The sequence below is a fragment of the Sphingorhabdus sp. genome (assembly GCF_041737645.1).
Taxonomy (GTDB): domain Bacteria; phylum Pseudomonadota; class Alphaproteobacteria; order Sphingomonadales; family Sphingomonadaceae; genus Sphingorhabdus_B.
On record NZ_JBGSRI010000061.1, the window covers coordinates 1 to 57,671 of the forward strand.

General features: G+C 53.7%; 51 protein-coding genes and 2 tRNA genes (1 of these 53 running past the window's edge). 33 read left to right on the top strand and 20 right to left on the bottom strand.

The window, feature by feature from the left end:
• Positions 1-1,215: ATP-dependent DNA helicase RecG (locus ACEW72_RS11320; RefSeq protein WP_373476492.1), on the top strand; the 1,215-nt coding region annotated here is incomplete at its 5' end.
• On the opposite strand, the gene ACEW72_RS11325 is transcribed toward ACEW72_RS11320, so the two are convergent.
• Both ACEW72_RS11325 and tyrS read right to left on the bottom strand, forming a co-directional pair.
• Positions 1,216-1,539 carry a PilZ domain-containing protein gene (locus tag ACEW72_RS11325; RefSeq protein WP_373476493.1) on the bottom strand — a complete coding sequence of 108 codons (324 nt, stop codon included), beginning with the start codon at positions 1,537-1,539 and terminating at the stop codon, positions 1,216-1,218.
• Between the two features lie 97 nt (positions 1,540-1,636).
• Positions 1,637-2,863, bottom strand: coding sequence for a tyrosine--tRNA ligase (gene tyrS / locus ACEW72_RS11330; protein ID WP_373476494.1), 1,227 nt, complete (start codon positions 2,861-2,863; stop codon positions 1,637-1,639).
• Positions 2,864-2,895: 32 nt separating this feature from the next.
• On the opposite strand from tyrS, the gene ACEW72_RS11335 reads away from it, so the two are divergent.
• The 3 genes from ACEW72_RS11335 to ACEW72_RS11345 all read left to right on the top strand — a co-directional run bounded on the left by ACEW72_RS11335 (position 2,896) and on the right by ACEW72_RS11345 (position 5,176).
• Positions 2,896-3,456 carry a DOMON-like domain-containing protein gene (locus ACEW72_RS11335; RefSeq protein ID WP_373476495.1) on the top strand — a complete coding sequence of 187 codons (561 nt, stop codon included), beginning with the start codon at positions 2,896-2,898 and terminating at the stop codon, positions 3,454-3,456.
• On the top strand, positions 3,453-4,652 hold the full coding sequence (locus ACEW72_RS11340; protein WP_373476496.1) for an exo-beta-N-acetylmuramidase NamZ domain-containing protein: 1,200 nt from the start codon (positions 3,453-3,455) through the stop codon (positions 4,650-4,652). Before ACEW72_RS11335 ends, ACEW72_RS11340 begins: the two co-directional genes overlap by 4 nt.
• A gap of 137 nt (positions 4,653-4,789) precedes the next feature.
• Complete coding sequence (locus ACEW72_RS11345; RefSeq protein WP_373476497.1) at positions 4,790-5,176, top strand: GxxExxY protein; 387 nt, start codon at positions 4,790-4,792, stop codon at positions 5,174-5,176.
• A gap of 90 nt (positions 5,177-5,266) precedes the next feature.
• On the opposite strand, the gene ACEW72_RS11350 is transcribed toward ACEW72_RS11345, so the two are convergent.
• Complete coding sequence (locus ACEW72_RS11350; RefSeq protein WP_373476547.1) at positions 5,267-6,451, bottom strand: VWA domain-containing protein; 1,185 nt, start codon at positions 6,449-6,451, stop codon at positions 5,267-5,269.
• Positions 6,452-6,603: 152 nt separating this feature from the next.
• On the opposite strand from ACEW72_RS11350, the gene ACEW72_RS11355 reads away from it, so the two are divergent.
• Positions 6,604-7,998 carry a methyl-accepting chemotaxis protein gene (locus ACEW72_RS11355; protein ID WP_373476498.1) on the top strand — a complete coding sequence of 465 codons (1,395 nt, stop codon included), beginning with the start codon at positions 6,604-6,606 and terminating at the stop codon, positions 7,996-7,998.
• Here the strand turns inward: ACEW72_RS11355 and ACEW72_RS11360 are convergent.
• Both ACEW72_RS11360 and ACEW72_RS11365 read right to left on the bottom strand, forming a co-directional pair.
• Positions 7,995-8,840, bottom strand: coding sequence for an AAA family ATPase (locus ACEW72_RS11360; protein ID WP_373476548.1), 846 nt, complete (start codon positions 8,838-8,840; stop codon positions 7,995-7,997). The genes ACEW72_RS11355 and ACEW72_RS11360 overlap by 4 nt on opposite strands.
• An 83-nt stretch (positions 8,841-8,923) precedes the next feature.
• Positions 8,924-9,661, bottom strand: coding sequence for a hypothetical protein (locus tag ACEW72_RS11365; protein WP_373476499.1), 738 nt, complete (start codon positions 9,659-9,661; stop codon positions 8,924-8,926).
• 217 nt (positions 9,662-9,878) lie between these two features.
• Here ACEW72_RS11365 and ACEW72_RS11370 point away from each other — a divergent pair, with 217 nt between their 5' ends.
• The 4 genes from ACEW72_RS11370 (at position 9,879) to ACEW72_RS11385 (ending at position 18,586) form a co-directional block, all read left to right on the top strand.
• Positions 9,879-13,028 (top strand): TonB-dependent receptor domain-containing protein, encoded by a 3,150-nt coding sequence (locus ACEW72_RS11370; protein WP_373476500.1) that lies wholly within the window; start codon positions 9,879-9,881, stop codon positions 13,026-13,028.
• Between the two features lie 329 nt (positions 13,029-13,357).
• Positions 13,358-15,277: a TonB-dependent receptor plug domain-containing protein gene (locus tag ACEW72_RS11375; protein WP_373476501.1), complete on the top strand. Its 1,920-nt coding sequence runs from the start codon at positions 13,358-13,360 to the stop codon at positions 15,275-15,277.
• A 9-nt stretch (positions 15,278-15,286) separates the two neighbouring features.
• Positions 15,287-16,312, top strand: a complete 1,026-nt coding sequence (locus ACEW72_RS11380) for a TonB-dependent receptor domain-containing protein (RefSeq protein WP_373476549.1) — start codon at positions 15,287-15,289, stop codon at positions 16,310-16,312.
• A 264-nt stretch (positions 16,313-16,576) separates the two neighbouring features.
• On the top strand, positions 16,577-18,586 hold the full coding sequence (locus tag ACEW72_RS11385) for an acyltransferase family protein (RefSeq protein WP_373476502.1): 2,010 nt from the start codon (positions 16,577-16,579) through the stop codon (positions 18,584-18,586).
• Between the two features lie 8 nt (positions 18,587-18,594).
• On the opposite strand, the gene rpoD is transcribed toward ACEW72_RS11385, so the two are convergent.
• The 3 genes from rpoD to ACEW72_RS11400 are packed head-to-tail and all read right to left on the bottom strand — an operon-like array spanning position 18,595 to position 22,972.
• On the bottom strand, positions 18,595-20,601 hold the full coding sequence (gene rpoD, locus ACEW72_RS11390; RefSeq protein WP_373476550.1) for an RNA polymerase sigma factor RpoD: 2,007 nt from the start codon (positions 20,599-20,601) through the stop codon (positions 18,595-18,597).
• Between the two features lie 51 nt (positions 20,602-20,652).
• Positions 20,653-22,518 carry a DNA primase gene (dnaG, locus tag ACEW72_RS11395; protein WP_373476503.1) on the bottom strand — a complete coding sequence of 622 codons (1,866 nt, stop codon included), beginning with the start codon at positions 22,516-22,518 and terminating at the stop codon, positions 20,653-20,655.
• A gap of 1 nt (position 22,519) precedes the next feature.
• Entirely contained in the window at positions 22,520-22,972 is a 453-nt protein-coding gene (locus ACEW72_RS11400) for a GatB/YqeY domain-containing protein (protein WP_373476504.1), read from the bottom strand.
• Between the two features lie 182 nt (positions 22,973-23,154).
• On the opposite strand from ACEW72_RS11400, the gene carA reads away from it, so the two are divergent.
• The 4 genes from carA to ACEW72_RS11420 all read left to right on the top strand — a co-directional run bounded on the left by carA (position 23,155) and on the right by ACEW72_RS11420 (position 29,374).
• Complete coding sequence (gene carA / locus ACEW72_RS11405; RefSeq protein WP_373476505.1) at positions 23,155-24,312, top strand: glutamine-hydrolyzing carbamoyl-phosphate synthase small subunit; 1,158 nt, start codon at positions 23,155-23,157, stop codon at positions 24,310-24,312.
• A gap of 369 nt (positions 24,313-24,681) precedes the next feature.
• Positions 24,682-28,002 (top strand): carbamoyl-phosphate synthase large subunit, encoded by a 3,321-nt coding sequence (carB, locus tag ACEW72_RS11410; RefSeq protein WP_373476506.1) that lies wholly within the window; start codon positions 24,682-24,684, stop codon positions 28,000-28,002.
• A 112-nt stretch (positions 28,003-28,114) separates the two neighbouring features.
• Entirely contained in the window at positions 28,115-28,591 is a 477-nt protein-coding gene (gene greA / locus ACEW72_RS11415; protein ID WP_373476507.1) for a transcription elongation factor GreA, read from the top strand.
• A 105-nt stretch (positions 28,592-28,696) separates the two neighbouring features.
• Positions 28,697-29,374 carry a rhomboid family intramembrane serine protease gene (locus tag ACEW72_RS11420; protein WP_373476508.1) on the top strand — a complete coding sequence of 226 codons (678 nt, stop codon included), beginning with the start codon at positions 28,697-28,699 and terminating at the stop codon, positions 29,372-29,374.
• 20 nt (positions 29,375-29,394) lie between these two features.
• Here the strand turns inward: ACEW72_RS11420 and ACEW72_RS11425 are convergent, their stop codons facing one another.
• The 5 genes from ACEW72_RS11425 to ACEW72_RS11445 are packed head-to-tail and all read right to left on the bottom strand — an operon-like array spanning position 29,395 to position 31,435.
• Positions 29,395-29,592, bottom strand: a complete 198-nt coding sequence (locus ACEW72_RS11425) for a DUF4170 domain-containing protein (RefSeq protein ID WP_373476551.1) — start codon at positions 29,590-29,592, stop codon at positions 29,395-29,397.
• A gap of 32 nt (positions 29,593-29,624) precedes the next feature.
• Positions 29,625-30,131 (bottom strand): hypothetical protein, encoded by a 507-nt coding sequence (locus ACEW72_RS11430; protein ID WP_373476509.1) that lies wholly within the window; start codon positions 30,129-30,131, stop codon positions 29,625-29,627.
• A 15-nt stretch (positions 30,132-30,146) separates the two neighbouring features.
• A complete protein-coding gene (locus ACEW72_RS11435) occupies positions 30,147-30,485 on the bottom strand; it encodes a hypothetical protein (protein ID WP_373476510.1) in 339 nt (112 codons plus the stop codon).
• The gene (locus ACEW72_RS11440; protein WP_373476511.1) at positions 30,463-30,858 is read right to left on the bottom strand and encodes a phage holin family protein; all 396 of its coding nucleotides are present in this window, start codon (positions 30,856-30,858) and stop codon (positions 30,463-30,465) included. The genes ACEW72_RS11435 and ACEW72_RS11440 overlap by 23 nt, the downstream gene beginning before the upstream one ends.
• A 52-nt stretch (positions 30,859-30,910) precedes the next feature.
• Positions 30,911-31,435: a hypothetical protein gene (locus ACEW72_RS11445; protein WP_373476512.1), complete on the bottom strand. Its 525-nt coding sequence runs from the start codon at positions 31,433-31,435 to the stop codon at positions 30,911-30,913.
• A 186-nt stretch (positions 31,436-31,621) separates the two neighbouring features.
• Between ACEW72_RS11445 and eno the strand changes: the two genes are divergently transcribed.
• From eno to ACEW72_RS11465, 4 genes are all read left to right on the top strand, one after another.
• Positions 31,622-32,896 (top strand): phosphopyruvate hydratase, encoded by a 1,275-nt coding sequence (eno, locus tag ACEW72_RS11450; protein ID WP_373476513.1) that lies wholly within the window; start codon positions 31,622-31,624, stop codon positions 32,894-32,896.
• A 44-nt stretch (positions 32,897-32,940) separates the two neighbouring features.
• Complete coding sequence (locus tag ACEW72_RS11455; protein ID WP_373476514.1) at positions 32,941-33,252, top strand: septum formation initiator family protein; 312 nt, start codon at positions 32,941-32,943, stop codon at positions 33,250-33,252.
• A 125-nt stretch (positions 33,253-33,377) separates the two neighbouring features.
• On the top strand, positions 33,378-34,448 hold the full coding sequence (gene pdhA, locus ACEW72_RS11460; protein WP_373476515.1) for a pyruvate dehydrogenase (acetyl-transferring) E1 component subunit alpha: 1,071 nt from the start codon (positions 33,378-33,380) through the stop codon (positions 34,446-34,448).
• Positions 34,448-35,806 (top strand): pyruvate dehydrogenase complex E1 component subunit beta, encoded by a 1,359-nt coding sequence (locus tag ACEW72_RS11465; RefSeq protein WP_373476516.1) that lies wholly within the window; start codon positions 34,448-34,450, stop codon positions 35,804-35,806. The genes pdhA and ACEW72_RS11465 overlap by 1 nt, the downstream gene beginning before the upstream one ends.
• Here the strand turns inward: ACEW72_RS11465 and ACEW72_RS11470 are convergent.
• Genes ACEW72_RS11470 through ACEW72_RS11480 form a run of 3 tightly spaced genes read right to left on the bottom strand, consistent with a single transcriptional unit; the run spans position 35,803 to position 39,480 of the window.
• A complete protein-coding gene (locus ACEW72_RS11470; RefSeq protein WP_373476517.1) occupies positions 35,803-36,507 on the bottom strand; it encodes a TadE/TadG family type IV pilus assembly protein in 705 nt (234 codons plus the stop codon). The genes ACEW72_RS11465 and ACEW72_RS11470 overlap by 4 nt on opposite strands.
• Positions 36,500-37,126, bottom strand: a complete 627-nt coding sequence (locus ACEW72_RS11475) for a TadE/TadG family type IV pilus assembly protein (protein WP_373476518.1) — start codon at positions 37,124-37,126, stop codon at positions 36,500-36,502. Before ACEW72_RS11475 ends, ACEW72_RS11470 begins: the two co-directional genes overlap by 8 nt.
• A 5-nt stretch (positions 37,127-37,131) precedes the next feature.
• Complete coding sequence (locus tag ACEW72_RS11480; RefSeq protein WP_373476519.1) at positions 37,132-39,480, bottom strand: Tad domain-containing protein; 2,349 nt, start codon at positions 39,478-39,480, stop codon at positions 37,132-37,134.
• A 133-nt stretch (positions 39,481-39,613) separates the two neighbouring features.
• On the opposite strand from ACEW72_RS11480, the gene ACEW72_RS11485 reads away from it, so the two are divergent.
• A complete protein-coding gene (locus ACEW72_RS11485) occupies positions 39,614-40,210 on the top strand; it encodes a hypothetical protein (protein ID WP_373476520.1) in 597 nt (198 codons plus the stop codon).
• A 48-nt stretch (positions 40,211-40,258) separates the two neighbouring features.
• Positions 40,259-40,723: a hypothetical protein gene (locus ACEW72_RS11490; protein WP_373476552.1), complete on the top strand. Its 465-nt coding sequence runs from the start codon at positions 40,259-40,261 to the stop codon at positions 40,721-40,723.
• Positions 40,724-40,741: 18 nt separating this feature from the next.
• Here the strand turns inward: ACEW72_RS11490 and trmFO are convergent, their stop codons facing one another.
• Positions 40,742-42,079 carry a methylenetetrahydrofolate--tRNA-(uracil(54)-C(5))-methyltransferase (FADH(2)-oxidizing) TrmFO gene (gene trmFO, locus ACEW72_RS11495; protein WP_373476553.1) on the bottom strand — a complete coding sequence of 446 codons (1,338 nt, stop codon included), beginning with the start codon at positions 42,077-42,079 and terminating at the stop codon, positions 40,742-40,744.
• A 60-nt stretch (positions 42,080-42,139) separates the two neighbouring features.
• Between trmFO and ACEW72_RS11500 the strand changes: the two genes are divergently transcribed.
• Both ACEW72_RS11500 and ACEW72_RS11505 read left to right on the top strand, forming a co-directional pair.
• Complete coding sequence (locus ACEW72_RS11500) at positions 42,140-42,973, top strand: NAD(P)H-hydrate dehydratase (protein WP_373476521.1); 834 nt, start codon at positions 42,140-42,142, stop codon at positions 42,971-42,973.
• A gap of 19 nt (positions 42,974-42,992) precedes the next feature.
• Complete coding sequence (locus ACEW72_RS11505; RefSeq protein WP_373476522.1) at positions 42,993-43,676, top strand: lysoplasmalogenase family protein; 684 nt, start codon at positions 42,993-42,995, stop codon at positions 43,674-43,676.
• A 65-nt stretch (positions 43,677-43,741) separates the two neighbouring features.
• Here ACEW72_RS11505 and gyrA read toward each other — a convergent pair whose 3' ends face one another.
• Together gyrA and ACEW72_RS11515 are read right to left on the bottom strand one after the other, a co-directional pair.
• Positions 43,742-46,450: a DNA gyrase subunit A gene (gene gyrA, locus ACEW72_RS11510; RefSeq protein ID WP_373476523.1), complete on the bottom strand. Its 2,709-nt coding sequence runs from the start codon at positions 46,448-46,450 to the stop codon at positions 43,742-43,744.
• A 125-nt stretch (positions 46,451-46,575) separates the two neighbouring features.
• The gene (locus ACEW72_RS11515; protein ID WP_373476524.1) at positions 46,576-47,271 is read right to left on the bottom strand and encodes an SDR family NAD(P)-dependent oxidoreductase; all 696 of its coding nucleotides are present in this window, start codon (positions 47,269-47,271) and stop codon (positions 46,576-46,578) included.
• 132 nt (positions 47,272-47,403) lie between these two features.
• On the opposite strand from ACEW72_RS11515, the gene ACEW72_RS11520 reads away from it, so the two are divergent.
• Positions 47,404-48,735, top strand: coding sequence for a hypothetical protein (locus ACEW72_RS11520; protein ID WP_373476525.1), 1,332 nt, complete (start codon positions 47,404-47,406; stop codon positions 48,733-48,735).
• Between the two features lie 59 nt (positions 48,736-48,794).
• Here the strand turns inward: ACEW72_RS11520 and ACEW72_RS11525 are convergent, their stop codons facing one another.
• Entirely contained in the window at positions 48,795-49,271 is a 477-nt protein-coding gene (locus tag ACEW72_RS11525) for an Lrp/AsnC family transcriptional regulator (RefSeq protein WP_373476554.1), read from the bottom strand.
• A gap of 166 nt (positions 49,272-49,437) precedes the next feature.
• Between ACEW72_RS11525 and ACEW72_RS11530 the strand changes: the two genes are divergently transcribed.
• The 11 genes from ACEW72_RS11530 to ACEW72_RS11580 form a co-directional block, all read left to right on the top strand.
• The gene (locus tag ACEW72_RS11530) at positions 49,438-51,069 is read left to right on the top strand and encodes a histidine kinase dimerization/phospho-acceptor domain-containing protein (RefSeq protein ID WP_373476526.1); all 1,632 of its coding nucleotides are present in this window, start codon (positions 49,438-49,440) and stop codon (positions 51,067-51,069) included.
• Positions 51,070-51,091: 22 nt separating this feature from the next.
• Complete coding sequence (locus ACEW72_RS11535) at positions 51,092-52,105, top strand: polysaccharide deacetylase family protein (protein WP_373476527.1); 1,014 nt, start codon at positions 51,092-51,094, stop codon at positions 52,103-52,105.
• Positions 52,106-52,170: 65 nt separating this feature from the next.
• Positions 52,171-52,247, top strand: a tRNA-Ile gene (locus ACEW72_RS11540).
• Between the two features lie 105 nt (positions 52,248-52,352).
• Positions 52,353-52,429 (top strand) — tRNA-Pro (locus ACEW72_RS11545).
• A gap of 288 nt (positions 52,430-52,717) precedes the next feature.
• Complete coding sequence (locus ACEW72_RS11550; protein ID WP_373476528.1) at positions 52,718-53,128, top strand: hypothetical protein; 411 nt, start codon at positions 52,718-52,720, stop codon at positions 53,126-53,128.
• A 37-nt stretch (positions 53,129-53,165) separates the two neighbouring features.
• Entirely contained in the window at positions 53,166-53,693 is a 528-nt protein-coding gene (locus ACEW72_RS11555) for a DUF2244 domain-containing protein (RefSeq protein ID WP_373476529.1), read from the top strand.
• Between the two features lie 2 nt (positions 53,694-53,695).
• Positions 53,696-53,863, top strand: coding sequence for a hypothetical protein (locus tag ACEW72_RS11560; RefSeq protein WP_373476530.1), 168 nt, complete (start codon positions 53,696-53,698; stop codon positions 53,861-53,863).
• Complete coding sequence (locus tag ACEW72_RS11565) at positions 53,860-54,348, top strand: copper chaperone PCu(A)C (protein WP_373476531.1); 489 nt, start codon at positions 53,860-53,862, stop codon at positions 54,346-54,348. The genes ACEW72_RS11560 and ACEW72_RS11565 overlap by 4 nt, the downstream gene beginning before the upstream one ends.
• On the top strand, positions 54,335-54,958 hold the full coding sequence (locus ACEW72_RS11570; RefSeq protein WP_373476532.1) for an SCO family protein: 624 nt from the start codon (positions 54,335-54,337) through the stop codon (positions 54,956-54,958). The genes ACEW72_RS11565 and ACEW72_RS11570 overlap by 14 nt, the downstream gene beginning before the upstream one ends.
• Before the next feature lie 18 nt (positions 54,959-54,976).
• A complete protein-coding gene (locus ACEW72_RS11575) occupies positions 54,977-57,082 on the top strand; it encodes a TonB-dependent siderophore receptor (RefSeq protein WP_373476533.1) in 2,106 nt (701 codons plus the stop codon).
• A 43-nt stretch (positions 57,083-57,125) separates the two neighbouring features.
• Positions 57,126-57,671, top strand: partial view of an alpha/beta hydrolase gene (locus ACEW72_RS11580; protein ID WP_373476534.1) — the 5' portion only. It continues 423 nt past the right edge of the window; 546 of the gene's 969 nt are visible here — the first part of the coding sequence; it begins with the start codon at positions 57,126-57,128; the stop codon falls past the right edge of the window.

Consider the following 57,671-nt stretch of genomic DNA (forward strand, 5'->3'; position numbering starts at 1 on the left):
TTGCAGGGCGATGTCGGCTCGGGCAAGACGATGGTCGCGTTGCGCGCGCTGCTCCGTGCGGTGGAGGCCGGGATGCAAGGCGCAATGCTCGCCCCGACCGAGATTTTGGCGCGGCAGCATTTTGCGGGTCTACAGAAATTGCTGGCGGGGCTGCCCATCAACATCGCCATCCTGACCGGCCGCGAAAAGGGCAAGCTGCGCGAGGCGACGTTGATGGGGCTGGCCGACGGCAGCATTCACATATTAGTCGGCACCCACGCGATTTTTCAGGAAGCGGTGACCTATAAAGCGCTCGCGCTCGCAGTGATTGACGAACAGCACCGTTTTGGTGTGTCGCAGCGGTTGATGCTGTCGCGCAAGGGCAGGGGTGTGCCGCATTTGCTGGTGATGACCGCGACGCCGATCCCACGCAGCCTTGCGCTGGCGGCTTACGGCGAGATGGATTCCTCGCAGATCGATGAACTACCGCCCGGACGCACGCCGGTTGAAACGCGGGTGATCTCGCAGGAGAGGCTGCCCGAGATTGTCGATGGTATGGCGCGGCATCTGGCGGCGGGGAAGCAAGCTTTCTGGGTCTGTCCACTGGTTGAGGAAAGCGAGAATAGCGACCTTGCCGCCGCCGAACAGCGCGCCGAAATGTTGCGGCTGCGTTTCGGCGAGCAGGTGGCAGTGGTGCACGGGCGGATGCGGGGTCCGGAAAAAGATGCGGTGATGGAACGCTTCATCCGGGGCGAAACCCGGCTACTGGTGGCGACCACCGTCATCGAGGTCGGCGTTGATGTGCCCAATGCAAGCCTGATGATCGTTGAGGCCGCAGACCGCTTTGGCCTAGCCCAGTTGCACCAGTTGCGCGGGCGGGTGGGGCGCGGGGCAGAGAAATCGGTCTGTTTGCTGATCCGCAGCGCGCAAATTGGCGAGACGGCACGGTCACGACTAGCTCTGATGCGCGAAACCAACGACGGCTTTCGCATTGCGGAGGAGGATTTGAAACTGCGCGGGGCAGGCGAGCTGCTGGGGACACGGCAGTCGGGGGACAGTCCGTTTCGCGTGGCGACGCCTGAACAGGTGCGCGAACTTATCGGCGTGGCGGCCGATGATGCGCGGCTGTTGCTGGAACGCGATGGCGGCCTTGCCGGGCCAAGGGGCGAGGCGGCGCGTGTGTGTCTCTATCTATTTGAGCGCGACGCGGGAATAGCGACGCTTAGGGGAGGTTGATTAACGCAATTTGGGTGCGACATGATCCAAAAGCGCGAGAAAATCGGGCAGGCGGACGACCCGTTCAAACTGGAAACCGGCGCGGTTCTCTACGGTCCAGATCACCAAAGCTTCCAAACGACCCACAACCGGTAAGCGCAACTCAACACGATCGCCGCGTTCAAATACGGTGTTGTCGTCTATCATGAAGCCATGTGCCGACACGTTGACGATATGGATCGTCTGGTCGCCATGAAGCTTGCTTTCCGCAATAACCTTGTGGTTCGCCCGATGGCGCGCCGCTCGACGTAAATCCATATCGGTATTCGGTGCGGGTTGCGCCATAAATTACGACCTTTTCTGTGCCATCAATGGCTTTGTTATGGTGGCAATTTACAAATAAATGGTAAAATAATCCTTTCACGGTGTTTACCGAGAAAACTTAGGAAAAGCGCAAAATTCCGTGCTTTTTCTTTCCGGCCGACAATTTGATTTCATCCGGACCGGATGGAATCATTATATTTTCGTCCGAAACCGCTTCGCCATTGATCCGCGCACCGCCGCCTTCGATCAGCCGCCGGGCTTCTTTTTTGGACGTGACAAAGTTCAATCCGATCAGCGCATCGAGTATCGAAATATCACCTTCGGCCTCAAATACCGGAAGATTTCCGCCTATTGCACCGTCTTCAAATGTCTTGCGCGCGGTCTCTTCGGCCAGCTTTGCGGCATCTGCCCCGCGGCACATTTCGGTTGCGGCATTGGCCAGTGCAATCTTCGCCGCGTTAATTTCCGCGCCTTCCAGCTTCTCCAGCCTCTCGATTTCTGCCAGCGGCACATCGGTGAACAGCCGCAGAAAACGACCAACATCGCGGTCATCGGTGTTGCGCCAGAATTGCCAATAATCATAAGCAGGCAACTGGTCCTCGTGCAGCCAAACGGCGCCCGACATCGTCTTGCCCATCTTGCCGCCGTCCGCCGTGGTGATCAAAGGGGTCGTGACGCCGAAAACTTCGGTTCCATCCATCCGGCGGGCAAGTTCGATACCGTTGACGATGTTGCCCCACTGGTCCGACCCGCCCATTTGCAGGCGGCACCGCGCACGGCGTGACAATTCCATAAAGTCATAGGCCTGCAAGATCATGTAATTGAATTCGAGGAACGAGAGCGACTGCTCCCGGTCGAGCCGAAGCTTCACCGAATCAAAGCTGAGCATCCGGTTGATCGAAAAATGCTGCCCGACTTCGCGCAGGAAAGGGATATATTCGAGCGCGTCCAGCCACTCACTGTTATCCAGCATGACGGCATCGGTCGGCCCATCCCCAAAGGAGAGGAAGCGTTCGAATATCCGCTTAATCGAGGCGCAGTTTTCCTGAATGAGTTCATTGGTCAGCAGCTTGCGTGCTTCGTCCTTGAAACTCGGGTCGCCAATCTTGCCGGTGCCGCCACCCATCAGGACAATCGGCTTGTGCCCCGCCTGTTGCAGACGGCGCAGAAGCATGATCTGCACAAGGCTGCCGACATGAAGCGATGGCGCAGTCGGATCGAAGCCGATATAGCCCGGAACGATTTCTTTCGTCGCCAGCGCATCGAGCCCTGCGGCATCGGTTGCTTGGTGAATATAGCCGCGTTCATCAAGCAGGCGGAGGAGGTCGGATTTGTAAGCAGTCATAACGCGGCAGCGCCTAGCATGGAGTTTCGAGATTGGCCAATATTTCGATAAAGGAAATCGCGCTAAGCTGCCACCCCGCCACCCCGCCTTTCATGGCCGATACGATTTACGTGTCATTGTGCCGCGGAAACGGCGGCGCGCTGTCGCTGCGCTACCATGTGGCTTGCGATCTAGGTTCGCTGGAAATTTCCAGTACATTGCCGCCCATGCGGACCGATGAATTGTGGAAAACCACCTGTTTCGAGCTGTTCGCGCGCCGGGACAATGACGACGCATATCTGGAATATAATTTCGCCCCGTCCACCCAGTGGGCCGCATACAGCTTTTCGGAATATCGGGCGGGAATGACCGAGCTGATGACCTATCGACCGGAAATTAATGGTGATGCCAGTGAAACCCATTTTGCGCTGGAGGTAGAGTTCATATTGCCGGAACAATGGCGTGATGGGCCTTTGTGGATCGGATTGACCGCGGTCATTGCGGAAAGCGGCGACACCACATCCTATTGGGCTTTGTCTCATCCGGACGGAAAGCCCGATTTTCATCATAGGGATTGCTTTGCGCTCTATCTGGAGGCACCAAGCGCGGCATGAAATTTGGAATAGATCGTCTGCTCACCGAGCCCCAATTGCGTGCCCCGTTAAAGGGCAAGCGCGTTGCTCTTCTCGCCCATCCAGCATCAGTGACATCGGACCTGACGCACAGTTTCGATGCGCTTGCCGCTCTCGAAGACATAAACATCACGGCGGCTTTTGGCCCACAGCATGGCCTGCGCGGCGACAAGCAGGACAATATGATGGAGTCGCCCGACTTCACCGATCCCGTCCACGGCGTTCCGGTGTTCAGCCTATATGGCGAAGTGCGCCGCCCGACCGGCCAGTCGATGGATACATTCGATGTCATCCTGATCGATTTGCAGGACCTGGGCTGCCGCATCTACACTTTCATCACCACACTGTTGTATATGCTGGAGGCCGCAGCCGAGCATGGTAAATCGGTCTGGGTTCTCGATCGTCCTAATCCCGCAGGAAGGCCGGTCGAAGGGCTGACGCTTTTGCGCGGATGGGAAAGTTTCGTCGGCGCGGGGCCAATCCCGATGCGCCATGGGATGACCTTGGGTGAACTGGGTCAGTGGTTTGTCGACCATTTTAAAATCGATGTCGATTATCATGTCGTGGCGATAGAGGGGTATCAGCCCGATGCAGCCCCCGGCTTTGGCTGGCCTGCGGACAGACTTTGGATCAACCCCAGCCCAAATGCCCCCAATATCAATATGGCCCGGGCTTATGCTGGCACGGTGATGCTTGAAGGGACCACATTGTCGGAAGGCCGGGGCACAACGCGGCCATTGGAAATATTTGGCGCGCCGGATATTGATGCCCGTGCTGTTATCGCCGAAATGCGTCGTTTCGCGCCGCAATGGCTGACGGGCTGCACGTTGCGCGAGATATGGTTTGAGCCAACTTTCCACAAACATGTCCACAGTCTGTGCCACGGCGTGCATATCCATGCCGAAGGCGCTGCCTATGACCATCAGGCGTTCCGCCCATGGCGCTTGCAAGTGCTGGCGTTCAAGGCGGTTAGGCGGTTGTATCCTGACTATGACCTGTGGCGTGATTTCCCCTATGAATATGAACTGGGGAAGCTGGCGATTGACGTGATAAATGGCGGCCCGGGTCTACGGGAATGGGTGGACCTTGAAAGTTCTACGGCAGATGATCTGGATGCGGTTGCCGGGCCGGATGAAGAGGCCTGGGTGGCTGCTCGGCGGGGGTATTTGATTTACTGAGCTGTGAAATTTTTTTTCGCTAAAAGGAAAAAGACGAAAAGGAATAAGACGGAAGTTTAGTCCTTATAAATCATTGTCTTGATAAAATGTTGGACTTGTGCAAGTTTGTATTTGCGACGTTTTGCACGAGAGTTGTTTTGTTAAAAAAATCGCAAGAGGATCACTTAGCCGCCGTCATTGATGCGGGCTATCATCTGCATAAAGAAATAGGGCCAGGATTACTCGAGTCTGTTTACGAAGCCGTTCTGGCAGGACGATTGGAACGGCAAGGATTGAAAGTGGCCCGGCAGATGCCGGTCCATATCAGAATCGATGATGTGGATTATGCCAACGCCTATAAGGTGGATCTCTTCGTTAATGACTGGCTCGTCATCGAATTAAAAGCTTTAGAAAAATTGTCGGGCGTCCATATCCGCCAGACGCAAACCTACGTTAAACTCTTGAAACAGCCCATGGGACTGGTTCTAAATTTCGGCTCTGCAATGTATCGGCATGGTGTACGGCGCGTTTACAGCAGCGGATAATGCAATCACTGCCGCCTTCTTCCTTCTTGCCTTTTTCCTTTTAGCGAAAAACTAAAGTAGCGAAAAAAAGCCATCAGCAATCAAACCCGCTCAATGCCCATGCTTGCGGCTTAGCTCACGCATAGCATCATCCAAGCCATCCAGCGTCAACGGATACATCCGGTCGTTGATAACTTCCTTGATGATCTTGGTGGACTGCGAGTAGCCCCATTGCTTTTCCGGAACCGGATTTAGCCAAACAGTGGCGGGGTATGTGTTGGTGATGCGGTGCAACCACACCGCGCCGGATTCTTCGTTGAAATGCTCGACAGAGCCACCCGGATGGGTAATTTCATAGGGGCTCATCGACGCATCGCCCACGAGCACAATCTTGTAATCATGCGGGAATTTGTGAAGCACATCCCATGTCGGTGTGCGCTCACTAAACCGTCGCTTATTGTCTTTCCAGAGCCCCTCATAAGGACAGTTATGGAAATAGAAGAATTCGAGGTTCTTGAATTCGCTGGTGGCCGCGCTGAATAATTCTTCGCACAGCTTGATGAACGGGTCCATCGAACCACCGACATCGAGCAACAGTAGAACCTTGATGGCGTTTCGCCGTTCCGGTCGCATCTGGATATCGAGCCATCCCTTGCGCGCGGTGCCGTCGATGGTGCCATTGATATCAAGCTCCTCGGCGGCTCCGTCACGGGCGAAGCGGCGCAGACGGCGCATCGCGATCTTGATGTTTCGAGTGCCCAATTCGCGGGTGTGGTCGAGATTCTGGAATTCACGCTTTTCCCATACCTTGACCGCGCGCTTGTGCTTGGATTCCCCGCCTATGCGGACGCCTTCGGGATTGTAGCCCGAATTGCCATAAGGCGAAGTGCCGCCGGTACCGATCCATTTGCTCCCGCCCTGATGGCGTTTTTCCTGTTCTTCGAGCCGCTTCTTCAGCGTTTCCATCAGCTCGTCCCAGTTACCCATTTTCTCGATATTGGCCATTTCTTCGGGTGACAGATATTTTTCCGCAATTGCCTTGAGCCAGTCCGATGGAATATCGACCGGATTCTGTCCGTATTCGGTGAATATGCCTTTGAACACTTTGCCGAACACCTGGTCAAACCGGTCTAGCAATGCCTCATCCTTTACCAACGTGGTGCGGGCGAGATAATAGAATTCCTCAGGATTCTGTGCGATTACGTCGGCTTCAAGCGCCTCAAGAAGGGCAAGATGTTCCTTGAGCGATGCGGAAATGCCCGCAGTTCGCAACTCGTCCATGAATGAAAAAAACACCGGCTTTGCCCTCGAAACAATATTCGAAAAGCTTGTGCCGACTTGGGCGGTATCCGTCAAGCTAGGGACCTGACCCCAATAGGGTTAACCAAGCGATAACCATAAGGATGTATGGTCGCTCGAACCAGTCAAAAAGGCCGTTTGCAATGAAGATGGACAAGATCGAATTTCCGGAAAACCAATGGGTAAGGGAAACGTCGAGGATTTGCGGCGATGTAACGGTCGGATGTGCGGAAGCGGCGGGTGTTCTTGAAGAAGCGCTACAATCTGCGGACTGGTTGAAATCCAGGCACTCGGAGTTGACGGCGCTCACGGCACGTCTCGATTCCGATATCGCTGCGGTAACGAATGCGACATCGGAGGCCAGCGCCTTGTCCGAAGCGGCAGTAAGCCGGCTGATGCGTGGGAATGATACCGTCAAAATTTCGCTCGCCAGCTTCTCCACATTGGTTGATCTGATCGGAAACCTTGGCACACATATTACCGGGTTTGCCGCCGCAATGGAGCAAGTAAAGCGTGTATCCCAGTCCATAGATACGATTGCGCGGACTACCAATATGCTCGCATTGAACGCCGCGATTGAAGCGGAAAAAGCTGGTGACGCCGGGCAGACTTTTTCGGTTGTCGCCGCTGAAGTCAAAAAGCTGGCGCTTGATTCCCGCGCTGCTGCCGTTGAAATTACCGGCACGGTAAATTCGCTGTCAAACGAAGCCGCCAAATTTGTCGGGCAAATTCAGGATGGTATTTCGACAAGCGGCGAGGCGCAGCGTCAATTTTCCAGCCTCGAAGAATTGATCCACAATGTTAGCGACATCATCGGGCAAATGGGCGACCGCAGCCGTGATATCGCGGCCAACACGGCCGATGTCCATCACAGCCTGATCGAATCTCAAAAGGTCCGCGATGCGGTCGCTGACGCTAACGGCGCCATGTTCGGTGCGGTCGGGAAGGCGCACAACCAGTTGGTCGAGCTGGAAAACCTAGCGAACGGAATGTTTGACCACATCGTTCATAGCGGGCTGTCGCTGGATGACCTGAAATTTGTAGAACTCGCAATGGAGCAAGCGCGTAGGGTCGAGAAATTGACCGAAGCGGCCATTGCGGAGGGCGCGCTGGAAATGAGCGCCCTGTTCGATACAGATCTGCAACCGATCAACGGCAGCAACCCGCCCCGTTTCCGCACGCGCCTGACCGATTGGGCGCAAAGCAATTGGCAGCCGCTGTTGGAAACAGTCAAGGCGACCGACCCCGACGCGATCATGTCGGTCGTGTGCAGCAGCATGAAGGGTTTCCTGCCCGTTCATCTCAAAGAATATTCACGCCCGCCCATTGGCGAAATCGCGCATGACACCAAATATTGCCGCAACGGCCGCGTCCTGTTTGAAGGATGCGATATAACCGCCAAGGAGAGCGAGAAAGACTATATCATGGCGGTGTACCGGCATGAAGGCGACGGCAAGAACTATAAGGTCGTCCGCAATGTCTATGTTCCGCTGCGGATCAATGGCCGCCGTTGGGGCGACCTGGAAATCGCTTATACGATTTAGCCGCCCTGACGTCGTGCCATGAAGGCGAGGCGTTCGAAAAGCATCACGTCCTGCTCGTTCTTGAGCAATGCGCCGTGCAATGGCGGGATGGCCTTGGTCGGATCGCGCGATTGCAGAACGTCCAGCGGCATATCTTCGTGTAGCAGAAGCTTCAGCCAGTCGAGCAGTTCTGAAGTCGACGGTTTTTTCTTTAGGCCCGGAACATCGCGGACTTCGTAGAAAATATCCATCGCCTTCGATACCAGGATTTTCTGGATATCGGGGAAGTGGACGTCGATGATGGACTGCATGGTCTGACGGTCAGGAAATTTGATGTAATGGAAAAAACAGCGGCGCAAAAAGGCGTCGGGCAGTTCCTTTTCATTGTTAGAGGTGATGATCACGATCGGCCGTTCCACCGCCTTGATCGTTTCCTGCGTTTCGTAAACGAAGAACTCCATCCGGTCGAGTTCCTGCAACAGGTCGTTCGGAAATTCGATGTCAGCCTTGTCGATCTCGTCGATCAGCAGTACGGGCAGTTGCGGGCTGGTGAATGCCTCCCACAATTTGCCCTTCCTGATGTAATTGCGGATGTCGTGCACGCGCTCGTCGCCCAACTGGCTGTCGCGTAGACGCGCCACGGCGTCATATTCATACAGGCCCTGATGCGCCTTGGTGGTGGATTTGATGTTCCATTCAATCAGCGGCGCGCCCAGCGCGGTCGCGATTTCTTGTGCCAATACGGTTTTGCCGGTGCCCGGTTCACCCTTGACCAGCAACGGGCGGCGCAGCTTTGTTGCCGCGTTTACCGCAACCTTGAGATCATCGGTTGCCACATATTTGTCAGTGCCTTCAAAACGCATCATCAAATCCCATCACTTAATCGAACGGTTAATTCGTTAAGTGGCGACGGGAATATATGCAAGCGACTAAATCATGCAGGTGGTCAGGTCGCCAAAGCCTCGATATGGCGCGCCGCAATTAACCGCCATAAACCACGTTGCTGTGCCAATATCTGTTCAGCGCCAAAGCGCATAGCGCGGCAGTAGTTGTCAGTCATGCCAAGATTTTCGGCGACTTGCGTGCATTCATGGATGCTCGGCAGGGCAACCAGCGGCACATCCAAGCCAACATGCAGCGCCACCGCCTCCAGGCAAGGTCGAGTTTGGTGCCAGTCGATGACAAAGGCAAGCGCGGCGCCCGCCGGGCAACCTTTGCGTTCGGACGAAGCCAGCATCTCGAAGTTGCGCGTCTGTCCGGTAATCAATGCGGCAACCTTGTTTTCCCCCTGGTGCCTCCGTTCCGGCCCGGCTGCTACGGTTAGCGCATTCAAAAACCGGCGTTCCACCGCAAAGCCGTCAATTGCTTTGATAAGCCAAGTGCGCGCTGCATCGTCGGCAATTTTGTGCGCGGCATGGTCGACAATGCCCGGGTGCCGCCCGTGCGATATGTTTATGAAATGCGCGATATCCGCCACCAAAGCGCCGCGTGCAAATTTGAACGGCGAACGCAAATCAGGCCGTGCCGCCCCTTCGCTGATGAAATCGGCAAGCGGCTGCACAATGGAAACGCTACCGTCGGCCAATATGGCGTCGGTAAACAGCGACCCAAAATCCCCAATTATGTCCGGCCGCGCCAGATTGTCCATTGCCCACTCCGCATGACGATCAAGCGGCCTTTTCACAGCGCTTGATTGAGGAGAGGTAGCAAAAAGTCCTAAATGACATGTTTACGTGTGGGGGAACTATTTTTGATGAGAAGAGTTTATAGATAGTGTTGCTTTGTTAACACAGTGTAAGAAAATTGTAATGTGACGGTAAATTGCCCTCTTGTGAAAGCGCTTCAAGCCTGCCTAGCTATATCTTAAGTTATATTTAAAAGGTAGTTAGGGAGCATCGAGAATGAAAAAGTCACGCTTGTTGGTTGCAGGGTCAATACTCAGTGCGGCGATTTTGGCGGCGGTGCCGACTTATGCACAAGAAGTTTCTACTCCCGACGCTGCCGAGAAAACAGACGAAATAGAGACCGAGAACGAGCCCATACTCGTTACTGGTTCGCGCATAAGGCTTCCCAACCTGAACTCTATCGAGCCAACGACCACCATTGACAACCGTCAGTTGCGTGAGCGGAACGTCACAAACATTGCAGATGCATTGAACGAGTTGCCGGGTATCCGCGGTAGCGTAACCCCAGCAGGGGCCCAGGGTTTTGGCCAAGGAGTAAACTTTGTAAATAGTTATGGTTTGGGTTCAAACCGTACGTTGACGCTAATCAATGGTCGTCGTTTTGTAAGTTCAAATGTGGCGACCCTATTCGCAAACGCTGGTGCTGGGACGCAGGTTGATTTGAATGTTTTGCCGAGTATTCTGACCGACAGGATCGACACTGTTAGCGTGGGTGGGGCGCCAGTTTACGGCTCTGATGCAATATCTGGGGTCGTAAACATCTTTCTTCGCTCAAAATTTAATGGTGCCGAACTGTCATTTCAAACCGGCATTAGTGAGGAAGGTGATAATACCAATTATAATGTATCTGGTTTGTTTGGCAGAAATTTTCTTGATGACCGGTTGAATGTTACTGTAGCGCTCTCGTATGATAAACTTGAAGGCCTTGTATCTAACGACCGTGAATTCCTTCGACGCAGAATAGGCGGGGCTACGAATCCGTCACTTACACAAAATGGAACTTTACGTTTTCCCGGCATTGATTTCAGTAATGATGGTCGACTAAATACATGTATAGGCTTCAATAATTCGCCAACAGACGGGAATCCTGGAACGGTTCTTGTTAGAAATACGAATATTCCATTTTTAACTCGGGGTGGTCTGATAACGGGTACGAATTTATCGGGGGCTGGCACTAACCCACTCAATCCAGCGGTTCCCTTTGGCGTTCGAACAGCAAATGGTCTTCAATTTGATACCGCCGGGAATCTTGTTCCATTTAACCAAGGTATCGTTTTCCCGGGTACGACCGGTTCAGGAAATGACGGATTTAGATTTGTCGATTTCTCCCAGATAACGTCGGACCTGAATAGATTTTCGAGCAACGCGTTCATCACATTTGATGTTTCTCCGGATGTAGAGTTGTTTTTTGAAGGTACTTACTTCCGCTCACGTGCCGATGAGCTGGTTCAGCAACCAACTTTTAACAGCTCACTTTTTGGAGGATTGTCAGGGCAACTTAGCTTTTCGGTGAACAACCCCTTTCTGACTGATCAGGCACGTGCAGCCCTAGTTTCACGGGGTGTTACGTCGTTTAATGTTTCGCGCGCTTCGGCAGATTATGCGGATTTGACAGGCTTTAATAAAACTAGATTGTTCAATCTTGTGGGCGGCGTCAAGGCAGACTTAAATGTATTCGGCGGAGTTTTGAATTTTGAAACATATGTAAGTCACGGCAACACAAAGAGTCGTGATTTTGGACAGGATTTGAACGCGCAAAATTTTATCAATGCCGTCAATGTAACCCGAAATTCCGCTGGGCAAATTGTTTGTACGACTGCTCCGACACGGTTGATTGGTGCAAATTTGACAGGTTTCGCGGCACCTGGCGGCACTCCCATTGCGGACCCGAATTGTGTGCCACTCAATGTATTTGGCGAAGGGAGAGCTTCTAAAGAAGCTCGCGATTACGTTGTAGAGGAATTTGTTACGGTTAGCGAGCAGACACAGTCGGTGTTCAATGCCAATATCGGGGGCGGAATCGTAGACTTATGGGCAGGTCCAATCGGATTTAACATCGGCTACGAACATCGCGAAGAAAAAGCCAGTTTTACACCGAGCGACTTTCAGCAGGCTGGCAGGGGGCGCACGATAGCTATTACGCCATTGGCTGGTAAATATAATCTGGACGAACTTTTTGGCGAACTCCGTATTCCCTTGGTCATAGAAGAAAATAACATTCCGTTTATTCATAATGCAACTTTGACTGGTCGGACACGGTATTCACACAATACCGTGAATGGGGGCTTTTTCTCGTTTATGCTGGGTGGAACAATTTCCCCCATTCAAGATATCGAACTACGGGGTAACTTCACACGATCCTTCCGATCTCCAGCGATCACTGAATTGTTTCTGCCGGTTGTAAACGCATTCGCGTTTGTGCCTGACTTGTGCCAACCGGCGCAAAGAAATGCGGGGGCAGTACCCGCAATTCGCGCTCGTAATTGCGCGGCTTTCATCGCAGCTTTTCCCGGCACAGACTTTAGCACACCAGATCCTGCGTCAACGGCAAGCGTTCCTTCCCAGTCGGGAGGCAATCCAAATCTGGAAAATGAGCAAGCTGATAGCTTCAGTTTTGGAACGATTATTCGTCCAAGTTTTATACCTCGGTTGTTCATCACAGCGGATTATATTGATATTACACTCAACAAGCCGATCGCTAACCTAAATGTCGCCCAAATAGCCTCTGCGTGCTTTGATAATGAAAACTTTAACGCATCTGACCCCGCAAATGGAAACAGTTTCTGCTCACAGATTAATTATGGTGCGAACGGGCGGGTGCAAGGTGATCCACAGAATCCGGCTGTTGTCAGCGGCTTTGTCAACGGGAATAGGATTAAGTTTAGCGGTGTTCAGGGCACATTAGGATATGATTTTCCGCTTTTCGGAGGAAATCTGACCGTTGCAGGTGATATGCTGTATGTCAGACGTCGTCTCGTTGATATTACCGGCGTAGCCCCCAGCAGATCTGATGGAACTTTAGGCGATCCAGAATTTTCTGGTCAACTTCGTCTAAGATATGTCGAAAAAAACTTCGGCACTACACTTACGATGAACTACACGGGCGAGCAGCTTTTTAACCGGCTTAATCGTGCAAAGGGAGTGCCTGGCTCAGGTCCGGACGCGCGCGAAATCGATCAGTTACGAGATTTCGTGACGTTTAGCGGAGGAGTTTTTATCGATGCTACCGACGATTTCCGACTTACCATGTCCGTAACAAATCTGTTCAATCGTCAGGGGCAAAAATATTTCGGCGAACTAATCCCTGCAAGCTTTAATGATTTAATTGGCCGGCGATTTCAAATTAGTGCGAGAGCAACCTTCTAATCAAATTTACTGATTGGAAACAGCAAACGCGCCGATTGAGTAGCAAAAAATCCTAAATGACATGGTTAGATGTGTGGGGGTTTCTGAAGGAAACTGAAACCTGTGCCCCGATAAGTGTGACATAAATGCTACTTGCCTGAAATAACTATAACTAAAGATATATTTGTCTTTGCCTACGCAGAAGTTTTGAGTCAGGAATTCATGGTCTTGGGTCAAACATTGCGTCTGCGAGCGTAGAATTGCGCCGTCATTCTGCATTGCCGGGAATTGTGAAAGAAATTGCGACACACATCTGTGGCGTCGCAAAAACAGAACTTAGGGGTCGTGCAATGAAATCAATTTATATCAAAAAGCTGAAATATGCTGCTGCGCCGTTGGCGATAGGGCTGGGATTAATCTCTGCGCCTTCATTCGCGCAAGAGGCTAGTGAAGAAGAAGACGAAGCCGCTATCGTTGTCACAGGATCACGCATCAGTGTAAACGGATTGACATCTCCTTCGCCGTTGCAAACGATTGGTGAAGTGGCGATTGAACAATCCGGTGTGGTTAATCTTCAGGAGCTATTGCTCGAAAATCCGGCATTCGGAACACCAGGTATAAGTCGAACCAATTCAAACTTTTCCACCGCAAGTGCGGGGGCAGCAATTGTCGACTTGAGAAATCTTGGTTCTGCCCGGACACTTGTGTTGGTCAACGGCCGCCGTTACGTAGCGGGGGTTCCCGGTTCGAGCGCAGTTGACCTCAATACTATTCCAACCCAATTCATCGAACGCGTCGATATACTGACTGGTGGTTCGTCGGCCGTTTATGGTTCGGACGCAGTTGCCGGCGTCGTGAACATCATTTACAAAACTGACTTTGAAGGAATTGAGGCCGGTGGCCAAATTGGTGTTTCGGAAGAAGGCGATGATTTGCGTCGCCAACTGGATCTGACTTTCGGCGGTTCGTTCAGCGATGGTCGTGGAAAATTCATGACCCATTTGGGCTATTCCAAAGAAGGCGCTGTGTTTTCAAGAGATCGCAAGATTTCTGCGATTGATCAGGCGAGCGTAGGTGCATTTTTTACGGACGACCCCGAAGATTTTTTCGCGGTTCAGCAACCATTTTTTTCCAGCTTTGCGCCACAAGGTCGTTTCTTTAGCGCGCCAGGAGTGAGTGTTGGTACGTTTGACGCGAATAACAACTTCATCCTTGGTTTTTCGACAAATGGTAATGCTACGCGGCCTGCGGATGGGTTCAATCGTTCGGCGTTCCGCACAATTGCGATTCCTACCGAACGGTACGTGCTCGCTACAAATGCGAGCTATGATGTATCCGAAGATATCGAAATCTTTTTCGAAGGAACTTATGCCAAATCGAAAACCAATACGGAGTTAGAACCGTTCCCATTGGATTCTGCTGAAGTATTCAAGTCAACGGGCGGATTTTTCAATATCGAAAATCGTCAATTGGATGCTGATGGCTTGCCGACAGGCGCAATTGTCATCAATCCCTTTGTTCCTGCACAGTTGTTGGCTTTGTTACAGGACAATAATGGTGATGGCTTGCGCGACGTATCCTTTACGCGCCGTCTCAGCGATGTCGCACTGCGTGGAAATCGGGCAAATCGGGACACGTTCCGTATTTTGGGCGGAGCACGCGGCGGATTGTTTGGCGATTGGAAATGGGATGCGTTTTACAGTTACGGTGAAACGGCTGAATCCCAGGTGTCTTCGGGTCAATTCAACGTAGTGAATTTGCGCAATGCGTTGAACGTGACCCGAGATGCAGCTGGCAATCTTGTTTGTGCTGACCTTGATGCACAGGAGGAAGGGTGTGTTCCGGTAAATGTATTTGGACGCAATACGATTAGCGCAGATGCTCTGCGTTATATTGATGCGCCCGGCTTTTTAAGCACCGTCACAACGCAAAAGCTGGCCGGTGTGAATGCATATGGAACGTTGGGCAATCTGTTCGGTGCAGGCGATATCGGATTGGCCGTTGGTGCAGAATATCGGGATGAATTCAGCCTTTCGGAATTTGATGCCTTGCAACAAGCTGGGTTGAACGGCGGCAACGCGATCCCGCGTACTTTGGGCTCGTTTGATGTGTACGAACTCTATGGCGAAGTGAATGTTCCCATATTGTCGGATACATTTGTACATAGCTTGTCGCTGACCGGTGCAGGACGTATTTCGGATTATTCCACCGTAGGAAAGACCTATAGTTACAATGGTGGAATCGATTTCTCTCCAGTTGAAGATATTTGACTTACCGCCATTTGGGCGCGTTCGACGCGTGCACCGAATATCAACGAGTTGTTCTCGCCACCAAGCCAGAATTTCCCAACCGGACTAGTCGATCCGTGCGACGGCGTCACCGCAGCAACCGCAGGGACATTGGGTGAGGTTTGCCGATCATTTGTCGGCGTCGCGGCAAATATTGCACAAAATGGTTCATTCACTTTGAACCAAGCCGATTTGCAGGGCATTAGCGGCTTTGATCGCGGCAACCCCTTGCTAAGTGAGGAAAAGGGTGATTCATTCATCGCGCGGTTAGTTATCAATCCCCGTTCGATTGAAGCCCTGCGTAACTTTGGGTTTACTGCTTCATATTCTAACATAAGAGTGAAGGATGCTATCGTCTCAACGCCGCGCCAGTTCATCCTCGATCAGTGCTTCGAACGGGGCGAGCAATCATTTTGCGATTTTATTAAACGCCGTCCTGCCGCAGAAGGTTCGAACAGTGCAGGTTCGCTGGATGAAATCGATTCCGCAGTTACCAATTCCGGAGGATTGAAAGCAGAAGGTCTGGACTTTACCGCAACCTACACACAGGAAGTCTTTAGCGGACGCCTCAATCTATCGCTTAGTTACACGCACCTTCTCGATGGGTTTCTCATTCCTTTACCCGGTTCCGACAAAGACTTTTTTGCAGGAGAAATTGGTGCGGCCAAGGATAAATTCCTTGTTTCGGCCAATTACAGCATAAACAAGATGGACTTCACGTTACGCGGTACCTTCATCGGGGAATCGTCTTTGGATGATCAGTTTTTGGCTACTTTCGACCTTGAACGGAATGACCCTCGTGCCCGAATTCCTGCCGAATTTTATGCGGATGCTCAAATCAGGTATCGCGCTTCTGATGCGTTCGAGTTCTATGCCGGTGTAGACAATTTGTTAGGAAATGATCCGACCGTAATTCCGAGTGGTCTTCCAGGAAATACCACAGGCGCAGAAACCGACGCCGGCACCTATGACGCTATCGGTCGTCGCTTCTACTTTGGAACAAAGTTGCGGTTCTAACAGCACAATAAAGCAAATTAGGGGGCGGTGATCGACTGGGGTCGCCGCCCCCTTTTTTTGGTTTTTTCTGGTCGATTGGTGTTGCCTATTCAGGCCATGCCTTCACTTCGACGCGACCCGCTCCGAAACCGATTTTCGCAAAATCGTCATAAATTATAGCTATTTCTGGGTACTACCAATGCCTAAATGACAATCTTTGCCGAGTAGCTAGAGTGAAATGTGCTTTAGTGTGTGAATTTTGTGCAAGGTCCGGGACGTAGATCAATGAATGATATCGGTAAAAAAGCAGGCTCTGCGCTTGCCTACCGCCCCGATATTGACGGGCTGCGGGCTATTGCCGTTTTGGCGGTGCTGTTTTTCCATGCTGATCTTGGCTTTGTTCCGGGTGGCTATGCGGGTGTCGATATATTCTTTGTTATATCGGGTTACCTGATTTCACGGCTTATCGTCGGGGAAATCCAGGACGATAATTTCTCGCTCCTGCGTTTTTATGAACGGCGGATAAGGCGGCTGTTTCCGGCGTTATTTGCGATGTTGGCGGTCGCCTTGGTTGCAGGGGCGGTTATTCTTTTACCGCAAGATTTCACCTTTATGTCCCGCAACGCCTTTGGCGCGGCCGCGTTTGTGTCGAACATCGCCTATTGGACGCAGACAGGGTATTTTGAAGGTGATGCCAAAGTCAGGGTGCTGCTGCACACTTGGTCGCTCGCCGTTGAAGAACAGGTCTATATTATTTACCCGATGATCCTGATGCTGGTCCTGCGAAAATGGGCGACGCATATCAAAAGTATATTGCTTGGTTTGGCGACATTGTCCTTTGCCGCTTGCGTGTGGATGACGAACATGGACCCGTCGACCGCATTTTACCTGATGCCATTTCGTATATGGGAATTTTTAGTCGGCGCTTTGTTGGCGGTCGGCTTGTTCAAACAACCCGAAAGGCCATTAACGGCGACGCTGGCTGGTCTGGCCGGATTGGCAATTTTGGCGGCCACTTTTGTCATTTTTGACGACTTGACCGTGTTTCCCGGCGCGGCGGCGTTGGTTCCCTGCTTGGGGACAGCCTTAGTGATTTGGGCCGGTAAAGACGCGATCTCGGGTCGGATATTGTCGGTATCGGCGATGCGCTTTGTCGGTAAAATTTCTTATTCGGTTTATCTGTGGCATTGGCCGCTGTTCGTATTCGTCAATTATATGATTATCGGAAAGCTTACATTTTTGCAGAATGTCGGGCTTGCGGGCGTTGCAATTGGCCTTGGATTTCTGTCGTGGCGCTTTATCGAAATGCCGTTTCGTCGACCTTATGATGAAACCCCACAAAGGTCCGTATTCGCGCTTGGCGGTGCGTCTATCGTCCTGATAACCTGCGTTTCGGCCGCCATATATTTTAGCGGCGGTTTGCCGGACCGGTTCAAGGACCGGACCGTGAAGCTGGCTTCATACGAAAAATCGATGAACCCTGAATCCGACATCTGTGAAAAGGTGGAACTGCAACTGGCGGTCAATTCACGCTGCACTATCGGGAACACCGAGAATGCTTCCGTTTTCCTGTGGGGGGACTCGCACGCTGGCGCCTTGTTCGGCGCTCTGGATCAGGTCGCAAAAGATAGCGGTTCAGGAATCGTCTACGGCGCATCGCCCCAATGCCCTCCGCTTTTGGGGGCGGGAACCAGCGTTCAATGCGTCGAGGGCAATCGCAAGCGGCTGGATTATGTGCTCAAAAATGACGAGATCCGGACCGTCATATTGGCGGCACGCTGGTCGCTATATCTGGAGGGACGGTTTGTTTCGACGGGCGAGGCGGAAACCAACAATGGCGCGCCAAAGCTGATTGGCCCCGATGGAGAGCCTTATCCGTTGTTCAGCGATGCGGCCCGTCACCATTTCAGGGACAGCATTCGCAATCTGGTCCAGATTTTACTGGCCAATGGCAAGCATGTGGTGCTGGTCTATCCTATCCCGGAAACCGGCTATAACATCCCGCAAACCCTGGCTTTGATGAGCACGAGGGGCGAAAATCCGGCGGATTTCACCGTAGCGAAAAACCTGTATGTCGAACGGCAATGGCGGGCGACCCAGATTTTGGGTGATTTGGGCCATCACCGCCTTTTGACCCGTGTTTACCCGGCCCGGGTTTTTTGCCCGACATCGCGTTGTCTGACATTCGCGCATGGTGCGCCGCTCTATTTCGACAGCCATCATCTGAGCGTGCCGGGCGCATTGATGCTTAAAGACACCATCGCGGAAGCGATTGGCCGAACGCCAACCGTTTAACCCGATTATTACTGGTCGAGGAAAGACCGCATCTTGCGGCTTCGGCTTGGGTGTTTCAACTTACGCAGCGCTTTTGCTTCGATCTGGCGGATACGTTCGCGGGTCACGCTGAACTGCTGGCCGACTTCTTCCAGCGTGTGGTCGGTATTCATACCGATCCCAAAGCGCATTCGCAAAACGCGTTCCTCACGCGGGGTGAGCGACGCAAGCACGCGGGTGACTGTTTCTTTCAGGTTTGCCTGAATTGCGGCATCGACCGGAATAATCGCATTCTTGTCTTCGATGAAGTCGCCCAGATGGCTGTCTTCTTCGTCGCCGATGGGCGTTTCTAGGCTGATCGGTTCCTTGGCGATTTTCATCACCTTGCGGACCTTTTCCAGCGGCATGGAAAGGCGCTCGGCCATTTCCTCCGGTGTTGGTTCGCGGCCCTGTTCGTGCAGGAATTGGCGGCTTGTCCGGACCAGCTTGTTGATCGTCTCGATCATGTGCACAGGAATACGAATTGTGCGCGCCTGATCGGCGATCGAACGGGTAATCGCCTGACGGATCCACCAGGTGGCGTAGGTGCTGAACTTGTAGCCGCGGCGATATTCGAATTTATCAACCGCCTTCATCAGGCCGATATTGCCTTCCTGAATGAGGTCGAGGAATTGAAGGCCGCGGTTGGTGTATTTCTTGGCGATGGAGATGACGAGACGCAGATTGGCTTCGACCATTTCCTTCTTGGCGATGCGTGCTTCGCGTTCACCTTTTTGTACCATGTTCACGATACGACGGAATTCGTTCAAGCTCATGCCTGTATTCGCGGCAATATCGGCGATTTCGGCACGGATACGTTCTACGCCATCGGCTTCATTGGTCGCAAAGGCGATCCATTTCTTGTCGATATTGGAGACATCGGAAAGCCAGTTTTCGTCCAGCTCATGACCCATATAACTGTCAAGAAACGCCTTGCGCGGAACTTTGTGCCGTTCGGCCAAGCGAAGCATCTGGCCGCCCAAGGCGGTCAAACGACGGTTGAACGAATACAACTGGTCGACCAGATATTCGATCTTGTTGGCGTGGAACTGCACCGATTCAACTTCGGCGGTCAATTCTTCGCGCAATTTGTGATATTTATTTTCCGAAGCTGTGGAGAAATCTTCACCGGCATTCAGCGCACGCATACGGTCAAGCTGAACGTTTGAAAATTTCTTGAACAACGATGCGATCTTGGCAAAGCGTTCCAATGCGGCGGGCTTTAATGCCTCTTCCATCTGCGCGAGGCTGAGGGTGTTGTCCTCTTCTTCTTCCTCGACAGGGCGCGCGCGGCGTTCTGTCATGTCGTCATCGTCTTCGTCGGCCGCTTGCGGCTCGTCTTCGACTTCTTCTTCTTCCTTATAGGATGGTCCAGCGGTTTTTTCGCTTATCTCGCCATCGCCTTCTTCCTCACCATCTTCGGTAAGGCTTTCAGGCGCTGGTTCCTTGGACAACATGGCATCAAGGTCGAGAATTTCGCGCAGCTGCATGTTTCCGTCGTTCAGCGCATTTGACCAGTCGATGATCGCGTGGAACGTAATCGGGCTTTCGCACAGGCCCAGAATCATGGTGTCGCGACCGGACTCGATCCGCTTGGCAATCGCGATTTCGCCTTCGCGGCTGAGCAGTTCAACGGCGCCCATTTCGCGCAAATACATACGCACAGGGTCATCGGTGCGCTCACCCGTGCCGGTTTTCTTGGTCGTGTTGGTCAGCGAGCGGGGGTCGTTCTCGGAAATATTGTCGATGGTTTCGACTTCTTCTTCCTGATCGTCCTCGCTGTCTTCGCCGGCTTCTTCATTTTCAACGATCTGTACGCCCATGTCGTTGATTGCGGACATGACATCCTCAATCTGTTCCGATGACATCTGATCCTGCGGCAGGGCGGCATTCAGTTCGTCATAGGTCAGGAAACCCCGGCGCTTGGCCTTGGCGAGCAGCTTTTTGACGGTCGCATCATTCAGGTCGATCAGTGGTGCATCACCATTTTCGGACATATCTTCTTCATTTTCATTTGCGCGACTTGCCAAAATAATTCCCCGTAAATTCTATAAACTATCCGCATCACGCCGAAAAAATGCGATGATGCGGTCGTCAAATGTCTTTTTCTCGGCGCGTAATCGTTGCTGTTCTGCAAAAGTCTCGTCGGTCATCTCTGAACTTGCCCGCAAAGTGGCACGTTCCAAAGCTTCTTCCAGCGCGGGACGCTGCTTCATCAGCCTGATTGCTTCACCCAATTCCTTTGAAGCGTTGGACAATCCGCCGCTTTCCCCCTCGACTTCTCCACGGTTAAAGGCAAAGACTTTGCCGTTACTGTGGAGCAGCGATATGGCGACATTATACAACTTCTCGTCCAATATGGTAATTAACCCGTCTGTATCAAGCGATTCTTTAGTAAAACTTGCATCAAGTATCACACCTAGCAATTTTGCGTGATTCGGGTCGGCGGGAATGAAGTCGCTCAATGCCTCATGATGGCGCTGGATCAGTGAGGGGTTCCTTAAAAGCGCGCCTAACACGCCTTGCACCAGAAAGTCGGAATTCTTCGCATTAAAGCTTTTGGTTTCCGCTCCCGGCGGCAAGATTTGTGGTTTTCGCCAGTCCCCGCCACCACCTTTACGCGACGCTGCGCTGGGTTGAAATGCAGCGCGGGGCTTGGCAGCAAACAGGCCGTCAAATCGTTCACGGAAGGCATCGGCATAATGTCGCCGGATTTCGGCGTCGGCGATATTCGCCATATGCCCGCCCAGCCGCTGTTTCAGGCCCGCGCGGTCCTCGGGGGTATCCAGCGGGCCAGCGACGACTTCACTGCGCCAGAGGCGTTCCACCAAAGGTTCCGACGCATCCAGAAGTTCGGCGAGCGCCTTTGGCCCTGAATTCTTGACCAGATCGTCGGGGTCTTGCCCCTCTGGTAAGGTGACAAATTGTAGGCTGTGTCCCGGTTTCAATAAAGGCAACGCCCGCAAGGCTGCGCGCATGCCCGCTTTCTGCCCGGCACTGTCTCCATCAAAGCAGAGCAGCGGCTTTTCGGTCATCCGCCACAGCATCTGGATCTGCTGTTCGGTCAAGGCTGTACCCAGCGGCGCAACGGCATCGGCAAACCCCGCCTGCGCGATGGCGATGACATCCATATAGCCTTCGACCACAATAACCCGGCCCGTCTTGCGCGAAGCAGGGGAGCATTTGTCGAGATTGTAAAGCGTGCGTCCCTTGTCGAACAGCGGCGTGTCGGGTGAGTTCAGATATTTGGGTTCGCCATCGCCCAATATGCGCCCGCCAAAAGCAATGACGCGCCCGCGCGGATCGCGGATGGGGATCATGAGGCGGCCACGGAACCGGTCATAAGGCTCCTTGTCCTCAACCGCGATCAGCAGGCCTGCCTCGATCAGCATACTATTGCCGAATTTCTGCAAGGCCGATTTGAGAGCGGTGCGGTTGTCGGGTGCCAGGCCAAAGCCGAATTCCTGGATAGTCTTGGCCGAAAAGCCGCGTTTCTGCAGATAAGCCCGCGCGCCCGCGCCATCGACGCCCTGCAGTTGCTGCACAAACCATTCCTGCGCCGCCGTCATGACGTCATACAGATTATTCGCTTTTTCAGCGCGTTGTGCGGCCTTCGGGTCCGCCGCCGGAACTTCCAACCCCGCCTCGGCCGCGAGCTCCTTGATGGCGTCCATGAACGACAGCCCGCGCTGGTCAGTCATCCACCTTATGGCATCGCCATGTGCGGAACAGCCAAAGCAATGGTAGAAGCCCTTTTCATCGTTGATCGTAAAGCTGGGCGTCTTTTCATTATGAAACGGACAACAGGCCTTATGCTCCCGCCCCGCTTTGGTTACCTTGACGGTACGGCCGATCAACGCCGAAAGCGTGATCCGGGAACGCAGTTCGTCAAGCCATTGCGGGGTGAGGGACACTTCAGCCCAAAGCCGCCTTAACCAACCCGCTGGCCTTGCTCATGTCGAGCTGGGGCCCGTGGCGTTCTTTCAATGTCGCCATGACACGGCCCATGTCCTTGACGGTGGAAGCGCCGAGTTCGGCCTTGATCGCTTCGATGGCGGCGCTGGTTTCGGCGTCACTCATTTGCGCGGGCAGGAATTCTTCGATAATGGTTAGTTCCGCCGCCTCGACCGCCGCCAATTCGGTGCGGCCGCCTTGTTCGTACAGCGCGATGGATTCGCGGCGTTGCTTAATCATCTTCTGCATGACTTCGACGACCATCGCGTCATCATCAGGCAATTGCGATGCGGTTCGCAATTCGATGTCGCGGTCCTTGATCTTGGCAAGGATCAGGCGAACGGCGGCAAGGCGGTCTTTTTCGCCGGCTTTCATGGCGGTAATCTGGGCGGCTTTTATGGTGTCACGAATCATTTTTGGTTCCGAATTTTTAAGGATGCATTGCGTTAGCCCAACATCCATTTTTCGTCACCTTGAACTTCGCCAGATACTATTCCACAACTTTCTCGTTTTCCGCATTGACGCCTCCGCCTGCCATGTTTAGGCGCGGTGCCTTAGCGACATTGCTGCAATTTTCTGATCGGAGCGACCCCATCATGGCCGACCCCAAAACTATCCGTGCGCCTTCTGGAGCGACGGGTGTATTGGTTTTGGCGTCGGGCGAAGTCATCTGGGGCAAGGGCTTTGGCGCAGAGGGGCAGGCGGTAGGCGAAGTCTGCTTCAACACCGCGATGACCGGTTATCAGGAAATCATGACAGACCCGTCTTATGCCGGGCAGATCATCAATTTCACCTTTCCCCATATCGGCAATGTCGGCACCAATCCCGAGGATGTGGAGGCGCTGAACCCCCATGCACTGGGCGCTATCGTGCGTCAGGATGTGACCGACCCGTCTAATTTCCGCAGTACGCAGCATTTCGATGCCTGGATGAAGTCCAATGGCCGCATCGGCATATCCGGCGTCGATACGCGCGCGCTGACCCGCCTGATCCGCGTGAACGGCGCGCCCAATGCCGTGATCGCGCATTCGGCGAATGGCAAATTCGATGTGTCGGCTTTGCTTGCGAAGGCAAAGGCATGGGCCGGGTTGGAAGGCATGGATCTGGCCAAGGATGTGACCACGTTGCAAACCTATGGCTGGGATCAGGGTTTGTGGAAGTTGGGCGAGGGGTATCAGAAGCGCGCCAAGGGCACCAAAAAAGTCGTCGCCATCGACTACGGCATCAAACACAACATCCTGCGCAACCTGACTGATGCAGGCTGCGATGTCACCGTCGTCAGCGCCACCGCGACGTTCGATGAAATCATGGCGCATGCGCCCGACGCGCTTTTCCTATCCAACGGCCCCGGCGATCCTGCTGCGACGGGCGAATATGCCGTGCCAGTGATTAGGCAATGGCTGGAAACCAAGAAGCCTCTGTTTGGCATCTGCCTCGGGCATCAGATGCTCGGCCTTGCGGTCGGCGCTAAAACCGAAAAGATGCATCAGGGCCACCGCGGCGCTAACCATCCGGTAAAACGCCTCAGCGACGGCGCGGTCGAGATTACCAGCATGAACCACGGCTTCGCGGTCGACGCCGCGACTTTGCCCGCAAACGCGAAGGCGACGCATGTTAGTTTGTTCGACGGCAGCAATTGCGGCTTTGAACTTGGCGATCAGCCTGCGTTCAGCGTGCAATATCACCCCGAAGCCTCACCCGGCCCGCAGGACAGCCATTATCTGTTCGAGAAATTTGCGGGGATGATGGGGTGAGTTGGCGGCTTGGCCCTAATCACTGGCGATATCGTTACGCCGTAAAAATGAGCCCATTCTGGCCCTTTATCGGTTTTTTGTTGGCGGCGGCAGTCATCTTCTCAATGGCATCTGGCGAGACCCTTGTCGCATTCGTGGTCATCATTCTCTCTTGGCCTTTAGTTCTCCCCGCTGCTGGACTTGGTTGTCACAAATGCAACTACAACATATTTCTGCCGTATCGTGGGCTGGAGTATTCCGAGCATGGAGATAGTTGGACGCATCCGGATGTCGAGCTACGACTATGGCGAAAGCGTTTGGTAGTGCCGAACACTTGTCCAAAGTGTGGAGCAGAAATTTTGAAGAACAATTCTTCTCAACAGGATCAAAATGCCCAAACGCACTGACATCTCCTCCATCCTTATCATTGGCGCTGGCCCGATCATCATCGGGCAAGCGTGCGAGTTTGACTATTCGGGAACGCAGGCGTGCAAGGCGCTGCGCGAGGAAGGGTACCGGATCATCCTCGTCAACTCCAATCCCGCAACGATCATGACCGATCCGGACATGGCCGATGCGACCTATGTCGAGCCGATCACGCCTGAAATCGTTGCCAAGATCATCGAGAAAGAGCTCCCCGACGCCGTGTTGCCGACGATGGGTGGGCAGACCGCATTGAACGTCACTTTGGCGTTGTTCAACGACGGCACGCTGGCGAAATACGGTGTCGAGATGATCGGTGCCGATGCCGAGGCCATCGACAAGGCCGAGGACCGGATCAAGTTCCGTGATGCGATGACCAAGATCGGTCTGGAATCGGCGCGTTCAGGCATCGCACATTCGATGGACGAGGCATTGGCCGTACTCGAGCGCACCGGATTGCCGTCGATCATCCGCCCCAGCTTCACCATGGGCGGCACCGGCGGCGGGATTGCGTATAATCGCGACGAGTTCATGGCCATCGTCGCTGGCGGCCTCGATGCGTCGCCGACTACTGAAGTGCTGATCGAGGAATCGTTGCTCGGATGGAAAGAGTTCGAGATGGAGGTCGTGCGCGACCGTGCCGACAATGCCATCATCATCTGCTCGATTGAGAATATCGACCCGATGGGCGTGCATACCGGCGATTCGATCACCGTCGCCCCTGCGCTGACGCTGACGGACAAGGAATATCAGATCATGCGTAACGCGAGCATTGCTTGCTTACGTGAAATCGGCGTTGAAACAGGCGGCTCGAACGTACAGTTCGCCGTCAATCCTGCTGACGGCCGCCTTATCGTCATCGAAATGAACCCGCGCGTTTCGCGATCCTCGGCGTTGGCGTCCAAGGCCACCGGCTTCCCCATTGCCAAGGTCGCGGCGAAACTGGCGGTGGGTTATACGCTCGATGAGATTACCAACGACATCACCGGCGCGACGCCTGCGTCGTTCGAGCCGACGATTGATTATGTCGTCACCAAAATCCCGCGTTTCGCCTTTGAAAAGTTCAAGGGCGCCGAGCCGCTCTTGTCCACCGCCATGAAGTCGGTTGGCGAGGTAATGGCGATTGGGCGCAACATCCATGAGAGCCTGCAAAAGGCGCTGCGTGGCCTTGAAACGGGTCTATCGGGGTTCAACTATATCGACGCGCTGCGTGGGGCTTCGAAAGATGAGCTGTCCGCAGAATTGTCGCGCGCCACACCCGACCGCTTGCTGGTTGCTGCCCAAGCCCTGCGCGAAGGGATGAGCGTTGCGGAAATCCATGCCATCGCCAAGTTCGACCCGTGGTTTCTGGAGCGACTTGAAGAGATCATTGCGGAAGAAAATGCCATCAAGGCCAACGGCCTGCCCAATGGTCCCGAAGCGCTGCGTCGCCTGAAAGCGATGGGCTTCTCCGACAAGCGGCTCGCCTATCTGGCGGTGGAATCGCTGAATATCCGGCCCGGCATGGAATCTGCAATACGCCATGGTTCCGGCATTGCGATGCAGGCTGCACGGGCCATGGCTGGCGCGGTGACCGAGGATGAAGTCCGTGCGCTGCGGCACAAGCTGGGCGTCCGTCCGGTCTTCAAACGGATCGACACCTGCGCCGCCGAGTTCGAGGCGAAGACGCCCTATATGTATTCGACCTATGAAGCGCCCAGTTTCGGAACGCCTGAATGCGAGAGCCAGCCTACCGACCGCGAAAAGATCGTTATCCTAGGTGGCGGCCCGAACAGGATCGGGCAGGGGATCGAGTTCGACTATTGCTGCGTCCACGCCTGCTTCGCGCTGGCGGATGCGGGCTACGAAACGATCATGGTCAACTGCAATCCGGAAACGGTTTCAACCGACTATGATACGTCGGACCGGCTCTATTTTGAGCCGTTGACCGCGGAAGACGTATTGGAAATTCTGCATGTCGAACAGCAGAATGGAACGTTGAAAGGTGTCATTGTCCAGTTCGGCGGGCAAACCCCGTTGAACTTGGCCAAGTCACTGGAGGCTGCGGGTATACCGATCCTTGGCACGTCACCTGACGCCATCGATCTGGCCGAAGACCGGGAGCGCTTTGCTGCACTGATTAACAAGCTCAAGCTGAAACAACCCGAAAACGGGATTGCCCGCAGCCGCGATGAAGCCATCGCGGTGGCTGACAAGATCGGTTATCCTGTTCTGATGCGGCCTTCTTATGTGCTCGGAGGCCGGGCCATGGAGATTGTCGACACGCAGGCGCAGCTGGAAAATTACATCCAGACCGCGGTCATCGTATCGGGCGACTCGCCGGTGTTGATCGACAGCTATCTTCGCGACGCCATCGAAGTCGATGTTGACGCAATATGCGATGGCGATGATGTAGTGGTCGCGGGAATCCTCCAGCATATCGAGGAAGCCGGCGTGCACAGCGGTGATTCCGCCTGCACCATTCCGCCCTACAGCCTACCGGCCGACATCATTGCGGAAATACGGCGTCAAGCCGAAATGCTTGCGTTCAACCTGCATGTCAGGGGACTGATGAACGTCCAGTTCGCGGTCAAGGATGGCAAAGTTTATCTGATCGAGGTCAATCCGCGTGCAAGCCGGACCGTACCGTTCGTCGCCAAAGCCATTGGCGCGCCGATCGCAAAGATTGCAGCGCGGGTTATGGCCGGCGAGAAGCTGAAAGACTTGCCACCGATCAATCTGGATATCGATTATATCGCAGTCAAAGAGGCGGTGTTCCCGTTCGACCGTTTCCCGGGTGTCGACCCCGTGCTGTCGCCTGAAATGAAGTCGACCGGTGAAGTCATGGGAATCGACAAGGATTTCGCGACTGCTTTTGCCAAATCACAAATTGGCGCACGAATGCCACCGCCGATGGGCGGGAAGCTTTTCGTATCCGTGAAGGACAGTGACAAGCCGGTTATCGTTCCGGCGGTCAAGCAGGCCATTGAATGTGGCTTTACCGTATGCGCGACGGGCGGCACCGCCGATTATCTGTTGGCGCAGGGAATCGAAGTCGAACGGGTAAACAAGGTCGCGCAGGGTCGTCCGCATATAGTGGACAAGATCAAGGACGGCGAAATCCAACTGATTTTCAATACAACCGAAGGGTGGCAGAGCCTGAAAGACAGCGAAGAAATCCGCCGTTCCGCGCTGGTGAACAAGGTTGCACAATATACAACCGCAGCGGGAAGTGTGGCGGTTTCACAAGCCATTGCGTCCCTGCAACAACGGAAACTTGAAGTTCGGCCACTTCAGGACTATTATTGAACCAAGCAGTATTTCTCCCATAATTTTGAAACTGCATATCGGATGGGTTTGACCGCTCATCCGGTGGGGAAGATTTTGTGACGAAGACGTCAGAATGAAGGGTTAGGCCAATATGGCGAGTTTTGAAAAATATCCGATGTTAGCCGAAGGCTATGAAAAGCTGACGACTGATCTTAAGCGCTTCCGTGACGAGCGTCCGTTGATTGTTGAAGCAATCGAGGAAGCACGCGCGCATGGCGATTTATCGGAAAACGCCGAATATCACGCCGCGAAAGAACGTCAGGGCCATGTTGAAGCTGCAATCAACGAGATTGAAGACAAAATCGGCCGCGCCCAGATTATCGACCCGTCGACCTTGTCGGGCGAAAAGATTGTATTTGGCGCAACCGTCACATTGATGGATGAAGACGACAAGCCCGTTCGTTATCAGCTTGTTGGCGAAACCGAAGCGGACGCCAAGGCGGGCCGTATTTCTTATAATTCACCTTTGGGTCGCGCACTTATCGGACGCGTGGTCGAAGACGAAGTAGAAGTTACAGTGCCTTCAGGCGACAAATATTACCTCGTTTCGAAGATCGAGTTTATTTGAGAGCCCGCGTTCAACTTTGGCTCGCCGGATGCGGAGGCGTTAAGGGTATTGGGCGCACATTGCCGATTAAAACTTATGCTGTGCGCGGCACAAGCCGTTATGTAAGTGAGCTCTAAACCAATGCGCTTTCCACCCGGCCCGATAACCAACGCACTCGTCATCATCAATCTCGTGATCGCGTTTGTGTTGCTGGTGCCGATCTGGTGGCAATATGCCGTTGTTTCGGGTGGGCTTTTTCCGATCCGGCTAAGTGGCGACAATTCGGCATTTGAAGGCGTTGGATTTTTGGTGCCTGCTTTTCTGACGCCATTAAGCGCCGCATTTCTGCACGGCGGCATCATGCATGTGTTGATGAATATGTTGATGTTGTTGCTGATCGGTAAAATGGTGGAACGGGTATTAGGCGGCAACCTGTATCTTGGGCTCTATTTGGTCGGGGCATATGCTGCGGCAGGGACCGAGTGGTTTGCAGCGGTCATGCAATGGCCGATGTCGGCGGATATGATGGCGCCTGCCATCGGTGCGAGTGGCGCGATTTCGGCCATCATCGGGGCTTATGTTTTGCTGTTTCCTAACGAGCAACCCAAGCCCTGGGGCCCGGTTCCCGCCCAAATTGCAAGGCCATTACATCTTACAATCGCATGGGTTGGATTGAACCTTGCTTTAGGATTTGTAGGGCCGGGGCTGGGTGTAGACATTGCGATCTGGTCGCATATCGGTGGCTTTGTCGCCGGATTGTTTCTGGCAAGGCCATTGCTTTTATGGCGATACCGCAAGGCGTGAGCCATGCGGATTTGGCACAGTCAATCCTGCGGCTGAAGCAATCTATGTAGATGCACCACGACATATTTCATTTCGGCATCATCGACCGTCTTTTGCGCCGCGGCGCGCCATGCTTCTTCGGCGGTAGCGTAGTCGGGGAACATCCCGACGATATCGAGCTTGTCCAGATCGGTGAATTCCAGTGTCTGGGGGTCTTTCACCCGGCCCCCGAACACCATATGCAATTTCGCTACAGTCAAATTCTTGCCCCTTAGTCTTTCTTTTTCGCGGCCTCGGTTGCGGCTTGACCCGCTGCCTTTACCGCTTCAGCCGCTTTGCTGACCAGGTCCCGGAACTGGTCGCGAACTGCATCGCCGTTGAGGCCAAGGCTGTCCACCTTGTCTTTGCCCGCAGATTTTGCAGCCTTTGCCATCTCTTTGGCTTTTTTATTCAGCTTCTTGCCGGTCTTGCCCATCAATCGGGTCTCACGCTCTGTGCGTGGTAATAGCGCACCAACAATCGCGCCGATGGCGATTCCGCCCAGCACGATCGCCAATGGGTTTTTGTCGATGCCGCTGCTGGTTTTTTCGGCTGCCTTATGGGCATATTCACGCGATTGCTGCACGCTTCGGGTGGCGGCTTCACGGCCTTTTTCATAAGCCTCAGCGGCTTTCTCACGGGCGGCTGCGCTGGTTTTGCTGGTTCGTGCCTTGGCGGACGCCAGGCTTTCTTTAGCTGTATCAGTAGCGGTTTTGATGCTTTCGCCGATCTTGCTCATATCAAGGTTCCTGTGTCATTCGCCTTCTGGCGGTTTGCTTCTACTCTGTCGCAGCGTTGAAATCCATTTCGAAATAGGACGGCGCGCGGCAAATAATATTGCGCCTATTCCAACTGCGCCAATCATCGGCGCGTTTTTTCGGGCCAATTTAGATGCTGCCTCGGTAACCCGCTCAGCTTCGGCTCTGCCCCTGTCCATTAACAATTTCATCTGGTTTCGTGGGTGCAGAACTTCTTGCGCCACGTCGACTGTCTCGCGCAATTTCCGGCGCAGGTTGCGGCGTTCGGCATCGGACAGAATTACGGATTTTCGGTCAGTCACGCCGGATTCTTTAGGTTCTGTCATCGTTGTCATTCTCTATTTCGGTGAAATGGACTTTTTTCATCCAATGCCTTGCGGCAAATCCGGATGTCAGGCCAATGATCAGAAACCCTAAGACCGTAACGAAAGTTGCCCAGCCCGGCCCGATATGCGTTGCCAAAGTTAGTAAAGTGCCCAAAATAAGGGCGATGGCCGCGCCGCTCAGGGTGACAATCGCGATCATACCGAAAAGAAGCGACCACTTCATCACATAACGGCTATAGTCGAGACGGGATTGAAAATAACGCAGTTCGGCCTTCACCAAAGCACGCACATCATCGAGCACTAGCGTAATCTGTTCAACGGGCGACGCGGCGGATTGTCCGTCCGACCGGTCGACGCTATTTGAGTGATGGTCGTCCGTCATTTTACCTGCTTAACGACCAGAGGCCGTAAATGGCAATGCTGCCGTACCTAAATCAGGAATCTTTCCCGCCCGAACGGAACAGTCTTGCCAAGACAAAGCCGACAGCAGCCGCAGCACCAATGGCAACTGCCGGGCTTTTGCGAACAAATTGCCTTGCGTCTTCGGCGATTGCATCAACATCTTTTGCGTCCAGTTTGGTCGCAAAACCGTCAACCGCATCAGCCGCGCCGCGCGCATAGTCGCCATATTGTTTGCCAACATTTTCATCGATAGTCGCCGCGCTATCGCGGATCAGCTTGCCAATACTGCCGACGGCTTCGGTTGCGCGTTCCTTGCCTTTTTCAGCGGCTGCTTTTGCGCTATCGGTGGCTTTTGCCTTGAAATCATTCATATCTGACTTGACCTTTGCGGTAACATTTTCGGTTTTGCCCTTGGCTGGAGTCGCCTTTATGACTGCCTTGGATTCAGGGGCTTTTTTGGCCGTTGCGGCAGGTTTTTTTGGGGCAGACGCTTTAGGCGCAGCTTTCGGCTTCGCAGCAGGCTTTGCGGCAGCTTTTGGTTTCGCGGTTTCGGCCATTTCGGAACTCCTTAAGGTTAAGTAGGGTGCGTCATTCAGCTTAGATATTTGTATTCGAGGTGCCTTAGTCAACTATATCACCACAAATTTAGAATAAAAATCTTTATCTCCACGCAGCGTTGCCAAATCAAAGGCAGAACGATAGAGGCGCGCTTACGTTCCCTCAGCCAGCAAATGGAGCCTTTCATGACCGGTATTATAGACATTCACGCCCGCGAAATACTGGATAGCAGGGGTAACCCGACGGTCGAAGTTGATGTGTTGCTTGAAGATGGGAGCTTTGGCCGCGCCGCAGTGCCCTCGGGCGCTTCGACTGGCGCTTATGAAGCGGTGGAAAAGCGCGATGGCGATAAGGCGCGCTATATGGGCAAGGGCGTATTGCAGGCGGTGGAGTCCGTCAATGGCCCCATATTCGAAGCGCTGCTCGATCTGGATGCAGAAGACCAGGAAGATATCGACGCTGTCATGATCGACCTCGATGGTACCGATAACAAGGCGAACTTGGGCGCAAATGCCATTTTAGGCGTGAGCCTTGCCGTTGCAAAGGCCGCCGCAGATGCGCGTGGTTTACCTCTCTATCGCTATGTAGGCGGCGTAAATGCCCACGTTCTGCCAGTGCCGATGATGAATATCATCAACGGCGGTGAACACGCCGACAACCCTATCGATTTTCAGGAATTCATGGTCATGCCGGTGGGCGCTGACTCTATTGCCGAAGCCGTTCGTTGGGGTTCGGAAATTTTCCACACCTTGAAAAAGGGTCTGCACGAAAAGGGTCTGGCCACAGCGGTCGGCGATGAGGGCGGTTTTGCCCCCAATCTGGCGTCGACACGTGACGCACTGGATTTCATAATGGCGTCGATTGAAAAGGCAGGCTTCAAGGTTGGGGACGACGTTGTTCTGGCACTCGATTGCGCCGCCACCGAATTCTTCAAAAATGGCAGATATGAAATATCAGGTGAAGGGCTGTCGCTCAGTCCGCATGAAATGGCCGATTATCTTGCCGCTTTGTGCAAGGATTATCCTATTCGTTCCATCGAAGATGGCATGAGCGAAGATGACTTTGAAGGGTGGAAGGTGCTCACAGACAAGATCGGGCATGATGTGCAATTGGTCGGCGACGATCTTTTCGTGACCAATCCAGAGCGCCTGTCGATGGGTATCGGCATGGGGCTGGCCAATTCGTTGCTGGTGAAAGTCAATCAGATCGGCACGCTGACAGAAACCCTGGCGGCGGTATCGATGGCGCATCGCGCATCTTATACGGCGGTCATGTCACATCGTTCAGGCGAAACCGAGGATGCAACAATTGCCGATCTGGCGGTTGCCACCAATTGTGGGCAAATCAAAACCGGCAGCCTCGCCCGGTCGGACCGGTTGGCAAAATACAACCAGCTAATCCGTATCGAAGAAGAGCTGGGCGCAGCCGCGCAATTTGCGGGGCGCAGCATATTCAGATAATCGGCATTCTTGCCTTGCCAACCAAAATGGTGTTCTAATCAGTTATGGCGCAAGGCAAGAAGAATTCGCATTATGTGAAGACGGTTATCGGACCGGGGCTGGCGCTCGTCGCGTTGCTTGCTATCGCATCTTATGCGTTGCTGGGGCCAACGGGGATTATCGCCTGGACCGATTACCGAGCAGCGCTGAGCGAGCGTAAAATAGATCTGGCCGAGCTGCAGAAAGAGCGGGATTCGCTTCGGAACCGGCAGCTTTTGCTGGATCGTGACAATGTTGATCCCGATCTTGCCGGGGAATTGATGCGTAAGGAGCTCAATGTCGTCGCCCCCGATGAGGTCGTTGTTCTTCTCAAGTAATGGCGATTGCAAATAATGAATAGCTATGCACCGCTTTTCGTAACGGAAAAGCGCTTTTCACGGGCATTGAATTTGACTAGGCGGAAGTTCAAGACCGCCTGAATTTATCAGCAGAGGATTACGCTTTGGCCAAGACCCCCGCGAAGAAAGCCGCCTCAAAAATTGCTACCGTTAGCGAAGACGCGGCGCGTGCCAACAGGGAAAGGCCGACCGAGCCGGTCCCTTATAAAGCCAGCAAAGAAGAATTGCTGAAATTCTATCGTGACATGCTGCTGATCCGCCGCTTTGAAGAAAAGGCAGGGCAGCTTTATGGGTTGGGGCTGATTGGCGGTTTTTGCCATTTATATATCGGACAAGAGGCTGTCGCCATCGGCCTGCAATCCGCGCTGACGCCCGGCAAGGACAGCGTCATTACCGGCTATCGTGACCATGGCCATATGTTGGCCTATGGTATTGATCCCAATCTTATTATGGCCGAGCTGACGGGCCGAGCAGCAGGTATTTCGCGCGGCAAGGGCGGTTCGATGCACATGTTTTCGACCGAGCATAAATTTTACGGCGGCCACGGTATTGTCGGCGCGCAGGTATCGCTGGGGGCAGGGCTGGCATTCGGACATAAATATTCGGGCGATGGTGGCGTTTGCCTTGCCTATTTTGGCGACGGCGCGTCCAACCAAGGGCAGGTCTATGAAAGCTTCAACATGGCCGAATTGTGGAAGCTTCCGATCATTTTCGTAATCGAGAATAACCAATATGCGATGGGCACCAGCGTCAATCGCGCGTCTTCCGAAGATCAGCTTTACCGGCGGGGCGAAAGTTTCCGAATTCCCGGAATACAAGTTGATGGCATGGATGTCCTTGCCGTGCGCGGCGCCGCCGAAGTGGCGCTGGATTGGGTGCGAAGCGGCAAGGGGCCTGTCTTACTGGAAATGAAAACCTATCGCTATCGCGGGCATTCCATGTCAGATCCCGCCAAATATCGCAGCCGTGACGAAGTACAGTCCGTTCGCGATAACAGCGACCCGATCGAAGGTTGCAAAGCCTATCTGGCCGAAATGGGCGTAAGCGAGGATGAATTTAAAGCGCTCGAGAAAGAAATTCGGACCATCGTGAACGAATCCGCCGACTTTGCCGAAAGTTCGGCAGAACCGGAATTGAGTGAGCTTTATACTGACGTTCTGGTGGAGCAATATTGATGGCAATCGAACTGAAAATGCCCGCGCTTTCGCCAACAATGGAAGAAGGCACTCTGGCCAAATGGTTGGTTAAAGAAGGCGACAGCGTCAAATCCGGTGACATACTTGCGGAGATCGAAACCGATAAGGCGACCATGGAATTTGAGGCAGTCGATGAAGGCGTGATTTCGTCGATTACGATCCCCGAAGGCACTGATGGCGTGAAGGTCGGAACGGTTATCGCGTTAATAGCAGGGGACGATGAGGCCGCTACACCTCCACCCGCCGCTGCTCCTGCGCCGATGGCTGCGGCCCCTGTTGAAGCGCCTGTGGTTTTGGCCCCGGCGCCACTGCCGACCGTCACCAAATCCGATCCAGCGATTCCGGCCGGGACAGCGATGGTTTCGCTCACGCTGCGTGAGGCTTTGCGTGACGCAATGGCGGAAGAAATGCGGCGCGATGATCGCGTGTTTGTTATGGGCGAGGAAGTTGCTGAATATCAAGGCGCGTACAAGGTCACGCAAGGGTTGCTCGCCGAGTTTGGGGCACGTCGGGTTATTGATACGCCTATTACGGAATATGGATTTGCCGGTATCGGTACGGGCGCTGCAATGGGTGGCCTTCGACCTATTATTGAATTCATGACTTTTAACTTTGCGATGCAGGCGATTGATCACATTATCAATTCTGCCGCGAAAACCAATTATATGTCCGGCGGACAAATGCGATGTCCCATCGTATTCCGTGGCCCCAATGGCGCTGCGGCGCGTGTCGGCGCTCAGCACAGCCAGAATTACGCGCCCTGGTATGCCAGCGTGCCCGGCCTCATCGTGATCTGCCCTTATGATGCGGCCGATGCAAAAGGCTTATTGAAAGCAGCGATCCGTTGTGAAGATCCGGTGGTTTTCCTTGAAAACGAGCTGCTGTACGGACGCACATTTGATATTCCCGATCTGGAGGATCACGTTCTTCCCATCGGCAAGGCCCGAGTGATGCGGGAAGGGACCGATGTCACGATCGTTAGCTATTCGATCGGTGTGGGCATGTCGCTTGAGGCGGCGGACAAACTTGCGGGTGAGGGGATCAATGCCGAAGTAATTGACCTTCGCACGATCCGTCCGCTGGACAAGGCGACCATATTGGCAAGCCTTGCCAAAACCAACCTTTTGGTAATTGCCGAAGAAGGCTGGCCGGTGTGTTCGGTAGGCAGCGAAGTCATCGCCATTTGCATGGAAGACGGGTTCGACGATCTCGACGCGCCCGTCATTCGGGTAACGAATGAAGACGTGCCCATGCCTTATGCCGCCAATCTTGAGAAGGCCGCGTTAATTAATGCGGACAAGATAGCTGCGGGCGTACGAAAGGTGCTGGGCCGTTAAGCGCACGAAGCGGCGACGGCACCTTCTGTATTGAAAACCTGGGTCAAATCGCGGGCATCACGTACCATCATGGCCGCGATGGCATTGATGTTTTCATAATCCTTGATGGCAAAGCCATTCAGAAAAAGCGGTCGATACCGGTAACGAACCTCAGCGAACATCACAGGAGTTCCTGCAACGGCAGTTACTTGGCGACCTACCGGTCCCATGCCGTCAATATTTGTGCCGCTTGGTTGACCAGCAACGCCATATTGCGGGGTAAATGTCGTCGCCAACCCCCTGCAGCGCTGCCAGGTAATCCTAAATTTACCTGTCGGATTTGGGTTGGCCATGGTTTCAAGGCTGGACAATATGATACGACCATTAGGCACGGCGGCGCCGTCTTCAAGATGTGTCCCGTAAATATCAAGATCACCGGCGTGAATTTCCGCACCGGTAAACAGATCGTTGATCTGCGTTTCGGTGATCTTTTTGTTGGCCAAAGGATCGCCTTCGCCAATACGTGCCGCGTTATCGGCCACCTGCAATGCCAATTGCGACACCTGCGTTGATTCCGTCGCATAATTCGCAAGTTCTGCACCGGACGCGACAAATACCATGAACACTGGCGCGATGAAGGCAAATTCGATCAAAGCAAGACCGCTCTCGTTTTTAGCGAGCGATTTTGTCCCGCCCAAAATCCGTTTCGGTTTTCTAAGCATCTTCACACTTTCGAGTAATGGCTGCGGCCTTTTGGCCATAAGGCTGGTTCGCGATAACCGTTGACGCGGTCAGTTCGACACGGTCATCAACACCTAATAACCCGGCCAGTGGGAACAGCCGGTCGTAGCTTATCGTCGCCGAATATTTCACGGCGTCACGGGTATAGCCCTGACCATCTGCAATACCGTCGGCGTCAAAGTCGCTGTTGTTGTTTTCATCGATGTAATTTTCATCATTGTCGCACTCACCGTTGGTGTTGGTGTCATCCCACACTTCGCTTTCGGGGAATGCCGCGTCGGTGAATGTGCGGAAATAGGAGCGGCTGAAACTGTCTTGGTCAAATTCAGCGGTGCGATGCACAGCGGATACCTGATCGATGACTTTCTGATCGACAGCGGCCTGCACTTCGGCAACGGTTCCGGTTTCAAGTGCGGAATCGCGGGCTGCCTTGTTGATTGCGCCTTGCAGGACCGACTGCATGTACAATGTGTGGCCGAAATCAAATCCACCAAATAGCAACGTGAACATGACTGGTGAAATAACAGCGAATTCCACGATAGACGTGCCTTCACTATTCTTCAAAAGCTTCAATACAGGCCGATGTAGTTTGGTCAGCATGATGATTACCCCGTCAATTTGAGTTCGGAAATCGAGTCTGCAATCCTGTTAAAAGACTCGATTAATAGCTGGGTGTTAGTAGCGGCGAAGAAGTGGTTGTTGGTCGTAGTGGCGCAGTTTCGCATGCGGTTCGTGGTCGCGACATCGGTTGTGCCGTAATAGACCACCCATAACGTCACGCCGTTATTTCCAAGATTCTTGATTGCACTGCACAGCGCAGTTGTGCGTGCATCTGTGTTGGCGTTAAGCGTACTCCACGTTGGATTTGTGCCAACGGCCGTACGGCGACGGTCCCACCCTTCAATGCCGTAGGGCGTATAGTTGTTGCCATAGTTGTAAGTTTCCCCGTCGGTCATGAATATCATATGCCGCTGGATTTCTTGACCGTCGGGTGTCGTCGCATTTTCTGCTGCAAAAATACCTGTCGGCGAGAGAAGGCGTGCGCCCCAGATTAGGCCGATATCATGATAGGTATTACCCCCGGGGGTCAGGGCGTTGACATAAGTTTTGAAATCGGTCGCTCCAGTTGAATTTCGATAGACATCCATTTTACGGGCGGCTGCCGAAGGGCATCCAGGGCTAGTATTTCTGGACATTCCAGACGGGTTTGAAGAACTCGTTGTTGCACGCCAAACATCAGCCATAACTGGTTCGAAATAGTCATTAGAACCATTGCCGTCAGCATCGAACCCGACATTATTATGCCGTCCCCAAACCGCGTTGGCGAGCTGAAAGCCCCAGCGTGTGGCTTCATCACCCGTCGATGGCACCCTATCGATATCAAGGTCGAATGCTTCATCAGGAATTGGATTGAAATCATCGGTAGGATCGCCATCTTCATCACGAATTGTTTCGCGCTCCTCAATACAACCAGTCCAAGCAACGGTCGCGTTTGAAACAATCCTGAGCGACGATGAAGTCGCCTGACCCGAGAGATTTACGGTTGTCGTCGTCTCGTTCAAGGGTAAGCTGATCGAGCTATTATACGCCGTACTGGTGTCGTCACCGCCACCTGCTTGCAGGGACGACACGTTGAATGTTACAGGTTTGTAAGTCCAACCAGTAACACGTTGACGCTCAACCCAAGTAATGGGTCTTGTTGACGTGCCGCCTGTTTGAGTCTTGGTGTAAGTCGAGCTATGGTTACGCCGTTCGAGAAAGCACGAAGTGGTGCCGCTACGATTTTCCCAAACATACCTGTATTGCGTGACGGTAAAGGGTCGCGTTTGATTGTGGGTCAATACTTGTTGCGACGCGGGATGTACCGGAGTGGATGTTGTTAGAGTATTCGTCGTCGTAGACCCACCCGTTTCGGTGAGGCCGGTTAGCTGATTTGAACTGCTCGGCAAGTTGTTATAAGTCGAACCCCTGCAATTCGCGCTCGTTGCGGACGTTTGGCGGAACAGTTTCGTTCCTTGCAGAGTCACAACATCAGACGTAACATCAGACCAGCCGCTAGTACTTTGCCTTGTATGATAAGGACTGGTAGGTGGTGCTGTTGGTGACCAGTTGTTCAACCAGCCAGAAATCGCACTCGCGCCGCCGACCGTCCATGTCCATACATTTTCCAGCTCTGCCTGGCGCGATTGGAATGTCTGGGTGTCTTTATAAAAGCCGTTCGGCAAAACATTATTGATGCGGACTTGTTCATCAAAAGGCACAAATCCAAAACGTAGCTGCGTCAATGTTGATAAATCACCGATTGGATTTGCCGCACGGTAACAGTTTGCTGGCGTTACATCGTCAACATTTTCGCGCGCCAATGCCTCGTAGAAGCATTTGGTAGCCCGTTTCAGGCCGTTGATCTTGGAGAGACCGGTGGGGTCCCCAGGAATGCCACCGGACATAGAGCCGGTGACGTCAAAGACGAACATCACGTCGGTATGCGGAATTTTCATCTGGCTGGTGCAGGTGACGCTAACGGTGCGCTCTTCTTCGCCTAATACACGCATCAATGTCATTGGCACATCGGCCGTCGCTGTTCCGCTCACTGTACCATTTGCTTCGACGAAATTTCGTGTGCGGTTTTCCGAACCGAGATAGCCGTTTTCAAAGTTGAAATCGAACATCTGCAAGCCGGTCAAATAGGTCGCGTCGTTAACGCGGTTTCCGTCATTGTTGACGTCCCAACGGCCGTTGCCCATCACCTTACGCGCAGCTAATGAACCGGCATCGCAGCCAGCTTGCAGGCGGTTTTTTACAGAATAAAGCCGCGACATGTCGACCGCGCCGCCGACCAATCCGGCCATCGGAAAAAGCGCAGCCGCAAAAATTGCAATAGTGTTCCCGGACTGGTCATACCGCAATCGAGCGAGAAGTCCGGTCCGCTTTCCAGCGTGGGTCTTTGCAGACATCGTGGCGTTCCCCTGTTCCACAGATTAGAATTCAATGTTAGCGATTATCAAATCAGCGTAAGCGCTTCTTAAATTTAAATGGTTAGTGGCCGGTTAACTGTGATTTGGCGCGCAAACCGGTTGGGTAACGGGGATGTTAGAGATAGTTGAACAGCTTCCACCACCGCTGCGACTCGCGGTGGCTTATGCGCCAAAGTCGGGGCGGGTCGCATTTGCATTGCTGCTTTTGCTCGATGAACGCCTGGCTCAGATCGTCGAAAGGGCAACTGAACCGATGATCGCACAGTTAAAGCTAGCTTGGTGGCGCGATGCTTTCATGGCGCAAGCCGAGCAGCGACCCAAGGGAGAGCCGTTGCTATCGGCGTTGTTCGATCAAGGAAGACCTGAATTGCTGGCCGTTGCGGGCGAGTTGGTGGATGCATGGGAATTATTGCCGTGTCATGGCGAATGGACCGATGCCGAGCTTGATGCCTTTGCCAAAAAGCGTGGCGATGCTGTTTTTAACGGATACTGTCGGCTGATCGGATTAAGTCAAAGCGCAGCTCCAGCGGGAGAAGAATGGGCAAGGGGCGATATCACCGTCCGCTATAGCGGGGCGGTGCCAGCCCCAGCCTTGACCAATGTTTCTTTGCTAAAGGGTCGTATTTACCGGCCACTGACGATTTTAACAATGCTGTCCCGTGGTGTGTCTGGCCCCCGATTAATCTTGCATGGCTTGACTGGCCTCTAAATTTCTGGCCACTACGCCATGACGTCAATTTGTGCTAGGGTTATGGAATTGCAGAGAATTTTGGTAGGTGGAATAGGTGCACTGATGCTGGCGGCTGGTGGGCTATGGCTTTGGCAAACGCAGGCCGCATCGGAAAATCCGATTCCAGCCGCCCCGCCTGTGGAGGCTGTATCGGATGCGTTGCCAAAAGCAGGCGTGAATGCCCCCGCTTTTGGTCCGGCTCCGCCAACACCTCCCGTTGCACCCAAGGCCAGCCGTGAAGAAGTGCGGTTCAACCGTTATGACCGGAACCGCGACGAGCTAATTTCGCGTGTCGAAATGATGGGAAGCCGCACGAAAGCCTTTAAGCAGCTCGACCGCGACGGCAATAACCTGCTGACCTTCGAAGAATGGGCGGTTGCGACAGGGGAACGCTTTGCCGCCGCTGACCGGGATACGGACAATTTGTTGACCCGCAAGGAATTCGTGCGAACCCGGCCTAAGCAAGCTGCGAAACCAGCATGTCAGTGTTAGAATATATATAACAATTACTTAAGTTATGATCTTATAGGTCTGTATCCACTGCGCCAGATCAGCGCGGGCGCGGGCAGTTATAGCTGCTTTGCGTTGTTTTTTATGGCAACTTTCTTCCAGCGGGGCGAATAGGCCGAAATTGACATTCATCGGTTGATAATCATCGGCATGGGCATCGCCGGTGATGTGGCCAAGCAATGCGCCCAACGCAGTGGTTGCAGGCGGTTGTGGTATTGCGGAGCCGGTTAATTCGGCCGCCAGCATTATACCGGCCATCAATCCGATTGCGCTGCTTTCAACATATCCTTCGCATCCGGTGATTTGACCGGCGAAGCGAATATGGGGTGCGGTTTTCAGCCGTAACTGGCGATCCAGCAAAGTCGGCGAACGAATGAATGTATTGCGATGCAGGCCGCCTAAACGCGCGAATTCAGCCGTTTCCAGGCCAGGTATAGTGCGGAACAATTCGACTTGCGCGGCGTGTTTCATCTTGGTCTGAAAGCCGACCATGTTCCAAAGACTGCCGAGTTTATTGTCTTGCCGTAATTGCACCACTGCGTGCATCCAGCGGCCGGTCTTAGGGTTGTCGAGTCCCACCGGTTTCATCGGACCGAACCGCAGGGTATCAAGTCCGCGTGAAGCCATAACTTCTATGGGCATACAGCCTTCGAAATAAGGCGTATTAGTCTCCCATTCTTTGAACTCGGTTTTTTCGGAATCCATCAATCCCTGATGAAAAGCGCGATACTGCGCTTCGTCCATCTGGCAGTTGATATAATCCTTGCCTTCACCTTTATCCCAACGTGATGCGTACCACGCGACGTCCATGTCAATGCTGTCATGATAGACGATTGGTGCAATGGCGTCGAAAAAGGCCAGCCGATCTTCACCCGTTTTCGCCATGATATTATGCGCCAAATTGGTCGCCGTAAGGGGACCAGTTGCGACAATAACCGGAACATCTGATGGAATTTCATCAATTCGTTCACGTACGATGTCGATATTTCCTATATCATTCAATTCTTTGGTAACAATTTCTGAGAATAAATCCCGATCGACGGCCAAGGCCGAACCTGCCGGTACTTTTGCAACCTCTGCCGCAGACATGATGAGGGAACCAAGTTCGCGCATTTCCTGATGAAGAAGGCCGACGGCATTGCTTTGTGCGTCATCCGAACGAAAGCTGTTTGAACAGACGAGTTCTGCCAGCCCATCGGTTTGATGGGCAGGGGTCATTTCACCTGATCCGCGCATTTCCGACAGTTTGACGCGATAACCGCGCCGGGCCAATTGCCAAGCGGCCTCGCTGCCGGCCAATCCCCCGCCGATAATATGTACGTCATGTTTTTTGTCCATAGCAAGGGCGGCTATCAAAATTTCGTGGGAAAGCACAGGCAAAAGCGTCATGATGGCTCGATGACATTCACCCTGCAATTATCCGACGAAACGCTGATCACACAGCCCCGATTGGCACCGCCTGAGTCGGAGACCCATAAGTATCTGCGCGGTCATGCCGTCGTGATTAGCGGATCTGAACTAAAGACCGGCGCATCGCGACTATGCGCCCGTGCCGCATTGGCGGTAGGGGCGGGGCTGGTGACGATATTGGGGGATCGTCCGGCGCTTTGTGAACATGCCGCCCATGTCACAGCCATCATGCTCAAGGAATTGGATGCGACGCTCAGCGCCATTGATGATCGCGTGCGGGCCATTGCCGTTGGTCCGGGGGCAGGAACAGACGATGGCTTGCGATTTTTGGTACTCCAGTTGCTGGCCTTAAAGAAACCGGTCTTGCTGGATGCAGACGCTCTCACGGTTTTTTCAGGAAATAAAACATTATTATTCAATGCTCTATCCGAAGATACTGTCATGACGCCACATCTTGGCGAATTTGCGCGCCTGTTCCCCGACATCGCGACCGCAGACCCAGTAGCAGCGGCGGTAGAGGCAGCACGCCGTTCGGGCTCTGTCATCCTTTTGAAGGGATCACACAGTGTGATTGCGGCGCCAACGGGGCGCTATTCCATCAATCGGCATTCTTCTCCCTGGCTTGCGACAGCAGGGTCAGGCGACATTTTGTCGGGCATGATCTGTGGATTGCTTGCCCAAGGTTTACCCGCGTTCGACGCGGCGGCGATTGCCGCTTGGTTGCACGGCGATATCGGCGTTCGCGCCGGTGCCGGCCTGACGGCGGACCGAATGACGGAATATATTCCCCTTGTCTTGCAAGGCTGTTTGCAAGAAGGTTGAGCAAAAGGGGTATAGGCCTATGGCGCAGGATTTAGCGCACAAACGACCATGGTTATTGGCCAGTCTGATTGCCGGATTGAGCTTTCCGGCAACCTGGCTGTGGCTGCCGATTGAGGGCGGGATATTTGCCATCATCTGGAAAATGGCGGCTGTGGGCTTGCTGGTACCCTTTGCCTTGCGCCGTCACCATGTCGGCGAATTTGTGCTGCTGGCCGTTATGTTGGCCCTGTACGCGCTCGGCGATGGGCTTATTGAGTTGAATATGGTGGCCGGAGCTATTGCGTTTGCAACAGGACATTTGGTGGCAATCGCAATCTATGCCCGCCATCACAGGGTTGGTGCTGTTTTTAGCCAGAAACTATTTGCCGTGACGCTTTTTCTTTTGACGCCGGTCATCGCCTATTTTGCACCAGGAAATCCGGAACAGGGTATTCAGGTCGCGGCCTATAGCGTTATTTTGGCAGCTATGGCGGCGATGGCGTGGAGCAGCAATTTTCCGCGCTATCGCGTCGGTATGGGGGCCGTGCTGTTCGTCGTGTCAGACCTGCTGATATTTGCTCGCCTAGGCCCATTGGCGCAATCCGAAATGACCAGTGTGGCGATTTGGTATCTCTATTATTTCGGCGTGCTGATGATTGCCGTCGGCGTCGCACAAACATTGGTCAAGCGCGGCCATTTTGCACAAGGGGAAGAGCGGGATTGAATTCCGGTCGATTGGACCGCAATTAAAAATCCCGCCCCCTTTTCGTGAAACAATTACATCACGGCCTAGCCTTCATTCTCCGGCTCTTGCGTTGACGGTGTCTCGATTGCCTCATCGGCGTCATCATCGCTTTCTTCTATTTTGGCGGCGCCGACGACATGTTCGTTCTCACCGACATTGAACAGTCGGACGCCCGCGGTGCCACGGCCCAGAACGCGCAAGCTGTCCAAAGGCATACGGATCAGCTTGGCTTGATCGGTGACCAGCATAAGTTGATCGCCTTTGGTCGCCGGAAAACTGGCGACAACAGGGCCATTGCGTTCGACATTGTCGATATTGGTGATCCCCTGACCGCCGCGACCGGTGCGACGATAGCCATAGGCTGATGAGAGTTTGCCATAGCCATTGGCGCAGACCGTCAGGATGAATTGTTCACACTCGGCCATTTCGGCAATGCGCTCTGCAGAAAGCGTTGGTTCCCCTTCTTTTTCAGGCTTCCAGGGGGCAAAGCGGAGATATTCCTCGCGCTCTTCTGCGGTGGTGCCGACCCTTTGCAGGATCGACAGAGACATCACCTGATCGTCTTTACCCAATTTCATCGCCCGAACGCCGGTCGATGCGCGGCTTTGGAATTCGCGTATGTCATCGGCGGCAAAACGAATCGCCTTACCGTTGCGGCTTGCCAATAAAATATCGTCATCCGCGCTCAGCAATTCCACACCGATCAAGCGATCATCGGCATCTTCACCTTCGAATTTCATGGCGATCTTGCCGTTGGATGGCACATTGGCAAAGGCGTCCATGCTATTGCGCCGTGCATAGCCTTTGGCTGTAGCAAAAACGACGCTCAAACCGCCCCATTCGGCTTCGTCCTCTGGCAAAGTCAACACGTTGGAAATGACTTCGCCTTCGCCCAGCGGAAGCAGATTAACCATCGGGCGGCCGCGGGTCTGCGGCCCACCTTCGGGCAGTTTCCATACTTTAAGGCGATACACTTTGCCGATGTTGGAAAAGAAAAGGACAGGCGTATGTGTGCTGGTGACGAACAATTCGGTTATGGCATCCTCATCCTTGGTTGCCATGCCGGCCCGGCCCTTGCCGCCGCGGGCTTGCGCGCGGAACGTAGCGAGGGGCGTGCGCTTGATGTAGCCGCCATGGGTAACGGTTACGACCATTTCTTCGCGTTCCATGAGGTCTTCGTCATCAAGGCCGTCCCAGCTTGCGGTGATTTCGCAAACGCGCGGCGTTGAAAATTCCGCATCGATCGCAACAAGTTCATCGCGCAGCACCGCGTACAGTTTTATACGGTCGCCCAATATTGCGAGAAATTCTGTAATACTGACCGCAAGTCCAGATAGTTCCTTGCCTATTTCGTCGCGTCCAAGTGCCGTCAGGCGATGCAAACGCAGCTCGAGAATGGCGCGAACCTGCAATTCCGTTAACTGATAATTGTCGCCGGTTACATCTGCCTCAACCGCCTCAACCAATTTGATATAAGGCGCAATTTCCGCAATCGGCCACTGCCGTGCAATCAATGCAGCGCGGGCTTCGGCGGGGCTGGCAGATCCCCGGATAATGCGGACAACTTCGTCAAGATTGGTGACTGCAACCACCAACCCAAGCAACAGATGCGCGCGTTCACGGGCCTTGTTGAGCTCGAATTTCGTGCGGCGGGTAATCACCTCTTCACGGAAACGGACGAAGCTTTCGATGATATCGCGCAGGTTAAGCACTTCAGGCCGTCCGCCACGGATGGCGAGCATATTGGCGGGGAAGCTCGATTGCGCCTGTGTGTGTCGCCAAAGCTGGTTGAGAACCACATCTGTCGTGGCATCGCGCTTCAGATCAATGACGATCCGGACGCCCTTGCGGCTTGATTCATCACGGATGTCCGAAACGCCTTCAATCCGTTTGTCTTTCGCAGCTTCTGCAATTTTTTCGACCAGACCTGATTTGCCAACCTGAAAAGGTATGCTGGTGAGAACGATAGACCGCCGGTCGCCTCGACCTTCTTCAATTTCGTGCCGGGCCCGCATCATGATCGAGCCTTTACCCTCACGATAGGCGGAGCGCGCGCCACCTTGCCCCAAAATCAGCGGAGCGGTGGGAAAATCGGGTGCGGGTATGATTTCGATCAGTTCATCAATCGAAATCGCGGGATTATCTATATAGGCGAGACAGGCCTTGATAACCTCCCCCAGATTGTGAGGAGGAATATTGGTCGCCATGCCGACCGCAATGCCGCCTGCGCCATTGACCAGCAAATTGGGGAAGCGTGCAGGAAGCACCTGCGGTTCCTGCCGGCTGCCGTCGTAATTAGGCTGAAAATCTACTGTGTCCTTATCGAGATCATCAAGCAGAGCGTTTGCAACCTTGTTCAGGCGCGCCTCTGTATAGCGCATCGATGCAGGTGGGTCGGGGTCCATCGATCCGAAATTGCCCTGACCATCGATCAACGGAACGCGCAACGACCAATCCTGGGTCATTCGTGCCAAGGCATCATAACTGGCGCTGTCGCCATGCGGGTGAGAATGGCCCATGACGTCGCCGACGATTTTCGCGGATTTACGATAGGGTCGCCCGGCGACAAAACCGCCTTCCTGACTGGCGAACAATATGCGGCGGTGCACCGGTTTCAGTCCGTCGCGCACATCGGGCAGGGCCCTTGCCACGATGACCGACATTGCATAATCGAGATAGCTCGACTTCATTTCATCGACAATGTCGACCGGGGAGATATCTGAGGGGTCTAGAGTGGCATTATCATCGCTCACGCCGCGAAAATCCTTATATTTTTAGAATATTAGCACCGTAGCCGAGGTGACCAAATAATGCCACCCAAGGTCGAATGAAAAACGGCTTTTTCGACAACTTATCCACAGATAAGGGCACAATAGCTCTAAGGTGCGATTACACCGCCGTCATATCCAATAAGTTCACCAGAATCCTGCGGTTGTAATTTTTGTATTGCCGCTAGCATTAGTGAAGCCGCTTTTTCCGGCGTAAACCGCTCATGTTTAGGGTTGCCCTTAAACGGCGCGCTCAATGTGGTTTCGACCGTGCCGGGATGCAGGCCAATGATGATGCTTTCGGGGTTTCTCCGCTGCCACTCAATCGCAAGATTTCGGATCAACATATTTAATGCAGCCTTAGACGTGCGGTAACTGTGCCAGCCACCCAGCCGATTGTCCGATATACTGCCGACCCGGGCAGAAAGCACCGCAAAGCACGTCCGTTCAAACTTTGGCATTAACGGCAGGAAATGCTTTGCCACCAACGCCGGCCCTACCGCATTCAACCGATAATTCTCTATCATCCAGTCCGGGTCGAGCTCACGAAGGCTTTTTTCCGGACCCTTGCCATTTTTGTGTAAAATTCCTGTAGCGACGATAATCAGGGAAGGGGCCAATGCTGATTGTGCCAAACTGGATGCAGCATTTGCGATGCTGGTTTCGTCGAGCAAGTCTATTGCGGGCGAGCTGTTTCGCGATAGCCTAAGAACTTGGTCAAAGCTGTTATCCGACGTCAACCGATCGGCGATCGCCGCGCCTATGCCCCCACTCGCACCTATTATAACCGCGGTCTTGACTGTCATTGGTAGTTCGTTTCCGTTGTTCAACCGCAATTCATACGGTGGCTCTATGGTGTTTGCGCTTAGCGGGGCAAATAACTATAGACGATCTCGTTATAGAAAATATGCCTAAACACCCTAATCGCGGAGAGTAGAATGAAGTCTGTTTCCAAAATTGCCCTAATCCTGTCACTTGTCGCAGTGCCCAGCATGTCTACATCGGCCTTTGCTCAGGATAAACCCGTCAAGGAAAAGAAGGGTAAGGACAAAAAGGAAGTCGCACCTGCCGCACCTAAGCGCAACTATTCGAAGCCGTTTATTGCAGCTTTCTCCGCCGTCGTTGATATTTTGACCAAGCAAAAAAACCCGGAAGGCGCGAAAGCCGAATTCCCGAAGGTTTTGGCCGCAATTGCCAATGACGATGACCGTTATGAAGCAGGTGTTCTTGCCATCAATATCGGCGCAGGCGTCAAGGATCTGGCGTTGCAGGAACAAGGTATTGATCTGTTGTTGGCATCGACCACGACGCCTGCAAATCTAAAGACCGAATATACATTTCGCAAAGCGGCGTTCGCTTACGACAGCAAGAATTTCGTGAAAGCGGAAACGCTGATGATAGATGCCTATAATATGGGGCATCGCGGCAACACGATCGAATTACTGATATCCAATGCGATGTCGCAACAGAATAAGGATGCTGAAGCTATCACATGGCTTGCAAAAGCAATCGAAGCCGACAAAGTAGCTGGTAACGTAAACAAGGCTTATTTCGTCCGAGCCGCTATTCTGTCAGCGAAATCAAAAAATTACGCAGGTGCGGCAAATTGGTATAAGCAGCTATTGGCTACTGAAAACAATGCTGACTACTGGCATGATGCTTTGGCATTTTTTGACAGGTCGCTCACATTGAATCCCGAAGAATCCCTGGATGTTATGCGCCTGATGCGCGTTACCAACGGGCTACGGTTCCAACAGGAATATGCCCAGTATTTGGATAGCTTAAGCTATATCGGTGTCCGTTATCCGGCTGAAGCGGTTTCGGTTCTTGAAGAAGGCTTCGAAAAAGGCGTAATTTCACGGAATAATGTGACCTTCAGTGAAAAATATAATGAAGCGAAGACGCGGCTGATCGAAGATACCGCAACTTTGGCTGGAACTATCGCGCCAGCGAAAGCGAACGCCAAAGGAATGCTCGCATCATTGACCGGCGATTCGTTCTTTTCCCATAAAAAATATGAAACGGCCAAAGAACTCTATGAATCCGCGCTGTCAAAAAGTCCGGTTCTTGACAAGGACGGGAAAGATCAAACGGATCGTACCCGGTTCCGTTTGGCCATGACGAAAGTTATGCTGCGGGATTATGCTGGGGCGACAACGGACTTTGCGATGGTAACGGGCGCTAATCGAAAAGCGATAGGTGAATATTGGGTCATGCACATCGAACAGCAGATCAAAGCGGCGCCTCCGCCTCCGCCAGCCGCAACTTGATGGCCTGAATTAAAACTGTTTAACGAAATGGCGGCGGGTTTTTCACCCAGCCGCCATTTCTACATTTCGGGGATAGGCACGCCAGGCTCATCTTTGGCAGTGCGAATCGTCAGTGATGTTTTGACGCTGCTCACATTGGCCGCCGACGTCAGCTTTGACGTGAGAAATTCCTGAAAGGATTGAAGGTCGCGCGCGACAATTTTCAATATGAAATCTATTTCGCCGTTTAACATATGGCATTCCCTGACATTCGGCAAAGCGCGAACATGTTGCTCAAAGGCTTTCAGGTCATCTTCTGCCTGACTTTTCAGGCTTACCATCGCGAAAACGGTAATTGTGTAACCCAATGAAGCAGCGTCAATATCGGCGTGGTAGGATTTTATCGTACCCGACTGCTCAAGCGCCCTCATCCGCCGCAAGCAAGGCGGGGCGGTAAGGCCAACTTTAGTCGCAAGGTCCACATTGGTAATCCGGCCATCTGCTTGTAACTCAGCAAGAAGCTTCAAATCTATCGAATCCAAGTTCATCGTGGCCATGATTATGTTATTTCCCATTTCCATTTGTGCATGAACTTATAATATTATTATAGAGGATTGCAATTGTCCCATAGTGTGACGCGTTTATTTTGCTCCTTTCGGATAGCTTTAAGCCAGTATATCGGTCATAGGGACAAGGATAATTTTGCATTAGGAATGTTTGCATTTGCGTTTTGACGATCGCCTCGAAACTGCCTTGCGTCAGGCAAATGACAGCGATTTGGGTGCGGCCGCGAAGTGGCAGCAACTAGTTGACATACTTGCTCAAAATCCCAGCCAATTTGATTTGGCTTATGTCGCGAACGGTCTGCAAAAAGTCCGCGATTATCTTCCGTTGGTGGCACCCAAAATGCGCGAACAGTGCGTCCGCGCGCTAAATGGCCGGATATCTTCCGCACCTCTGGTCCTGCTTTTGTCGGGTGATGTTCCCAAAGTTGCCTCAGCCGCCGTTGCTGGTGCGTGCTTAACGGACGACGAATGGTCGAATATTATCGCGGCAATGCCGGTTAGGGCGCGTGGATTTCTTCGTAATCGTCAAGATCTCGGACCTAAAAGTCAGCGCGCCCTTGCCATTTGTTCGGCATTTGATTTCGTTTTACCGGTTCCTAAAGCGCGCACTGAAACCAATGCCGCGAACGGTGCCCAGATACGTGACATCGTAGAGCGAATCGAGAAATTAAGGTCAGAGCGGCAATCAGAAATTGTTACCCATTCGTCTTTCGAGATAGATCAATATAGCGGTTTCTATGAAACAATAAACGAGATTCGGTTCGAAACCGACGAAAATGGAACCGTAAGCTGGATTGAGGGTGCCCCGCCCGGTGCAGTAGTCGGCGTCGACATTGCAGAACCTGCGTTTGATGAAGGCCCCGGACCGGATGCATATGGCGCAGCCGCATTCCGGCAACGTATGCCTTTGGAAAATGCCCGTATGAGATTGTGCGGCGCGCCCGCTGTGGCGGGCGATTGGCGCATAAATGCTGCCCCATTTTTTGACCATATCAGCGGGCGATTCAGTGGCTATCGCGGAATATTTCGTCGCCCCACAGTTGCCGAAAGCGCATTGATATCGCCGCAAAGCCAGCATAGTTCCGATCATATCCAGCAGTTGGTCCACGAACTGCGGACACCTCTTGGCGCGATTATCGGCTTTTCGGAAATCATCGAGCAGCAACTGTTCGGTCCGGTCACAGAGGATTATCGGATTCTTGCCAGGAACATATTGAATGATGCCGAACGTTTGCTGTCAGGATTTGATGATTTGGCTACCGCTGCCAAAATTGAATCGGGAAATTTTTATGCAGAGCCTGGATCAACAGACTGTGACTGGTTAACCAATAAGCTTGCGGATCGCTTGCGCGGGCTAAGCGATTTGTTGATGGTTACTCTTAACCTGGTCCACGCACATCCAGTCCGGCCTTTTGCAGTAGATATGGAATTGGCTGAGCGCATTTTTTCCCGCCTGTTGTCGGCCGTCATCATTGGGTGCGAGCCCGATGAAATACTGGACGGGCGGTTTCGGACTGAACCCGGCATAAATGCTACCAATCGTTTTGTGCTCAGTCTTCCGCGAAAATTACTGGAGATGGACGAAGCCGAGCTATTCGGTTCCGGACCTGCTGTGCTGGACGAAGTCAGTGAAGCTCCCTTATTAGGCCTTGGTTTTTCGCTCCGGCTCGTCCGTAGCCTTGCCAAAAATGTTGGCGGGGATTTACGTTTTTACAATGAAGCGCTGATATTGTCTCTGCCTGCGACGGATGAAAATCGCAGCGGATTTAGAGATGAAGAGCGAGAATGAAGTGCGCGCGCATAAAGGAAACTTGAAGAATTCCCTTCTTGCAAATTCTTCTGCTCCACATTTTGAGTTCGCAGATTTGTCGGCTTTGGGTAGTCCGCGTTTTATACTAACCGTCGACACAGAAGAAGAATTTGACTGGAATGGACCGTTTTCCCGCGAGGGATTCGGCACAGAACATCTTAAGGCCCTGCCTAAATTTCAGGATTTGTGCGACAGCTTCGGGATAAAGCCATGCTATCTGGTTGATTTTCCGATTATGGAAAATCCCTTTGGCGTGGAATTACTGAGTGGCTTTGCACATGCCGGCAGGGCGGAAATCGGTGTTCAATTGCATCCTTGGGTGAATCCACCATTTGATGAAATATTATGCACTGCAAACAGTTATGCATGCAATCTGTCTCCTGATCTGGAACGGGCCAAGCTGACCACCCTTTATAATGCAATTGTCAGTCGTACAGGCATCAAGCCGGATTCGTATAGGGCAGGGCGTTACGGTGCTGGTCCGACCACATCCGAAATTCTGATAGATTTGGGCATATCTATTGATAGCTCGGTCCGCGCGCGTTTTGATTATTCTGAACAAAGGGGACCAGATTACACCCATCATCCGGTGCATCCTTATTGGATCAAGAAGGACGTTCTGCTGGAATTGCCCCTTACTACGGTGTTTGCAGGAGCCATGCGCTCAGCCGGAAATGTGGTGTTTGGCGAATGGTTCGGGTCACAGGCGGCGCGGTCGGTTCTCGCTCGGTCAAATATGATTGAACGTATCGCATTAACGCCAGAAGGTATCCCGCTCGAAAAAGCTATTGAGGGTATCAATCTGGCTTTAAAAGAAGGTGTTCCGATTATAAACTTGTCGTTCCATTCACCGTCGCTCGCCGTCGGATATACACCCTATATCCGCATTGAAGAACATTTGAGCGAGCTTTATATCTGGTTCGAAACTGTGTTTCATCATTTACAAAAAGGCGGCGTGCGGCCCACGACAATGGCTGAAGTTCGGATGGCGAGCCAGTTTAATTGCGGTGCATAAGATAAACACTTGCCAGCGGTCCCATTGTTCCGCTATCGGCGCGCTTGCGATTGGCTAGCCGGTCGGGGCCTGTAGCTCAGTTGGTTAGAGCTGGCCGCTCATAACGGCTAGGTCGGGGGTTCGAGTCCCTCCGGGCCCACCAGCCTCCGCACTTGCGGTGGTAGGCGCGGATGAAGGTAGATCTTAGATCTACCTAGGCCTAATGGCCAAATAGGACCTGCAACGGTCGAGACATTGTTGTACCAGTCGGGGAGTAGCGCAGCCTGGTAGCGCATCTGGTTTGGGACCAGAGGGTCGCAGGTTCGAATCCTGTCTCCCCGACCATTATATCGGTGACTTGCAAGTCATTGTTTTTACTAAGAAAAATAGACTGTTTTCGACCTGTGCAGGAACTGTGCAGAATTTTTTTGCGGATCAAGGTATAGTTCGCGCTTTGAATTGCCGTGATAGCGAAACAGGCCAAGCGGTTTGAGCGTGGCTAATCTCTCCCGCGCTGAACATGCTTCAATCGCGAGAGATCTCTAAAACTTGCCATGACTGACGCATTGCCGTTGCACGCGGTATATGCCGGTATGGCGTGACAAATAATTGCGTTTCTCCTACCGGATATCCATGCGTTCGCTTCGCAACCTGATTCATGCACGTCCTCTGCTTGCGCTGTTGCTGGTAGCGATGGCTGTGTGCGTCAGGGCACTGGTGCCATCGGGCTACATGGTTTCGGCGGGTAGCAAGACAATCACGGTCGGGCTGTGTTCGGGTATTGCCGATGCGGCAACCACGCAGACCATCACGATCCCGATGCAATCGGGTGGCGACAAGATGCCCGCGCATAGGGGCAAGGCGGAGATGCCTTGTGCTTTCGCTTCGCTCGCGATGGGCGCGATGGCAGGGGCCGATGCGCCGCTGCTGGCTATTGCTCTGCTTTTTGTTCTCGCTCTCGGCTTTTTACCGCTTCTCCCTGCGGCGCAACCCCATAATTTCCATCTCCGCCCGCCGCTGCGCGGGCCACCGGCTGCTGTCTGACATTCTGAACTGAGTTGTCAGCCGCCGGGCGACGTGCGTGCACGTGTCCGGCACAGCCGGAGTTTCATTCATGTATCATGTTCTCGACCGTTCGAATGAACGGGCTGGGGCGCTGGAATGGGGCGGATTTGTCTGCACCATGCAGCAAAACCGATCTTTTTTTCCAAGCGAAGCGCGCGGCGCTTTGGCAGTCATCGTCACGCTGTTCATGGCAACTTCGATCCTGCCAGCGTTGCGAGGCTATTGGCTTGTCCCCCTCTTTTCGCTTGGCGTCATGGCGTTGCTGGTTCTCGCGCTTGAAGTGCACCAGAAATCGCTGCCGCTGACCGAGCGGCTCGCGCTCGAAGATGGCGAAATTCGCTATTCGGACAGCACAGGGCGTTTGTTTGCGCTGCCAAGCTATTGGGTCCGTTTCGAGACCGAAGAGCGCAGCCCGTTCGACATCCGCCTGCATCTGCGCGACCGTAACCGGCGCTTAGAGATCGGCACCAGCCTGAATCTAGAAGAGCGTCTGACTGTCGCGCCGATCATCGCCAGCGCGCTCGCGCTGGCAAGGGGAGGCTGAACGTGGCGTTCCCAATCCTGACGATCGGCAATGACAGCCAGCAAAGGGTTGCCCGCTTTCGCCGCCGGGTCTGGCTTGCCATCGGCCTGTGTCTGGTGACGCGCGCCGGTGATGCCGCCCTTCACGCCTATTCACCCCAACAATCCAATACATCGGAGTATAATCAATGAGAAATATGATCCGCACAGCCGGTATCGGCCTTATGGCACTTGCACTGGCGACGCCGCTGCTTGCCCATAATTACGCTATCGGCAAACTCGCCATCGGTCATCCCTGGACCCGCGAGACTGCTGCGTCGCAAAAGGTCGGAGCGGGATTTCTGGCAATCACGAACAGCGGTAAAAAGGCCGACAGGCTGATCTCGGCAACGGCCGCCGGGATGAAAGAAGTCCAGTTGCACACCGTATCGATGGACAATGGCGTGATGCGGATGCGCCAGTTGAAGGACGGAATTCCGGTTGCGGCTGGCGAGACGGTCACATTCAAACCCGGCGGCTATCACCTGATGTTCATGGGGCTGACGCAGCCGTTCAAAAAAGGCGCCAAAATTCCGGTCACGCTACGCTTCCAGCAGGCGGGAAACGTCAAGGTCCAGTTCGCAGTGCAGCCGGTCGGATCGACCACACCGATTGAGGTCGATCATGGCAAACACTGATCAAGGCGGCCTTGCGCGGTTCCGTAAAGCTCTGTGGATCGGCGTTGTGCTTGTTGGTGCGGCGGGCTTGGGTGTCTGGGGATATTCGCAGATCCAATCCGGGCCTCCGGCGAGCGATTATGCCTCAGCTTTTGGCGGCGCTTTCGCGCTGACCGATCCTGAAGGCAAGCCAGTGAGCGACAAGACGCTGGCGGGTAAACCCTACGCGATCTTCTTCGGCTTCACCCGATGCCCCGATGTCTGCCCGACAAGTCTCGCGCGAATGGCGAGCTTGCGCAAACAACTCGGGGCCGATGGCATGAAGTTCAACATCGTCTTCGTCTCGGTCGATCCTGAACGCGATACCAAGCCAGAGCTGGCGCAGTATCTCACGCTGTTCGATACGCCGATCATCGGTGCGAGCGGCACGGCAACCGAGACCGCGCAAGCGGTCAAGGCGTTCCATGTCTTTTACGAGCGCGTGCCGAACGGCGAGAACGATTACACCATCGACCATACCGCCAGCGTCTTCCTGATGGATGCAATGGGCCGCTTTGTATCCACTATCGCACACGATGAATCGCAGGAGACCGCACTCGCCAAGCTCAAGCGGCTCGTCTCCCAATCCTGAACAGAAAGCCTAACTCCCATGAAAACACCTTTGTTGCTTACCGCGTCGCTGATCGCGTTGTCTGCTCCCGCCTTCGCCCAAGAACCCGATGATGGCTCTGAGCAAAAGCGCACCGATGAAATCGTCGTCACGGCGCCCTACAGCGCCCCCGAAACCTCTAGCGCGACCAAAACCGGTCAGCCAATCTTGCTCACGCCGCAATCGGTGCAGGTCGTCACCCGGCAAGTGCTGCTCGACCAGAACGCGATTACCCTGACCGATGCCGTCCGCAACGTGGCCGGTGTTTCGTCGGATTTCGGCTTCGGCGGTTCGACTTCGCCAATATTTGTTCTGCGCGGTTTCTCAACGGTGTCGATGACGACACAAAGCTCACTATATAGCAGCGGCACCTATTATCTTGACGGTGCCAAGGTAAAAGGCGTGCCGATCGATCTGGCGAACGTAGAAGCGGTCGAGGTCGTCAAGGGTCCGGATTCGGTGCTGTTTGGCAGGGCAGAGCCGGGCGGCCTCGTCAACGTCCGCTCACGCGCGTTGTCAGCCACGCGATCCATCGATTTCGCCCAGACGATTGGCGAATATGGCCTTTCGCGCACCTCAGCACGGATCGCTGGAGCTTTGGATTCAGATCAGCACTGGCTGGCGTCCGTTTCCGGGAGCTATCTAGACGCTGGGTCAAACCGTGATTTTGTTGTCGAGAAACTGGGTTCGGTGAGCGCGGCGCTCGCTTGGCTGCCGACCAGCGACACGACCGTCAAGCTAACTATCGATTATTTCAACCATCGTTATCGCAACGACTACGGCATCCCGTCCGACGGCGACCGGCCTTCCGACATTCCGTTGAACACAGCGTACAACAACGCGCCGGTGCTTTCGAAGGCCGAAACGCAGTCTTACCGGCTCGACTTGACTCAAGCGATTGGCAGCGACTGGCAGTTGCGGTTGCGGGGCATTCACATGCGCTCGCACACCCATGAACTTGACGTTGCGCCGTTTCGCGTTGATCTTACGACTGGCGAAGATCTGTTTGCGTCATCGCGCCAACTTGCGCTCTATTATTTCAACGTGCGGCCTGACGGGCGCTATCGCGTCGATCAGGCAAGCGCCGATCTTGTAGGCGAGGTTCGCACCGGCAATCTGGTTCACAAGCTTGCCATTGGAATGGTGTATTTTCGTGAAGGCAAGACCGGCCTTTCCTATTTCCAGCAGCTTGGTGCCGTCAGCGTCGATAACCCGGCTGTTGCCAACACGCCGCCACTCGACACCAGCCTCGCGTTCCCTGTCGATATTGTCGACAGAGACCGATGGTATTCGCTGACGGCTGAGGACAATATCGACTTTGGCGGCGGGTTCCATGCCGTTCTCGGGCTGCGGCAGGACTGGACCAGCACGATCTATTCATCGCCGGGCGTCGCGCCTAACCAAGTTAGCTTTACGTCACCGCGTGTCGGCGCTTTGTGGGAGGTTACGCCGGGGCATGTTCTGTATGCGCAGTTCCAGCGCGGGCTGTCGGCGAACAACGGCGTCAACCCCGATGGCACGAAGCTCGATCCCGAAATCGGACGGCAATATGAGATCGGCTACAAATTCCAGTCCACAGACAAGCGCTTTACTGCGACGCTTGCCGCATTCGATCTGGTCAAGACCAACCGAGGCGATTTCACGTTCTTCCCGGTGATCCGGACGATTGGAAGGGGCCGTTCAAGAGGTGTTGAACTCGACTTCAGTGGCCAGGTCACGCCGCAGTTGTCGGTTATCGGCTCCTATGCCTACACCGATACCAAGGTAGATGATGGGTCATTGAAGCTGGCCAACACGCCGCGCCATGCCGCAAGCCTGTGGACGCGCTACCAATTTACGCCCGATGCCTCTTTCGGCGGCGGGGCATTTTACCAGTCCGCGCGTTTCGGCGACGTGGGCAATACCGTCACACTGCCCGGCTATGTCCGGTTCGATGCGGAGGCGGCTTACCGTTTCCAAATTGCAGGTGCGAACCTCACCGCGCAGCTCAATCTGAAAAACGCCTTCAACAAGCGCTATTTTGTTTCGCAGCATCAGTTTTCGCCAGACTGGATCGCGCCGGGTGCGCCTCGCACGCTGGCGGCTACTTTGCGCATAGAGATGTGAGGCCCGGATGATGCGACTTTCTAATAGATTAACGACGTTTGGGATGGCGGTCGCGCTTCTTGCGTCAACCGCATCAGCACGAGGGGACACCAGCCAAGGACTGGTGATTTCCCTCTATCCCAAGGGAACGGTTCCATCGCTTGGTGTTCCCGAAATCCGGGAGCAGTTGGCACAAGCAGGCGGTCTGATGATCCGCAACGTCAGCGAACCCACGCTGGAGATGTTTCGTCCTGCCGCTGGAAGCGCCAACGGCGCGGCGGTCATTGTTGCGCCCGGCGGCGGCTTCGTCGGGCTGGGCTATGAAGCTGGCGGAACGGTGGTTGCACAGGCGCTTGCGAAACGCGGCATCACGGCCTTTGTTCTCAAATATCGCACAGTCCTGAGCGGGGACGATCCGATGGTGCTTCCCGATGTCCATATGAAGGAAATGGACGTTATCATGACCCGAGCGAAAAGCGGCTTTCCTGTGGAGGTGCCTCTGTTTTCTGGAGAGCCGCACGCAATAGAGGATGGTGCGCGCGCGATGACACTCGTGCGCCAGCGCGCCTCCGAATGGGGGGTCGATCCGAAACGGGTGGGCTTTCTCGGC

Bases quoted from the DNA above. Each gene is read 5' to 3' on its own strand.
- ACEW72_RS11470 (WP_373476517.1), bottom strand. From the start codon at position 36,507: ATGCTTAGAAAACCGAAACGGATTTTGGGCGGGACAAAATCGCTCGCT.
- ACEW72_RS11575 (WP_373476533.1), top strand. From the start codon at position 54,977: ATGAAAACACCTTTGTTGCTTACCGCGTCGCTGATCGCGTTGTCTGCT.
- ACEW72_RS11360 (WP_373476548.1), bottom strand. From the start codon at position 8,840: ATGCGTTTTGAAGGCACTGACAAATATGTGGCAACCGATGATCTCAAG.
- ACEW72_RS11375 (WP_373476501.1), top strand. From the start codon at position 13,358: ATGAAATCAATTTATATCAAAAAGCTGAAATATGCTGCTGCGCCGTTG.
- rpoD (WP_373476550.1), bottom strand. From the start codon at position 20,601: ATGTCCGAAAATGGTGATGCACCACTGATCGACCTGAATGATGCGACC.
- carA (WP_373476505.1), top strand. From the start codon at position 23,155: ATGGCCGACCCCAAAACTATCCGTGCGCCTTCTGGAGCGACGGGTGTA.
- ACEW72_RS11325 (WP_373476493.1), bottom strand. From the start codon at position 1,539: ATGGCGCAACCCGCACCGAATACCGATATGGATTTACGTCGAGCGGCG.
- ACEW72_RS11550 (WP_373476528.1), top strand. From the start codon at position 52,718: ATGCGTTCGCTTCGCAACCTGATTCATGCACGTCCTCTGCTTGCGCTG.
- trmFO (WP_373476553.1), bottom strand. From the start codon at position 42,079: ATGGACAAAAAACATGACGTACATATTATCGGCGGGGGATTGGCCGGC.
- ACEW72_RS11465 (WP_373476516.1), top strand. From the start codon at position 34,448: ATGGCAATCGAACTGAAAATGCCCGCGCTTTCGCCAACAATGGAAGAA.
- ACEW72_RS11425 (WP_373476551.1), bottom strand. From the start codon at position 29,592: ATGGTGTTCGGGGGCCGGGTGAAAGACCCCCAGACACTGGAATTCACC.
- ACEW72_RS11445 (WP_373476512.1), bottom strand. From the start codon at position 31,435: ATGGCCGAAACCGCGAAACCAAAAGCTGCCGCAAAGCCTGCTGCGAAG.
- ACEW72_RS11430 (WP_373476509.1), bottom strand. From the start codon at position 30,131: ATGAGCAAGATCGGCGAAAGCATCAAAACCGCTACTGATACAGCTAAA.
- ACEW72_RS11485 (WP_373476520.1), top strand. From the start codon at position 39,614: ATGTTAGAGATAGTTGAACAGCTTCCACCACCGCTGCGACTCGCGGTG.
- ACEW72_RS11355 (WP_373476498.1), top strand. From the start codon at position 6,604: ATGGACAAGATCGAATTTCCGGAAAACCAATGGGTAAGGGAAACGTCG.
- ACEW72_RS11505 (WP_373476522.1), top strand. From the start codon at position 42,993: ATGGCGCAGGATTTAGCGCACAAACGACCATGGTTATTGGCCAGTCTG.
- ACEW72_RS11565 (WP_373476531.1), top strand. From the start codon at position 53,860: ATGAGAAATATGATCCGCACAGCCGGTATCGGCCTTATGGCACTTGCA.
- ACEW72_RS11455 (WP_373476514.1), top strand. From the start codon at position 32,941: ATGGCGCAAGGCAAGAAGAATTCGCATTATGTGAAGACGGTTATCGGA.
- ACEW72_RS11370 (WP_373476500.1), top strand. From the start codon at position 9,879: ATGAAAAAGTCACGCTTGTTGGTTGCAGGGTCAATACTCAGTGCGGCG.
- ACEW72_RS11525 (WP_373476554.1), bottom strand. From the start codon at position 49,271: ATGGCCACGATGAACTTGGATTCGATAGATTTGAAGCTTCTTGCTGAG.
- ACEW72_RS11520 (WP_373476525.1), top strand. From the start codon at position 47,404: ATGAAGTCTGTTTCCAAAATTGCCCTAATCCTGTCACTTGTCGCAGTG.
- ACEW72_RS11385 (WP_373476502.1), top strand. From the start codon at position 16,577: ATGAATGATATCGGTAAAAAAGCAGGCTCTGCGCTTGCCTACCGCCCC.
- ACEW72_RS11435 (WP_373476510.1), bottom strand. From the start codon at position 30,485: ATGACAACGATGACAGAACCTAAAGAATCCGGCGTGACTGACCGAAAA.
- ACEW72_RS11475 (WP_373476518.1), bottom strand. From the start codon at position 37,126: ATGCTGACCAAACTACATCGGCCTGTATTGAAGCTTTTGAAGAATAGT.
- greA (WP_373476507.1), top strand. From the start codon at position 28,115: ATGGCGAGTTTTGAAAAATATCCGATGTTAGCCGAAGGCTATGAAAAG.
- ACEW72_RS11480 (WP_373476519.1), bottom strand. From the start codon at position 39,480: ATGTCTGCAAAGACCCACGCTGGAAAGCGGACCGGACTTCTCGCTCGA.
- ACEW72_RS11340 (WP_373476496.1), top strand. From the start codon at position 3,453: ATGAAATTTGGAATAGATCGTCTGCTCACCGAGCCCCAATTGCGTGCC.
- carB (WP_373476506.1), top strand. From the start codon at position 24,682: ATGCCCAAACGCACTGACATCTCCTCCATCCTTATCATTGGCGCTGGC.
- eno (WP_373476513.1), top strand. From the start codon at position 31,622: ATGACCGGTATTATAGACATTCACGCCCGCGAAATACTGGATAGCAGG.
- ACEW72_RS11440 (WP_373476511.1), bottom strand. From the start codon at position 30,858: ATGACGGACGACCATCACTCAAATAGCGTCGACCGGTCGGACGGACAA.
- ACEW72_RS11500 (WP_373476521.1), top strand. From the start codon at position 42,140: ATGACATTCACCCTGCAATTATCCGACGAAACGCTGATCACACAGCCC.
- ACEW72_RS11400 (WP_373476504.1), bottom strand. From the start codon at position 22,972: ATGATTCGTGACACCATAAAAGCCGCCCAGATTACCGCCATGAAAGCC.
- tyrS (WP_373476494.1), bottom strand. From the start codon at position 2,863: ATGACTGCTTACAAATCCGACCTCCTCCGCCTGCTTGATGAACGCGGC.
- ACEW72_RS11570 (WP_373476532.1), top strand. From the start codon at position 54,335: ATGGCAAACACTGATCAAGGCGGCCTTGCGCGGTTCCGTAAAGCTCTG.
- ACEW72_RS11515 (WP_373476524.1), bottom strand. From the start codon at position 47,271: ATGACAGTCAAGACCGCGGTTATAATAGGTGCGAGTGGGGGCATAGGC.